The sequence below is a fragment of the Caviibacter abscessus genome (assembly GCF_001517835.1).
GTDB lineage: Bacteria > Fusobacteriota > Fusobacteriia > Fusobacteriales > Leptotrichiaceae > Caviibacter > Caviibacter abscessus.
Map to the genome: position 1 here is coordinate 114,486 of NZ_LOQG01000027.1, position 46,082 is coordinate 160,567.

Sequence of the window (46,082 nt, forward strand, 5' to 3'; positions counted from 1 at the left end):
AAGAGAAATATCTGCTGCAAGAAAAGAAGTTCCTGGAAGACGTGGATATCCTGGATATTTATATACTGACCTTTCAACTTTATATGAAAGAGCAGGTAAAATTAAAGGTAAACCTGGATCAATAACACAAATACCTATACTTACAATGCCTGAAGATGACAAAACACATCCAATTCCTGATTTGACAGGGTATATAACAGAAGGGCAAATAATTTTAAGTAGAGAATTATATAAAAAGAATATAATGCCTCCAATAGATGTATTACCTTCACTTTCAAGACTTAAAGATAAAGGTATAGGGGATAAAAAAACAAGAGAAGACCACGCAGATACAATGAACCAATTGTTTTCAGCATATGCAACAGGTAAAGAAGCTAAAGAATTAGCGGTAATATTAGGAGAATCTGCATTATCAGATACAGATAAATTATTCGCTAAATTTGCACAAAAATTTGAAGAAGAATATGTTGGTCAAGGATTTTCAAAGGATAGATCTATACAAGATACACTAAATTTAGGTTGGGAGCTTTTAAGAATACTTCCTAGAACAGAACTTAAGAGAATTAGAGATAAATATCTTGAAAAATATCTTAATAAGGAGGATTAATTTATGGCTAAGCTAAATGTTAATCCTACCAGAATGGAACTTAGCAAACTTAAGATTAAATTAGTAACAGCTAAAAAAGGTCACAAACTATTAAAAGATAAGCAAGATGAACTTATGAGAATCTTTATTGATATGATTAAAAAGAATAAGAAAGCAAGACAAAATACAGAAAAAAAGGTTGAGAATGCACTTAAAAATTTCTTGCTTGCAAGGGCTATAATGTCAAATGAAGCATATGAAGAATCAATTTTTGTTCCTAAAATGAATTTTAAAATTGATTTATCAAAAAGAAATGTTATGAGTGTTAGAATACCTGTTTTAACATTAGATGAAGATTTAAGTAATCCTAATCTTAGCGACATTTACCCATATTCATATGGTGGGACATCAGCTGAACTAGATGATGCAGTTTATGAATTAAACAGTATAATGCCTGATTTAATAAGACTTTCAGAGCTTGAAAAATCTTGTGAGTTAATGGCTGATGAAATAGAAAAAACCAGAAGAAGGGTTAATGCTCTTGAGTATATGACCATACCACAACTGGAAGAAACTATTAAATTTATTCGTATGAAGCTTGATGAAAATGATAGAGCAAGTACAATAAGACTTATGAAAGCAAATATAAATTAAATAAACATAAAGCATATACCAAAAATTATGGTATGTGCTTTTTTTGTTTTCAAAATTTGGAAATAATTTTCAAAAAAAGGTGAAAATATTAAAAAACGATATATAATATATTAAAAGGAAGTGATATTGTGATAAATTTAAATGAATTATCTACTGAAAAAAATAACAAAAATAGCAAAGATATAGAGCTTCAAAATAGTTTTGAAATTGTAAAAAGAATAAATGAGGAAGATAAAAAAGTAGCATATTGCGTTGAAAAGGAATTAAAAAGCATAGCAGAGTTAGTAGATGCAATTCTTAGAAGATACAATGAAAAAACTAGAATAATATACATAGGATCTGGAACATCTGGAAGATTAGGAGTATTAGATGCTTCTGAGTGTCCACCGACTTATGGTGTTGAACCTTCCTTATTTCAAGGAATAATTGCTGGTGGAAAAAATGCTATGTTTTTAGCACAGGAAAATGCAGAAGATAATCAAAATCAAGGTGTAGAAGATTTAAAAACTATTGATTTAACAGAAAATGATGTAGTTATAGGTTTAACAGCATCAGGCAGAACACCATATGTTATATCTGCTATTGAATATGCAAACTCTATAGGAGCAATTACAGGGAGTATAAGTTGTTCTAAAAATTCAAAAATTTCACAAATTAGTTTATATCCTATTGAAATTGAAGTGGGTGCTGAAATAGTTACAGGTTCTACAAGAATGAAATCTGGAACAGCACAAAAAATGGTACTTAATATGATATCAACAGCTATTATGATAAAAAAAGGTAAAGTTTTTTCAGGTTATATGGTTGATGTAAAAACGTCAAATATGAAACTTATAGAAAGAGCTAAAAGTATAATTATGAATACGACTAAGTGTAATTATGAAACGGCTTCAAAAAATTTAATGAAATCTGATAATGATGTGAAAGTAGCAATAGTTATGACACTTTTAAATACAGATAAAGAAGTTTCAATAAATAAGTTAAAAGAATATGAGTACAATGTAGCGAGGTTAATACATGAGTATACTGATAAAAATTAGAGAAACAAAAAAATTTACTGAAAATGAATTATGTGTAGCTAAGTATATAATGGAAAATTATAAAAATATAAAAAATATTTCAATAACAGATATTTCATCAAAAACTTTTACCAGTATATCAACTGTAACAAGAATGTGTAAAAAGATAGGGCTTAGTGGATTTTCTGAACTTAAAATAAAACTTATTGAAGAAATTGCAAATTTAAATAGTAAAAATATTAATGTTGAAAAAACAGATATAGATAGAACAAATGATACGAAAATAATAATAGAAAAGTTAAACAAATTAAGTATTGATTCTCTTAAAGAAACAAAATTATTACAAGATGCTGAAATAATTGATGAAGTTGTAAATTTGATAAATAAAAAAACTATTATAGATTTTTATGGAATGGGAGCATCTCATATAGTTTGTTTAGATGCACAATATAAATTTATGAGAGTAGGAAAACTTACAAATTTATTTAAAGGAACAGATCAGCAATATATACAAGCCAAAAACAGTAATGAAAACCATTTAGGTATAATAATTTCTTATTCAGGAATGACAAAAGAAATGGTTGAAATAGCAGAAATACTATTAAGTAAAGGAATAGATACAGTTTCAATCACAAAATATAATAATAATGAAGTATCAAAAAGATGTAAATATAATTTATATGTAACATCAAAGGAGAGCTTAAAAAGAAGTGCTGCGATATATTCAAGAATTTCTATGCTTAATTTAATTGATGTTATATATATGAAATACTCAAATACAAATTATGAACTTGTAAGTAAAAAAATAAAGGAAACTCAAATTGAAAAAATTAATAAATTTTAATAGGAGGTATAATATGGAAGAATTGGAAACAATTATTTTTGAGATAATTACAAATGCTGGAGTAGCAAAAGGTTTAGTATACGAGGCAATGAATGAAAGTTCTAAGAAAAATTATGAAAAAACACAAGAACTTTTAAAAGAAGCTGATTCTTATTTATTAAAAGCCCATAATATACAAACTGATCTAATTCAAGAAGAGGCAAAGGGAAATAATATAAATGTAAGTGTGTTATTTGTACATGCACAGGATCATTTAATGACAGCTATTGAAGTAAGAAGTTTAGCAGACACTATTATTAATATGAATAAAAAAATTAATGAATTGGATAAAAGACTATGTATGCAATAGGTTTAATGACAGGAACAAGCTTAGATGGTTTAGATGTTGCTCTTTGTGATATAAAAGGAAGTTTTCTTGATACGAAAGTTAAATTAATAGATTTTATATGTTTAGACATTAAAGATGAATTAAGAAATAAAATAAAAAATGCTTGTAGTGAAGAAAAGTCAAATAACAAATTGATTTGTTCTTTAGATTTTGAACTTGGGTATTTTTACCTTGAAGGAGTAAAGAAAATTATAAAAAAGAATAATTTAAAGTATAGTGATATTGCATTTGTTGCAAGTCATGGCCAAACTATTTATCATTTACCTTATCCTAAAGAAGGTTTTTATAGTTCTACACTTCAAATTGGGCAAGCATCAATAATATCATATAATACAGGAATAAAAACTATTTCAAATTTTAGAGTTATGGATATAGCAGCCGGAGGCCAAGGAGCACCACTTGTACCTTATGCAGACTACATATTATATTCATCTAAAACTAAAAATATTGCACTTCAAAATATAGGAGGAATATCTAACGTAACATATTTAAAAAGTAATGGCACACTTGAAGATATTTTTGCTTTTGATAACGGTCCAGGGAATATGATTATTAATGAAGCTATGAAATCTTTATATAACTTGGAATACGACAATAAAGGTGAAATAGCTTTAAAAGGAAAATTAATTGATAAATTATTAAATGAATTATTAAAACACCCATATTTGGAAAAAATACCTCCAAAATCAACAGATAGAGAAGAATTTGGAAAACAATATGTAGACTTGTTACTAGAAAAATATAAAAATGAAAAGTCTGAAGATATTATTCATACATTTACTTTATTTACAGCAATTTGTATTAGAGATAGTTATATGAAATTTTTTACTAAAATGCCTGATAAAGTTATCATTAGTGGAGGTGGAGCATTTAATGATACTTTAATGAATATGTTAAAAACACTTTTAGGTAAATGTGAAGTTTGTACACAAGAAGAATTAGGATATTTCTCTGATGCAAAAGAAGCAATAGCCTTTGTGATACTAGGAAATGAAACTTTACATAATAGACCTTCTAATGTTCCAAGTGCAACAGGTTCTAAAAAAAGAGTAATATTAGGAACTATTTGTTAAAATCCTTTTAAGTATTTGGAGGAATAATATGTATAAATGGAAAACTAAAAATGAAGAAAAAAAAGAATATAAGGTTACATTCGGTGAAACTGATTATAATATACCGACATTTGGTTATAAAAGTTTTATATTTATAATAATTGTTCTAACTTTAGTAGTATTTATAGTACAACCTTATCTTGAGTATTTGTTTGGCGGGATAAAGTGGAAAGCACTTATTATAAGTAGTATTTTAAGTAGTTTTGCATTTACTTACTCACAATTTTTTATACAATCAAAAAAAGATTTACAAAATCTTTTTTCTTTGTTTTTGTTAGTCTTAGTATTTTAATTTTATTTGTGTTATTTATCTCATATTACACAAAAATAATATATTAAATAGAAAGGAAAAAATATGAAAGTTTTGTTTGTTTGTTCAGCCGGTATGTCAAGCACAATTGCTATCAATGCATTAAAAACAGAAGCAACAAAAAAAGGTTATGATATTGAAGTTGTTGCTGTAGGAACACAAGCATTTGAGGAAGAATTAAAAAAAGGTTATGATTTAGCAATGGTTGCTCCTCAAATTCGTCATAGATATGATTATCTTCAAGAAATAGCAAAAGATTTAAATGTGCCAATAGCACTTATTGAGCCACAGGCGTACAGTCCACTTGGAGGATTAAAATTATTAAATCAGGTTTTAGCATTAATAAAATAAAAGAAAGAAGGAACTAAAATGTTTGATAAAATTTCAAAATTTATGGACGAGAAACTGTCAACTCCAATGGCAAAATTAGCGGAACAAAGACATTTAAGAGCTATACGTGATGGAATTATTTCTACTTTACCAATTATAATAGTAAGTTCTATGTTTTTAGTTTTAGCGTTTATGCCTAATCAATTACCATCTACTTGGAAGATTACTATGTTTATAAAAGCTAATGCAGGTAAAATTTTACTTCCATATCGTATGTCAATGTTTATAATGACACTTTATGCTGTATTTGGAATAGGGTATTCACTTTCTAAATCATATAAATTAGATGGTTTATCAGGTGGGATTATTGCTGAACTTGCATATATGCTAACACTTATTCCTAAAATATCACCAGCGGTAAATGATGCAGTTAAAGCACTTTCTTTAGAATCTCAAGATTTAAATTTATATATTTCAAGTGTACCTAAAGGTTGGCTACTTCCCATGGGACAATTAGGAGCTGCCGGATTATTTGTAGGTATAATATCAGCTTTTATAGGAGTAGAAATATATAGATTTACTCAAGTTTCTAACTTTAAAATTTCTATGCCTCCTGAAGTTCCTGCTTCTGTTGCAAGATCTTTTGAAGCTTTAACTCCTACAGCTCTTGTAATATTACTTGTAAGTTTAGTGACAATGTGGCTTGAAATTGATGTTCATGGTTTAATAGGAAAACTTGTTGCTCCACTTGTTACAGGAACAGATTCACTTTTAGCAGTTCTATTTATTTGCTTGCTAGGTATGTTTTTCTGGTCATTTGGTATACATGGTTGGTCAATCGTTGGTTCACTTGCAAGACCTTTATGGATAACATTGTTAGATGCAAATACAGCTGCGTATGCTCAAGGAACTTCAATACCTCATATAGCTGCTGAACCTTTTTATCAATGGTTTATAGTAATTGGAGGTTCAGGTTGTACAATAGGTTTAGCAATATTACTTTTATTACGTTCAAGATCTAGTTACGGTAAAGCTTTGGGAAAAACTGTTATTATTCCTTCTATATTTAACATAAATGAACCAATAATTTTTGGTGTTCCAATAGTATTAAATCCTATATTTATAATCCCATTTATATTCACTCCTATGATTTGTGCTACAATTGCTTGGATAGCAACAAATTTAAATCTTGTTAATAGAGTAGTTGCATCTGCACCTTGGACATTACCTGGACCTATAGGAGCATATTTAGCAACAGGTGGAGATATTAGAGCGGCAATATTAAATATATTATTAATTATTGTATCCATAGTTATCTACTATCCTTTCTTTAAAATATATGATAACAAATTGTTAAAAGATGAATTGAAAGGAAATAATGAATAGAAAAATATTGTATGGTGGAGCCACATCAAATAGTCAATATGAGGGCGGGTATGATAAAGGCGGTAAAGGTTTAGATACACAAGATTTAAGAAAATACATACAAAGAAATTCAAATGCTACAACATCTACAAGATTACTTGCAAAAAGTAAGATTGATGAGGCTAAAAAATCTTTAGATACAAGTTTGTATCCTTTTAGAAATGGTTCAAAAGGTTATGAATTTGTTGAAGAAGATTTGATGTACTTAAAAGAATTGGGTATACATATATATAGATTTTCAATTAATTGGGCAAGATTATTTCCAAATGGTGATGATGATAATGTAAATATGGAAGGTGTAAAATATTATGATAAAATAATAAAATATTTTCATAATGCCGGAATCAAATTATTTTTAACGATGAATCATTTTTGTTACCCTATAAATTTTATTGAAAAATATGGAGGTTTTAAAAACAGAATATCAATTGATTTGTATTTAAAATATGCAAAAACTATATTTGAATTATGGGGAGATTATATTGATTATTATTTACCATTTAATGAGATTAATGCAGGCTATTTTAGTCCATATAATGGTATAGGTTTAATTAAAGAAGATGATAAGGAATATAATTTAAATGATATTTTTCAATCTCTTCACAACCAATTTGTGGCGAGTGCAAAAGTTATAGAGCTTGGAAGAAAAATGGTTAATGGTAAATTTGTCTGTATGGCAGCTTGTTTTTGCTACTATCCGTATTCTTGTAAACCTGAAGATAATCTAAAATGTATAAAAGATGAGCAAAATTATCAATGGTTTTATTTAGATGTTTTAGCTCGAGGTATTTATCCAACGTATATTAAAAAGTTTTTTAAAGAAAATAATATTAGTTTAAAAATATCGGACTCAGATATAGAGTTATTAAAAAATAATACAGCTGATTATGTTTCTTTTTCATATTATCAATCAAATGTTGTAAGTACTGATGAAAAAGAATTAACAGCGGGAAATTTAGTTACGACGATTAAGAATCCATATTTAAAATCTACAGATTGGGGCTGGCAAATAGATCCAACAGGTCTTAGAATCACTTTAAATAAAGTTTATGATAGATATCAAAAACCTATTATTATAAGTGAAAATGGTTTAGGTTATAATGATAAACTTGTTGGTAATGAAGTTCATGATTATTATAGAATACAATATTTGAAAGAACATATAGAACAAATTAATGAAGCTGTAAAAGATGGTGTTGATGTTATAGCGTATATTATGTGGGGTATTATAGATATCGTAAGTGCAGGTAGCTGCGAAATGGAAAAACGTTATGGTGTTATATACGTAGATGCTGATAATAAAGGTAATGGAGATTATAAAAGAATTAAAAAAGATAGTTTTTATTGGTATAAAAATTTTTTAAAAGAAAATAAAGGAGATTGAAGTGAGAAAATTAGGGATTTCTATTTATCCTGAAAAAAGTACTACTTATGAAATTAAATCATACATAAAAAAAGCATATGATATTTGCGGAGCTAGCAGAATTTTTTCTTGTCTTTTATCTGTTAATAAAGATAAAGAGTTAATAAAGAAAGAATTTTTAGAAATACATAATTTTGCTAAAAGTTTAGGTTATGAAATATTTTTAGATGTAAGTCTTAAAATATTTGATGAACTTGGAATTAGTTATAAAGATTTAAAATTTTTTAAAGAATTAAATGCAGATGGGATAAGACTAGACATTGGATTTACTGGACTTGAAGAATCTTTAATGACATATAATCCATATAATTTAAAAATAGAAATTAATATGAGCTCATTAACTCATAGTATCGATACAATTATGGATTACAAACCGAATAGATATAATTTATATGGTTGTCATAATTTTTACCCTCATAAATATAGTGGATTAACATTTGAATTTTTTGAAAAATGTTCTTTAAAATTTAAAAATTATGGTTTAAGATCAGCTTGTTTCATAACATCATCTTTAGAAAGTGCTTATGGTCCATGGAAAACAACAGATAAACTTTGTTCTTTAGAAATTCATAGAGATTTACCTATAGATGTTCAATTAAAGCATATTATAGCACTTGAATATATAGATGATATAATTATTTCTAATTGCTTTCCAAGTGATGAAGAATTAAATTTAATTTCTAAAGTTAGACTTGATATGGTTAATTTTAAAGTAGAATTAGTAGATAATATACCAGATGTTGAAAAATCAATTGTTATTGATGAATTGCACTTTAATCGTGGTGATCAAAATGAATATATGATAAGGTCAACACAAAGTAGGGTTAAATACAAAAATCATGATTTTAAATTATTTAATGCACCGGATGTTATAAAAAGAGGAGATATAATCATTGAAAGTAGTGATTATGGTCATTATGCTGGAGAATTACAAATTGCTTTAAAAGATATGGAAAATAGTGGAAGAAGTAATGTTGTTGGTAGAATAGTTGAAAATGAACATTTCATTTTAGACTATATTAAGCCTTGGCAAAAATTCAAATTTAATGAATGAGAGGTTAAAAAAATGAATGAAAAAAAAGTTGCACTAGAGATATTTGAAGCATTAGGTAAAAAAGAAAATATAATTTCTAATGCTGTTTGTATGACAAGATTAAGGGTTTTTGTTAAGGAAGCTGTAAATATAAAAGCACTAGAAAATATAGATGGAGTTTTAGGTGTAATAGAGGCGGAAACTTTACAAATAGTTTTGGGACCTGGAGTTGTTAATAGAGTTGGAGAAGAATTTTCTAAACTTACAGGTATTCCTCTGGGATTTTCTGATGTTAGCAATATAGCAAAGGAAAATAAGAAAGAAAATAAAGCAAAACATAATGGTATAATTCAAAGATTTTTACAAAAAATAGCTAATATATTTGTTCCATTATTACCTGGTATTATTGCAGCAGGATTAGTTTTAGGACTTACTAATGTAATTAATGTAACAACTAAAGGAGCTTTTGTAGCCAATTGGTGGTTTGCAACAATTAAGACAATAGGTTTTGGAATGTTTACTTATTTGGCTATTTATGTAGGTATGAACTCAGCTAAAGAATTTGGTGGAACAGCTATATTAGGTGGTATAGTTGGTGCAATGTTTGTAGGGCATCAAGGCTTACCATTGCTTGCAAAAGTAAATGATAGTTATATCATTTTACCGATTATAAACAAACCATTTTCACCTGGAATGGGTGGATTATTAGCGGCATTATTTATGGGTATAATAGTTGCAAATATTGAAAAACAAATAAGAAAAATTATACCAACAATATTAGATACTTTCTTTACGCCACTTATTACATTATTAATTGGTGTGTTTATTGCAATTTTATTTGTTCAACCTTTAGGAAATTTTATATCAACGCAAATATTTGTAATACTTGACTTTATTTATAACAAATTGGGTATATTAGGTGGATATTTACTTGCAGCAGGATTTTTACCTCTTGTTTCAGTAGGGCTACATCAAGCATTAGCACCAATACATGTACTTCTAAATACACCTGATGGACCAACAAATGGAATTAATTATTTGTTCCCTATATTAATGATGGCAGGAGGAGGTCAAGTAGGTGCAGGTATTGCAATATATATGAAAACTAAAAATAAAAAACTTAAAACATTAACAAGAGATGCACTTCCTGTAGGAATACTTGGAATAGGAGAACCATTAATGTATGCAGTTACATTACCATTAGGAAAACCATTTATAACTGCTTGTCTTGGTTCAGGATTTGGAGGACTTTTAGCTTCATTATTCCATTTAGGAACGGTAACTCAAGGAGTGTCAGGGTTATTTGGATTATTAATAGTTGTTCCGGGAACTTGGATATATTTTATAATTTCAATGGTAGGAGCATATATTGGAGGATTTATACTTACATATTTGTTTGGCGTTGATGAAGAAAGAATAAACGAAACTTACGGTAATTAAATCAACTGAAAAGAGGTAAAAGATGAGAAAATATTTTTTATGATACTTATATCTTTGTTAAGTTTTTCGTACGCAGAAAAAAATGTTGAAGTTTACAGTAAAAAAATGAATAAAAAAATCCCAGTAACTGTTATTTTGCCAGATGATTATAGTAGTAAAATAAAATATTTGGTAATATATACTTTACATGGGTGGTCAGGAAATAATAAAAATTTTCCTGAAAAAACTGAAATCAGAGAATTTGCAGATACATATAAAGTAATTTTTGTATCTCATGATGGTAATTATGATAGTTGGTATGTAGATAGTGATATAAATAGCAAATCAAAGTATGAAAGTTTTATTTCTAAAGAATTGGTAGATTATATAGATAAAGCATATTCAACAGATGCAAAAAAAGAACAAAGAGCTATTACGGGACTTAGTATGGGTGGATTTGGAGCACTTTATATAGGAATAAGAAATCAAAATATATTTGGTAATATTGGAAGTATGAGCGGTGGAGTTGAAATAGAATCTTATAAAAACAATTGGGGAATTATAAATGTTATAAATAAAGATTGGGATAAGTATAATATAAAAGACATAGCACATCAGCTTATATTTACTAAAACGAATATAATAATTGACTGCGGTGTAGATGATTTTTTCATATCTGTAAATAGAGATTTACATAAGAAATTATTAGCTTTAAATATTAAACATGATTATATTGAAAGACCTGGAAATCATAATTGGGAATATTGGAAAAATTCTATGAAGTACCAAGTATTGTTTTTTAATGAAAATTTTAAAAAAAGTAAAATATAAATTATAGGAGAAATGCATGTTTCTCCTATTTTATATTAAGTTATTTTTAGTAAATCTGTATTCTCTTGGAGTAATATTAAATTTTTTCTTAAATACTTTTGTAAAATAATTAGAATCCTTAAAACCTACACTTGTTGCAACATATTCAATGGAATTTTTCATATTCATAAGTAATGTTCTTGCTACTTTTAATCTATATTCTATAAGAAATCTCATAGGAGTTAGACTTGTTTGTTCTTTAAATTTTTTAATCATGTAATATTTTGAAATGTATAAATTTTTAGCTATTACATCTAAATTAATATCTTTATCATAGTTTGCTTCAATATAATTTTTAATACTTTGAACTTTTGGAGTATATTTATTATTTTGATTAAAAATTTCAAATAATTCAGTTATGAAATCAAAAGATAGTTTTTCAAGTTTAGCCTTATTATTCTCCTTATCAAGTATTGATATATTATATATTTCCTGTAACAAAGTAACAATATATGGGTATTTTGTTAGGTTTATCACAGGGCTTTTTGAGTTTAGATTTATCAAATTTTTAAAACTTGAAAGAAATTCAATTGAAATTTCAAGATACATTACTTTCCATAATTCCGAGTGTTTAGGCAGATAATATATTGCATCACTTGGTACTTGGCAAATAAAAAGCTGATTTTTATCACATCTATATGTTTTATTATTTTGAATAAATAATCCCATACCGTCTAAAGTTAATTGGAATAATATAAAATTACCGTCTGTTCCTGACTTACAATCAACATAATAATTTTTTCTTACTGTATGTTTTCCAATTGCATTTAATGCAAAGTTTGTAAAAATGGGATTTAAATATATATCTATTCTTGTTTCTATATCTTTTTTCATTTTTATCCTCCAATATACATTATACTTTGATTTTATAAAAAAGCAATTTTTTACTTATTTTAATAATTTATTACTCTTTTTTAACGTTTTTTTCTAGTTATACTATATTGTAAAAAACAAAATAGTGGAGGTTTTTATGAAAAAGATTTTAACGAGTTTATTTGTTTTGTTCAGCATGTTTTTAATAGTAAGTTGTAACAACACAAAAGAAAGTAAAGAATTAACATTTTATTTAAGTTCAACAGAAGAAAATATTATCTATAAAAAACTTCGTGAAGTTGCAGATAATTTTGAAAAAGAAAATGCTGGAGTAAAAATTAACATATTAGCAGGTGGAGGTTCTAGCTATGAGTCTACAATGAAAACTAGAATGGCTGCAAATGATTTACCAGATATATTCTCAACACACGGTTGGTCGGTATTAAGATATGGTGAATACTTAGAACCACTACAAAATAGAGAATGGGTAAAAAATATAAATACATTAATTAAAGATGTTATTACAGATGCTAAAAATAATAATATTTATGCTTTACCTTTAAATATGGATATTACAGGTATAGTATTTAATGCAGGAGTATTGGAAAAATTAGGTATAAACGTTGATAATATTAAAACTTGGGATGATTTTAAAGCAGTAAGTGAAAAAATAAAAGCTTCAGGAATTACTCCTATACATATGGGAGCAAAAGACTTAGGTGAAGCTGGACATTATTATGACTGGGCAGGATCTTCATTTGTTGTAACGCCTAAAGATAACCAAGTAGAAAATTTACTTGCAGGAAAATTTGAAACTAAAAATTGGGCAGATTTATCACAACTTCTTTTAGATTTTAAAAATTTAGGATATATTAATAAAGATGTATTAACATCTACTCCTGATGATACTGCAAAAGCTCTTGCAGAAGATAAAGCAGTATTTACATTTGGAACTAACGGAATTATTAAAGAAGCAAAAGAATATAATCCAAACGCTAAAATTGCATTTATGCCTATACCTGCAAGATATACAGATGATGATCCCACTTTAATAAGTGGTGAAGAATGGGCTTTTGGTGTATGGAAAGATTCAAAAAATAAAGATGTTGCAATAGCATTCTTAGATTATTTAGCACGTCCTGAAAATATTAAATTAGTTAATGAAGCTATAGGTGCAGTTCCTGGTCTAATAAATGCTGATGTTGATACAGGAGAATTAAAACCTTACTTTGAAAAATACACAAATGTTAAAACAGTTCCATATTTGGATAGAGTTTATCTTCCAAGTGGAATGTGGTCAACTTTATGTGATGTTGGTATAGGAATACTTTCAGGAGAATTAACACCACAACAATCAGGTGAAAAATTAAAAGCAGATTTTGAAAAACTGTATAATGCTCAAAAATAGGAGAAATTATTCGAAAATACTTGAGAAAAAACGTTATAAATATTATGTATATACCGGCTTTAATACTTTTTATAATATTTGTATTTTACCCATTCTTTAGAGGATTATCAATTTCATTTACAAATTGGAATGGGTTTTCTCAAAGTTATAAATCGGTAGGAATAGAAAATTATAAAAATATTTTATTTGATGATCCTAATTTTAGACTTGCACTTAGAAATACCCTTATTTATGGTATTGGAAGTACAGTGTTACAGCAAATTTTAGGTTTAGGGTATGCACTATTTTTAAATTCGGATTTAAAGGAAGAAATATAGCAAGAACCATAATTTATTTACCTGTAATGATATCAGGGCTTATTATGGGGTATATGTGGTATTTTAATTCAAATACGATGGAATACTTACGGAAATATTAAAATTAATAGGTGTAGGAGAATTAGATTTACTAGCTAAAGGTGATGTAAGTGTATTTTTACTTACCTTCATAAATGCACTACAATATTGCGGTATATCTATGTTGATATATTTAGCTGGGCTTCAAAATATACCTAAAATGTATTATGAAGCTTCTGAACTTGATGGAGCAAATTCATTTGATAAATTTATTCATATAACTATACCTATGTTAAAACCGGCAATTATTACAAGTTTTACAATAAACATAATTGGAGGGCTTAAATTGTTTGATGTTATAAAAGCATTGACAAATGGAGGTCCTGGTTATGCAACGCATTCATTATCAACTCTTATAGACAAAGTATATTTTGGAACACAAAATGCAGGTTATTCTGCCGCAATAGGAATAGTATTATTTTTATTTATTCTTATTTCTTCACTTATAACTAATGCTGCATCTGAAAGGGGAGAATTAGAATTATGAAAAAGAAACTTAACATAACTAAGACAATATTTGTAATTCTTATTGCAATAATTCATTTATTTCCAATATATATAACTATGGTAATGTCTTTAAAAAGAAAATCAGATTTGAGTTCAAATTTATTACCTCCCAAACAAATATATTTAGGTAATTTTTTATTAGCTATACAAAAAAATGTATTGTTAAGCATTGGAAGATCTCTTATAGTGACATTTGTAGTTGTCTCGTTAGTTGTTTTAATTGGTGCAATGAGTGCATATCCGCTTGCAAGAAATAGAACAAGGTTTAATAAACTGATATTAAATGTAATATTGTCAGTTATGATGATACCTCCGCTTAGTATGCTGGTACCATTAGTTACTATGTTATCAGGTAGAAATTTATTTCATATTAAAGGAACAAATACATACTGGGCTTTAATATTGGTTGTATTGTCTTTTCAATTGCCTATAAGCATATTTATGTATACTAATTTTATTAAATCAATACCTCGTGAGCTTGATGAAGCGGCAGAGATTGATGGTTGTAGTAGATTTAGAATATTTTTTACTATTATACTTCCTATGTTAAAACCTGTTACTTCAACTGTTATAATACTAACAGGAGTATTTACTTGGAATGATTATCAATTTTCACTATATTTATGGAATAAGTATAAAACAGTAACGACATTCGTTGCTTCCTATTTCTCTTTGTCTAGCTATAATGTAAATTCGGCTGCGGCGGCTGCAATAATAGTTATAGTGCCGATAGTAATATTATACGTCAGTTTACAAAAATACTTTATACAAAGTGCTGTTGATAGTGCAGTGAAATAGGAGGATTTTATGATAACTTTTAATGAAAAAAATAAGATATTTCATATATATAATAACGATATTTCATACATTTTAAAAATACTTAAAAATGGAGAAATAGGTTCTCTTTATTTTGGTAAAAGAATAAATGAAAATGATTTTGAATATATGTATAAAGAATATGTTGCATTTCCAATAACTAATACTTTTGAAAATTTTGAAAATGGTTTTTATTTAGATACTTTATTAAGAGAATATCCTGATTTTGGTACAGGAGATTATAGAATGCCTGCATATGAAATTATGTATGGTGCAGGTAATACTATAGTTGAATTTGAATATGAATCACATGAAATTTTAGATGGATATGTTGGAACTGAAAATTTCCCACATTTAAAAGCAAAAGAAGCAAAAACTTTGCTTATACATTTAAAAGATAAAAAAATAAATACAAGTATAACTTTAAAATATACTATATTTAATGACTTTGCAGGTATTATTAGAAATGTAGATATAAATGGCACTGATATACAAATTAATAAAGCTCTTTCTATGAACTTAGACTTAAATAGTGCAGATTATGAACTTATACAACTTAGTGGATTTTGGGGAAGAGAAGCGTCGTATATAAGAACAGAGTTAGTTAGAGGAATAAAAAAGATAAACTCAACAAGAGGTACAAGCAGTGCTACAAATAATCCTTTTATAGCTCTTGCAAGAAAAAATGCTGATTTTAACACAGGAGAAATGATAGGATTTAATTTAATTTATTCAGGAAATTTTGAGGCAAATGTAGAAGTTAGCCCACAAAATATAACAAGAATTAATATGGGAATAAATTCTGAAACTTTTACTAAAATAGATAAATTTACCTCTCCTGAAGTGCTTATTGTTTATTCTGATAAAGGGCTTAACAAATTATCTCAAACGTATCATGATATATACAGAAAATATTTATTACCTAAAAAAGAAAATCTAGTTTTACTTAATAATTGGGAAGGTACATACTTTGATTTTGATGAAAGTAAATTAATTTCAATGATAATTGAATCTAAAAAACTTGGAATTGATTTATTTGTCTTAGACGATGGTTGGTTTGGAAATAGAAATAGCGATAAATCAGGTCTTGGAGATTGGTTTGTAAACAAAGAAAAACTTCCTAATGGTTTAAAACCTTTGTGGACAAAAACAAAAGAATTAGGAATGAAATTTGGTATATGGATAGAACCTGAAATGGTAAATCCTGACAGTAAATTATATAAAGAACATCCTGAATACATTATTCATACTTCGGGTAGAAAAAATCATATGGGTAGAAATCAATATAATTTAGATTTTTCTCGTGATGAAGTAGTTGAAAATGTATATAAACAATTAGAAAAAATATTAGACGAAAATGAAATAGACTATATAAAGTGGGATATGAACAAGTGCATTACAGGAGTTGAAAACATGCAAAATTATCCTAAATATGTAGAAAATCTGTATAAGTTAATGCAAAGAATAAGAGAAAAGTATCAAAATATTTTAATAGAAGGTTGTGCAAGCGGTGGGAATAGATTTGACGCAGGAATCTTAAATTATTGTCCTCAGATTTGGGGTAGCGATAATACAGATGCTGGATTTAGGCTTGATATACAATTTGGACTTTCCATACCTTATCCAATATCTACTATAGGTTCGCATGTTTCGGATATACCTAATCATCAAAGCGGTAGAAATATAGACTTAGAGTTTAGAAGAAATGTTGCAATGTTTGGTACGTATGGATATGAATTAAATCCATTATCTTTATCTGATGAAGATAAAGAGTTTATTAAAAAGGATATTAATTTATTTAAAGAAAATGCTAATTTAATATCAACAGGAGATTTATACAGAATTATTCATAATGATGAAGTAAGTGCTTTTAATATCGTAAGTAAAGATAAGAAAAAAGCTATATTAGCATATTTTAAGAGAAAAGTTAAAGTATGTGAAGAATTAATAAGAATACCGGTACTGGGACTTAAACCAGATACAAAATATACTGTAAATAGAATTTTAAAAACAAGAGAAAAAGAAAAAATCGGAGAGTTTACAGGAGATTTTATTGAAAAGTTTGGAATATTTATGGAACACAAGTTTAGTGGTTCTATTGATAAAGAAGGCAAAATATATTCTGATTTTGATAGTGATATATATCTAATTGAAAGTTGATAAATTATGTACCTGATAACAATAGTTGCAGGTACATTTTTATTATATAAAAATGTCACGGTAGATACATTATAAACCAAGTATAAATCAAAGTTATATTGGCATATTAAGTTTGTATTTTAAGGTCATTCTATGCTATAATGTCAAGAAGAAGTTATACATTTAAGGAGTAATATAGTGGAAAAATTATTACAACAAGTTTGCCAAGAACTTAACAAACCTTTTAAAAGTGTTGAGAACACAATAAATTTATATCTTGACGGAGCAACAGTTCCGTTTATAGCTCGTTATAGAAAAGAAGCAACAGGAGGGTTTAGTGAAGAAGAAATTAGAAATATAATTGATGTCTTTACTTACGCACAAAATCTTGAAAAAAGAAAAGAAGAAGTTATTCGTTTAATTGAAGAGCAAGGAAAACTTACTCCTGAATTGAAAAAGAGCATAGAAGAAGCAACAAAACTACAAAAAGTAGAAGATATATATTTGCCATATAAGAAAAAGAAAAAAACAAAAGCTGATATAGCTATAGAAAAAGGTCTTGAACCGTTAGCTGATTTAATATTAAGTGGAATAACAAAAGAACAGTTAAATGTAAAAGCAAATGAGTTTATAACTGAAGAAGTTTTAAACATAGAAGAAGCAATAGATGGAGCATATTTAATACTTGCTCAAAAAATATCAGAAGATGTTAAAATTAGAGAATATTTAAGAGATTATTTATTAAAAAATGGAATAATAATTTCAAATGTAATTGAAAAAAACAAAGAAAATGATGAAAAATTAGTCTATCAGGATTACTATAACTTAACAACTGCGATAAACTCTGTTCCTGCTCATAGAGTGCTAGCATTAAATCGTGGAGAAAAAGAAAAAATATTAAAGGTATCTTTAGCTTTTGAAGATGAAAATACAGCTAAGGTACAAAGATATATATATGACCATAGCTTTGAAAAAGTAAGTAATACTTTGGAAGAAGAACTTATGGCAGTAGTAGTTGATAGTTACACAAGACTTTTATTTCCTTCAATAGAAAATGAAGTAAGAAATATACTTAAAGAAAATTCAGAAGTAGAAGCTATAGGAATATTTTCAAAAAATTTAGAAGCATTATTACTACAACCGCCATTATACAAAAAAACTATATTAGGTCTTGACCCTGGAATAAGAACTGGTTGTAAATTAGCTGTTATATCAAAAGAAGGTTTCTTTATTGAATCTGACGTGATTTATCCTGTAAAAGGGGCACATAATGAATCAATGCTTCAAAAATCAAAAGAAAAATTACTTAAATATATTGATAAATATAATGTAGATATAATAGCAATAGGAAATGGAACAGCTTCAAGAGAAACAGAAGCTTTTGTTGCTGAAAATATAAAAGGATTAGATTGTAAATATGTAATTGTAAATGAAGCTGGAGCTTCAGTTTATTCTGCATCAAAACTTGCAGCAGAAGAATTTCCTGATTTAGATGTAACTGTAAGAGGAACAATATCAATAGCAAGAAGAATACAAGATCCTTTATCTGAGCTTGTTAAGATAGATCCTAAATCAATAGGTGTAGGGATGTATCAACATGATGTAAACCAAAAGAATTTAGAGTTAGAACTTGATAATACTATTGAAAAAATAGTAAACAGAGTTGGTGTAAATGTCAATACGGCATCATTTGCTCTATTAAGTTTTGTATCTGGGGTTAAAAAGAATATAGCTAAAAATATTGTAGATTACAGAAAAGAAAATGGAGATTTTAAAGATAGAAAAGAACTTAAAAAAGTTAAGGGTCTAGGTGCTAAAGTGTTTGAGCAAATGGCAGGATTTATTGTTGTTCCTGAATCAAAAAATCCGTTTGATAATACAATAATTCACCCAGAATCATATCCGATAGCTGAAAAAATATTAGAATTTGTAGATGCTAATGAAAAAGACTTTTTATCAGATTATGAATCAATAAGAGAAAAACTTAAAAATTTAGGGGAATCTGCAATAATTTCTAAAATGAGTGAATACGGTAAGGAAACTGTAAAAGATATTTATGATGCCCTTATAAAAGATAGAAGAGATCCTCGTGATGATTATGAAACACCTTTATTAAAATCTGACATACTTACAATAAATGATTTACAAAAAGGAATGATGCTTGAAGGAACTGTAAGAAATGTTGCTAAATTTGGAGTTTTTGTTGATATAGGTTTAAAAAATGATGCAATGATACATATATCTGAATTATCTGATAAATTTATTGATGATCCTACAAAACTGCTTACAGTAGGGCAAATAATAAAGGTTAGAGTTTTAGATATTGATATACAAAGACAAAGGGTAGCGTTAACAATGAAAAATGGAAATGCTCCAAAAGTACAAAATAAAAACAAAAATAAGAAAAAAGACTATGAAGCTATGAAAATGAAAAAAATAGAAGAAAAATTAATAGCTAAAGGTTGGAAAATAAAAAAATAAAAAGGGGTATAAAATATATGGCATTAGACTACGCAAAAACACTTAACTTGCCAAAAACAAGTTTTAAAATGAAAGCCAATCTTCCACAAAAAGAAGTATTAATGATTAAAGATTGGAATAAAATGAACTTATATGAAAGTTTAAATGATAATAATAAACCTGTATATTTTTTACATGATGGACCTCCATATGCAAATGGTAATATCCATATGGGGCATGCATTAAATAAAGTTTTAAAAGATATAATTTTAAAATATAAAAGATTAAGAGGATATAATGCTCCATATATTCCAGGTTGGGATACTCATGGTTTACCTATTGAATGGAAAATTATTCAAGAAATGGGTGACAAAGTAGCAAATATGTCAACTCTTGATTTAAGAAGAGAGTGTAAAAAATATGCATTAAAACATGTTGAAAAACAAAAACAAGACTTTATAAGACTAGGTATACTTGGAGAATGGAATAATCCATATATTACTTTAAATCCTGAATTTGAAGCGGAAGAATTAAGAGTATTTAAACAAATATATGAAAATGGATATATATTTAAAGGACTTAAACCAGTTTATTGGTCTCCAACAACTGAAACTGCACTTGCAGAAGCTGAAATAGAATATAAAGATGTAACATCAACATCTATATATGTTAAAATGCAACTTCAAGAAGATGCATTGGAAAAAATTGGTGTAGATGAAGCAAGTATAGTAATATGGACTACAACACCTTGGACTATTCCTTCAAATATGGGTATTTCGCTTAATAAAGAATTTGAATATGGATTATATGAAACAGAAAAAGGAAATTTAATTGTTGCGATTGAACTTGCAAATCAAGCATTTTCAAAAATGGAGTTACAAGCAACATTAATAAAAAAAGTAAATGTAGAAGATTTAGATAAGACACATTATAAGCACCCTATATTTGACAGATTAGGCTTAATAATGCTTGGAGATCATGTAACTCTTGATGCAGGTACAGGTTGTGTTCATACAGCTCCTGGACATGGAGATGTTGACTTTATAATCGGTAAAAAATATGGTCTAGAAATACTTGTTGGTGTTGACGGTAAAGGTCATATGACTGAAAAAACAGGAAAATATGCAGGTTTATTTTATAAAAAAGCAGATAAAATGATTATAGAAGATATGATTGAATCAGGTCATATACTAAAATCTGAAAGTATAACTCACTCTTATCCACACGATTGGAGAAGTAAGAAGCCTATAATTTTCAGAGCAACAGAACAATGGTTTATAAACATATCAAAAAGTGATATTAGAGAAAAGGCTTTAAAAGCACTAGAAGAAGTAGTGTTTTATCCTGAATGGGGAAGAAATAGAATAAATGCCATGGTTGAAACAAGACCGGATTGGACTATATCAAGACAAAGAGTTTGGGGAGTACCTATACCAATTTTCTATAATTCAAAAGATGAGGTTATATATCAACCTGAAATTATGGATAGAGTAATAGAATTAGTTGAAAAAGAAGGAACTGATATATGGTGGAAGTATTCTGCACAAGAAATTATAGGTCAAGAATTACTTGTTAAATTTGGTCTTGAAAATGAACAAATAAGAAAAGAAAACAGTATTCTTGATGTATGGTTTGATTCAGGAGTTTCACATAGATCAGTTGTAATACCAAGAGGTTATGAAAGACCAGTAGATCTTTATCTTGAAGGTTCAGATCAACATAGAGGTTGGTTCCAATCATCACTTATGACTTCAATAGCAAGTACAAAAGATAAACCATATAAAAGAATATTAACTCATGGATTTGTAAATGATGGTAGCGGAAGAAAAATGAGTAAATCACTTGGCAATGTTGTTGTTCCTAATGAAATCATTGAAAAATATGGAGCAGATATTCTAAGACTTTGGGTATCATCTGTAGATTATAGAGAAGATGTAAGATTATCTGAGGACATATTAAACAGAATGTCTGATTCATATAGAAAGATAAGAAATACATCAAGATATCTTTTAGGTAATATATCAGATTTTGATTATACAACTGGAAAAGTTAAATATGAAGACATGGAAGAAATTGATAAATGGGCTATGGGAAGGCTTGAAAAATTAAAATCAAGAGTTGAACATTTATATGACAATTTTGAATTTTATACATTATTCCAAGAAATAACAAACTTTTGTATAACAGATATGTCAGCATTTTATTTAGATATAATAAAAGATAGATTATATTGTGAATATAAAACATCACAAAAGAGAAGATCTGCACAAACTGTATTAGTTGAAATATTACAAGTTTTAGTACGTGTAATATCTCCTGTATTATCATTTACAGCTGAAGAAATTTGGGATAAAATACCTGAAAATATTAAAGAAACTCAAAGTGTTCACCTAGCTTCTTGGGTTGATTTACACCCTGAATATATAGATGAAGAACTTTCAAAAAAATGGGAAAAAATATCTCATCTTAGAAGAGAAATAAACAAAAAAATAGAAGAGAAAAGACAAAGTGGAGAAATAGGATTATCTCTTGATGCTCGTGTAATTTTAAATATACAAAATGAAGACTATATGTTTATAAAACAATACAGTATGTGGGATACAGCAGATATGTTTCTTGTATCACAAGTAGTATACTGTGATGAAGAGCTAGAAAGCACTGAAATATCAGGTATAAGTGTAAAAGTAGTTAAAGCACTTGGTAAAAAGTGTGAAAGATGTTGGAAATACAGTGAAGATATAGTTGAAAATGAATTTGGTCAAGTAACACCAAGAGATATGGAAGTACTAAGACTTATGAAAGAAAATGGAGAATTAAATGAAGAGCAAGAGTAAAGAAAGCGGTTCATCTCTAACACTATACATAATAATTATTATACTTTTAACATTAATAGATCAATTATCAAAACATATTATGTATATTTTATCAAAAGGAGTTCAAGGATATTCACTAAAAATTTTTGGAGAATTTTTAAGATTTACTTATGTTGAAAATCATGGTGGAATATTTGGAGTATTTCAAGGTCATATAAAGGCATTTACATTTATAAGTACCTTATTAATAATATATTTTGCAATGACAGAACTTAAAAACTTTGGTAAATATAACTCAAGCACAAAACTTGCTGCAAGCTTTTTAATAGCCGGAGCTGCCGGAAATATGATTGATAGATTTTTTAGAGGCTATGTAATAGATATGATAGATTTTAGAACTATATGGTCTTTTGTATTTAATATAGCAGATATGTATATTCATATAGGTGTATATATACTAATCTTTATATACATCTTTAAAAAAGGAGAATTTAGAAAATGACTTTTCAAAATATAATACTAACACTTCAAAAATATTGGGAGAAGCAAGGTTGTGTTTTAGGAAATTCATATGATGTTGAGACGGGAGCGGGAACATTTAATCCGGATACGTTTTTGATGGCACTTGGTCCTGAACCTTGGAATGTTGCTTATGTTGAACCTTCAAGAAGACCTAAAGATGGAAGATATGGACAAAACCCTAATAGAGTTTATCAGCATCATCAATTTCAGGTTATAATGAAACCATCTCCTGAAAATATACAAGAACTTTATTTGAAGAGTTTGGAAGCTCTTGGAATAGATTTAAAAGAGCATGATGTAAGATTTGTAGAAGATAACTGGGAATCTCCAACACTTGGAGCTTGGGGACTTGGTTGGGAAGTTTGGCTAGATGGTATGGAAATAACGCAATTTACATATTTCCAACAAGTAGGAGGTCTTGAAGTTGAAATTACACCGGTTGAAATAACATATGGTTTGGAAAGAATAGCACTTTATTTACAAAATAAAGATAGTGTCTATGAACTTGAATGGACTGAAGGTGTAAAATACGGAGAAAGAAGATATCAATACGAATACGAAATGTCAAAATATAGTTTTGAAGTAAGTGACAGTAAAATGAATTTTACTTTATTTGATATGTATGAAAAAGAAGCAAATAACTGTATAGAGAATAAATTAGTGTTACCTGCATACGATTATGTTTTAAAATGTTCACACACATTTAATAATTTGGATGCAAGAGGATCGATAAGTACAACTGAAAGAATGGCATATATACTAAGAGTTAGAGATCTTGCTAAAAAATGTGCAGTTCTTTTTGTAGAAAATAGAAAAGCTCTAGGATTTCCATTACTAAAAAAAGGAGATAAATAAAATGAATTTTTTATTTGAATTAGGTCTTGAAGAATTACCTTCAAGATATGTAGACACAACAGAAAAAGAATTAAAAAATAAAATTTTAGATAAATTAGTATCAAATAAAATTTCATTTGATAATGCTATAAGTTTTAGCACTCCTAGAAGAATTGCAATAATAATTAACGGTCTTTGTGAAAAACAAGAAGACATTAAAGAAGTTAAACTTGGACCGTCTCTTTCTGTGGCTATAGTTGATGGTAAACCTACAAAAGCATTACTTGGATTTTTAGCATCAAATAAAGTGTCTGAAAATGATTATGAAATAATTGATACTCCGAAAGATAAATATATACAAATAACTAAGCATATAAAGGGTAGAGAAACAAAAGAAGTACTTTCAGAAATTTTAAAAGAAAGTATTAAAGAACTTGAATTTGAAAAAGTTATGAAATGGTCTGATAAACAATTTAGATTTGTAAGACCTATAAAATGGATAGTTTCGATGCTTAATGATAGTGTTATGGATTTTGAGTTTGAAGGTATAAAAGCTTCGAATATAACACGTGGTATGAGAGTTTTCGGAAGTCAAGAAATAGTAATTGATAAAATGGAAAATTATGAAAGTATACTTTTAGAAAATTATGTTATAGCAGATAGAAATAAAAGAGAAAAAGCATTAATTGAGAGTATAGAAAAAAATTGTAATACTTCAAATGAAAAAACAGTAATATCAAAAAAATTATTAAATGAAGTTGTAAATTTAGTTGAATATCCATATGCAATAAAAGGGGATTTTGACAGTAAGTATTTGAATTTACCCGAAGAATTAATCACTATAACTATGGAAACACATCAAAGATATTTTCCTATAAAAACAAATGATGGAAAACTAACTAATCATTTTGTAGTAATTAGAAATGCTCCGGTTTATTCTGAAAAAGTAAAACTTGGAAATGAGAAAGTAATAGAACCTAGACTTGCAGATTCTAAATTTTTCTTTGATGAAGACTTAAAAGCTGATATGAGAAAATGGAATGAAAAATTACAAAATGTGATGTTTCAAAAAGATATGGGAACAATATCAGATAAATTATCAAGAAATAAAAAAATTGCAAGTTATTTAGGAGCAAACAAAGATTGTTTAAGAGCAATAGAACTTTGTAAGGCGGATCTTGTTTCAAATGTAATAAATGAAAAAGAATTTACTGGATTACAAGGAATGATGGGTGAAATATATGCAAAAAATAGTGGAGAAAACGAAATAGTTTCTAAAGCTATAAGAGAACATTATTTACCAAGATTTCAAGGAGACGATTTACCAAGTAGTATAGAAGGATCTATTGCGTCAATTGCTGACAAATTGGATACGGGTATAGGTGCATTTTGTGTGGGCTTAAAACCTACAGGATCAAAAGATCCATATGCAATAAGAAGAGCAATACAAGGTATGGTGTTAATTGCCTTAAATGAAAAACTTGATATTAATTATGAAGATTTATCACAAAAAGCATATGAAATATTTAGTGAGAATAAAAAAGTTTTAGTTGACAATGTATTAGATGATTTTAATATTTTTGTTAAGCAAAGACTAGAAAAAGTTTTACAAACTGATTATCCAAAAGACTTAATACCATATATTACAGGTGTTGAGAAAAACTTTAAAAATATAGTTGAAAAATTAGAAAAACTTAATAAAATTTCAAATACAGTAGAATTTAATGAATTAATAAATTTATTAAAGAGAATGAAAAATATTACTAAAGATAGTAATGTAAAAGAGATTAATAAAGATTTATTAAAAGATAATTATGAATTGGCGATGTATGACTTATATGAAAAATTAAAAAATAAGGAATTTTCAGATATAGTTGATACACTTATTGAAAATGCTGATGTTATTAATTCATACTTTGATAATGTAAAAATTAATGTTGATGATATCAATGTAAAAAATAACAGATTGGCGATATTAAATAATATATTAGAAATTTGTGAGAATGTAATAGCATTATAGTTAATGGGAGAAGACTAACTATGAAGAAGATTATATTTCTTATTTTTGTATCTACGTTAAATGTATGGGCTAACCAAAAATTTGAGTTCTATAATATTGATAATAGTTCTAAGTTTGGAGTTGGCACAAATTATAACAGATTATCACTTGAGGCAATTTATGAAAGAAAACTTGATAGCAGTCAGTTGGAAGAAAAAAAATTAAAAGAATATTTTAAAAATGGTAATTCTATTGGATTTAATGTGAATTATAACTTGGGTGCAAAAAGTAAAAAGCCTACTATACAGTTATTACGAGAAGGTAAACAAACTAAGGTAGATTTATTTGAAACTGATAAAAAAACGGAATATAAACTTTTTGAAGGTAAAGATGCATCAATTTATTCATATAATGCAAATAAAATAATAAACTCAGGTAGAATAACATTAAAAGGAAATTTTAAGTCAGAAAATGAATTAATGAAAAAACAAATGATAAAGGTTGCAAGCATACTTAAAAAAAATTCAAGAAAACTTCTAAATACTTATGGAGAAATAAAAGGAATTAATGTTGAAATGAATACTAATAATAGTGCAAGATACCTAAATTCCAATAAAGTAGTGCTATATTTTAACAAGGAGAATTAAAAATGGAATTTGAAAGATTTACAGATTTAAATGAACATATGGAAGATAACACTACAAATAATTTAAGACCTAAAACCTTTGATGATTACATAGGTCAGGAAAAACTAAAAAAAGCTATGCAACTATATATTAAAGCAGCAATGTTAAGAGATGAACCAGTAGATCATATATTACTTTACGGTCCTCCAGGACTTGGGAAAACGTCTCTTGCTTATGTTGTTGCAAATGAAATGAATAAAAATATTAAAATAACATCAGGTCCAGTACTTGAAAAATCAGGAGATTTGGCATCTATATTAACATCGCTTGAAGATGGAGATATACTTTTTATTGATGAAATACATAGACTTAATACTACAGTTGAAGAAATACTTTATCCTGCCATGGAAGATGGAGAAATTGATATTTTAATAGGTAAAGGACATGCTGCAAAAAGTATAAGAATTGAGCTTCCAAGATTTACTTTAATAGGAGCTACAACGAATGCAGGAAAACTTTCAAAACCTCTTCGTGACAGATTTGGAGTAACTCACAGAATGGAAATGTATACAAATGAGGAACTTGAAAAAATATTAATGAGAAGTGCAAGTATTTTTGATATTTCTTATGAACAAGATGCAATTTCTAATATGGCAAAAAGAAGCAGAGGTACACCAAGACTTGCAAACAGACTTTTAAAACGTGCAAGAGATTATGCTACCATTAATTGTAACGGAGTAATAGATCAAAAAGCAGTAAATGGAATACTTAACTTATTGGAAATTGATGAATACGGTCTTGATTCTATGGATAGAAGTATTATTGTTAAAATAATAGAAAATTATAATGGAGGACCTGTTGGACTTGAAACTTTATCAATATTATTAGGAGAAGATAAAAGAACCGTTGAAGAAGTATATGAACCGTATTTAATTAATCAAGGTTTATTAAAAAGAACGCATCGTGGTAGAGTGGTTACTGATAAGGCATACAAACATTTAGGAATAAAGGAGAAACCTAATGTTTAGTATGGTTATTGAAAAAGAAAATATAAAAAATGGCGATATACATATTTATGATAAAAAAGATATCAATCATATTGTTAATGTACATAGATGTAATATAAATGATGAAATAAGAGTGGTAGATAATGAATATGAATATATAGCAAAAATATTTTCTATATCAAAAAAAGAAATAATATTAAAAATTATTAATAAATTTGAAAATAAATATAGTTTGAATATAAATATTGATGCAGCAATTTCACTTATAAAAAACGATAAGATGAATTTGATAATTCAAAAACTTACAGAACTTGGTATACGAAACATTATACCTATAAAAACAAAAAGAGTTGTTGTTAAAATAAATGATAGTAAAGAAAAGTGGAATGATATAGTTAAAGAAAGTATGAAACAATGCCAAGCAGTACAAAAAACAAATATTACTCCAATTACTACACTTAATAAAATTGATTTAAAAGCATATGATAAAGTAATTTATTTATATGAAAATTCAAACAGTTCTAAAAAAATTACAGATATAATTGACAAAAATGATAAAAATATTTTATATGTCATAGGGCCTGAGGGTGGATTTGATATTTCAGAAATAGAATATTTAAAAAGTAAAAATACATATGAAATAAGCTTAGGACCTAGAATATTAAGGGCTGAAACAGCAGCAATTACAGTAGCAAGTATAATATCACATAATTATGGATATTAGTGCGAAAGGAGTTTTTAATGAAAAAAAATATACTGATAGCATTATTTTTCTTTGTTTTATCTAGTTGTGGATTAAATAAAGACTTAGGGCAACAAAATAAACTTGTAGTTTCTCAAGATAAATATTATATTTATTATGATAATGAAGTTATTGAATTACCTAAAGGGACATATATAACAAAAGAAAATAAAATAGAAGATTATTTTTCTAAATTCTTTGTATCATATGTAAAAGATGAAAAAAAATTATTATCAGATTTAAATAGATATTTTCCTCATAAGATAAATGGAGTACAAGAGGGTAACAAACCACAAAACTCATCTGTTATTCCAATTATAAAAGTTGAAAACAAACAACTTATAGATAGTGTAAAACTTGCAAAACTTTTGGCAGGAGAAACAGGAGAAGCCTTAGTTGCATATGATGACAGTTCAGAAATTGTTGAAGTAAAAGATAATTCTAATGTACAAATATCACTTGAAGGAAAATTAGTAAGTATTTTAAATGCAAATGGAATAGCAGGATTTGCTAAAAAATTAGGTAGAGCATTTGAATCTAACTTAAAAATGAAATATACAGCTGAAAATTATTCTGAAAACTTGAATATGACATATGTAATTAATCATAAATTATCTGATGAAGAATTAAGTAAGTTTATTAATAGTACAAATATAAAATACGTTAAAATAAAAAAAGATGATAAAATTAAACCGGAAGCAGATGTTGTGTTAATAACTGGAAATGATGCTAATGTAAATTATACAATTGAAGTTAAATCAATAAATGAAAATTCTGATTTAAAGGAATTATTACATGATTATAAAGTAAATGTTGTTAAAGTTGATAAAGCACAAGATGTTACAGTTATAAATTATAAAGCTGAAGATATATTAATAGCAAAAAAATTGCTTGGATATATACCTAGTGCTAAATTAGTTGAAGACAATACTTTAGATAATAAAATAGTTATTACAACAAATAAATAAGGAGAAAAAGTGTTAGATATTAAATATCAGGTAAAAAAAATTGTAGAAGCAATTGAAAACAAAAAAGGTGAAGATATTAAAGTATATGCTATGGAAGGAAAAACTCCATATTACGATTACTCTATAATTTGTACTGGTTCATCAACAAGAAATGTTGAAGCAATTACAACAGAGGTAAAAGACAGCATGGAAATAGTTAAGTCTATAGAAGGTCAGTCAGAAAGTGAATGGGTTTTAATAGATGGCGGAGATATAATAGTAAATATTTTTACAAAAGATGCAAGAAGTTACTATAAATTAGATGAACTATATGGAGAAATATAGAAAATGAAAGTAAAAAGAGAAATAGATAAAGAAGATGAAGGAAAAAGAGTTAAATATTTCTCTATAATTATTGTATTTATATTTTTAGTTCTTATAGGAACACTGTATTATCTTCAGATTATAAATGGAGATAGTTATAGAGATAGAGCTGTAAGAAACAGTCTTAGAACTAATGTTGTAAAAGCAACCAGAGGTAAAATTTATGATGTAAAAGGTCATATTTTAGCTGATAATGCAACAGGTTATAAAATAATACATAAATTTACAAAAAGTATATCAGAATCTGAGAAAAAACTTTTGCTTTCTATGCAATATGATAAAAGTAAAGCTTTACAAAATGAAAGTGAAAAAAAACAAAAAAAATTAAACGAAATTTATGATGATATATCATATATAGCAAAAATTTCAGGTAACAGTTTTGATGAAATACTTGAAATATTTTATAAAACAGTTCCAACAGGATTTGACAAAGAAATAACTGTGGTTGAAGATTTTGATGCAGAACTTGCCCAAAAAGAAGTTGAAAAACTTCCAAATGAAAGAATAGATATAGTTGAGTATAATAAAAGATATTATCCTGAAAATAATATAGCTTCAGGTGTAATAGGAAATGTTAAACTTATAAGCTCTCAAGAATATGAAAATTTGAAAGATTTAGGATATACTCGTGATGATCAAATAGGTAAAAAGGGTATTGAAAAAAATTACGATAGTATTTTAAAAGGTTCAGATGGACAGGAATTTGTTGAAGTTGATGTTAAAGGGAATGTAATAAAAAAAATTGATGAAGTAAGTACTAAAAGTGGTAAAAATATATATCTTTCAATTGATTATGATTTACAAAAACATATGACTGAAAATTTTGCTGGAAAAGCAGGAAGTTTTATTGCAATTGATGTAAAAACAGGTAAGATTATAACAATGGTAAGTTCACCTGAAATAAATCTTAATATTTTGAGTTCAAGAATATCAAAAGAATTATGGAATAGCTTACTAAATTCTAAAGAGAGACCACTTGTTAATAAATCAATAGCTGGACTTTATCCATCGGGTTCAACATTTAAGGTTGTTTCAGGAGCAGCTATATTAGAAAGTGGTATAAGCCCACTTGAAACGGTATATTCAACGGGTGTTTTTACTTTAGGAAAAGTTAGATTTAGAGATTCACATACTTCAGGACATGGAACTACAAATTTTTATAAGTCAATAGAAGAATCAGTTAATACATATTATTATACTCTTTTAAGAAGAGTTCCTTTTGATTTGTTTGTAAAAATTGCAAGTGAATTTGGTATAGGTGAAAAAACTGGAATTGATATACCAGGAGAGCAAGATGGAGTTTTACCTACACCGGAATGGAAGAAAAAAAGATTTAATAAAAAAATAGATCAAATATGGTTACCTGGAGATTTAGTAAATTTATCAATAGGTCAAGGATATATACTTGTTACACCGCTTCAAATGCTTATGGTGTATCAAGCAATAGCAAATGATGGAATAATGCTTTATCCAACTTTAGTTGATAGATTTATTGATTCTTACGGAAATACTGAAACAAATGAAAGAAAAATAAAAAAAGAACTTAAAGTTAGTAAGCAAACTATAGCAGAATTAAAAAAAGCTTTAGAATTACCTGTGTCAGGTAATAATGGAACTGCACATGTACTTAGAATACCGGGAGTTAAAGTTTCTGCTAAAACAGGAACCGCTCAAAACAGTAGTGGTAATAATCACTCATGGATAGCTGGGTATTTTCCATCAGATAATCCAAAAATTGCTTTTGTTTCATTAGTAGAGCAAGGTGGATACGGTGGAGTTGCAGCAGGACAACAAGCTAGAGAATTTATAGAATATTATTATAATTTAAAGAAAGGAGAATAAAAGTGGAGGACGGAAATAAACCGACAGTTAAGAAAAAGAAACTTGGACTATCTAAAAAGCTAATGGAAATAACCAAAGATCCTATTTTTAGTTTTGAAAGTTCAAAAGAGACCGAAAAAGAACAGCAAAATGTTGAAGTGGATAAAATTAAAAAAACTGTCAGAAAAAAGAAAGAAAAGAAGTCAGAAGAAATTGTTACGGATAAAACCTATATAATACCACTTGGTGGACTTGAAGAAGTTGGTAAAAATATGACTTTATTTCAATATAGAGATGAAATCGTAATAATAGATGCAGGACTTTCATTTCCTTCAGATGAGCATTTAGGAATAGATTTGATAATACCAAATATTTCTTACCTTGAATCAAATGTAGATAAAGTAAAAGCACTTTTAATAACTCATGGTCATGAAGATCATATTGGTGCAGTACCATTTTTATACCAAAAGCTTGGAAATCAAATAGATGCTTATGGTACAAAACTTACAATGGCTATTGTGGAATCAAAATTTGAAAGAAAAGATATTAAAAAACCTAAATTTAATGTTGTACCAACAAGAAAGGTACTAAAAATATCTAAGTATTTTACAGCTGAGTTTATAAGTATAACACATAGTATAGCTGATGCTTGCGCAATATGTCTTAAAACGCCTACAGCAACTATACTTCATACAGGAGATTATAAAATTGATTTATCACCTGTAAAAGGAGATGGATTTGACTTTGCAAGAATATCACAACTTGGAGAAGAAGGTGTAGATATGTTGCTTGCTGACAGTACAAATTCATTAGTTCCTGGGTATACACCATCTGAGAGAACAGTTGGAAAAAATATAGATGAAGAGGTATCAAAAGCTAAAGGACGTGTAATACTTGCTGCATTTGCTTCACATGTTCATAGAATACAACAAATAATAAATGTTGCGGTAAAATATAAAAGAAAAATTGCAATAGATGGAAGAAGTATGTTAAAAATCTTTGATATATGCCAAAATTTAGGATATTTAGATATGCCCAAAGATTTAATGATAGACATTGAAAAAGCGGAAACTATGAGAGAAGATGAAGTTTTAGTAATATGTACAGGAACACAGGGAGAACCACTTGCAGCTTTATCAAGAATAGCAAATGGAACACATAAATATATTACATTAAGAGAATCTGATACTGTTATAATTTCATCAACACCAATTCCAGGAAATGAGAAAGCAACAAGTAAAAATGTAAATCAACTTCTAAAAAGACAAGCAGATGTTGTATTTGAAAGATCAGTAGGAGTTCATGTTTCAGGACATGCAAGTCAAGATGAAGAAAAATTAATGCTAAATTTAGTAAAACCAAAATATTTTATGCCGGTACACGGTGAATACGCGATGCTTAAAAAACATAAGGAAATGGCTGTGTTAACAGGTGTTCCTGAAGAAAACGTAATACTTGCTGAAAATGGATTTAAAATAGAACTTACTAAAAATTCTTGTAAAGTAGTTGGAAAAGTTCCGGCAGGTTTAACTTTAATAGATGGTTCAAGAATTTCAGATGTGGGTAATACAGTATTAAGAGATAGACAAAGTTTAGCTGATGATGGGATTTTTGTTGTAACTATACCGTATTATAAGTCAGGAAAATTTGGAGAACAACTTGAAATAGTTACAAGAGGATTTGTTTATATAAAAGATGCAGAAGGATTACTTACAGAGACAAAAGAAATTATAAAATTAGAATTAAAAAATATTGAAAGTCAAAATATACAAGATATTTCTAAAATAAAGCAAATATTGAAGTATAAGATATCTGATTATCTTTATAAAAAGACAGACAGATCGCCAATGATTTTACCAGTTATAATTGAAGTTTAAGGAGTTAGTATGAAAGTATATTTAGCAGGTTCGTTATTTAATGAAGCAGAAGTTGCACAAAGATTAAAAGAAGGACAAATTTTAAGACAGGAAATACCAGATATTGACTTATTCAATCCAATAGAGCAACCTTTTAATGAAAATAAGCAAAGTTTACCAAGTCCTGAAAGTATATATGAAGGCGATGCAAATGCAGTTTTTAATTCAGATGTATGTATATTTGATTTAACAAATGAAGATGCTGGAGTAATGGTTGAATTAGGATTTGCTATTGCATGGAATAAAAAAATTATTGGTATAAATTCTGATATTAGATTAAGATCTGCTAATAAATATGAAATACCTACTTATGGTATGAATCACTTTGTTTTAGGAGCAGTTTTAAAATACGGTGTTTTAGTCTATTCATTTAAAGAAGCTGTTGAAGAACTAAAAAAAATAAATTCTTGACAAGTAAATATCTTAATGATAAGATTATATGTAATTTTTTCTCAGTTTATATTTTCATCAAATATATACTTAGATTAAATATTAAATTATGGAGGAACAAAATGAAAGAAATTAAACAAATTATCGCAGAATTTGGTAAAGATGAAAAAGATACAGGATCTTCAGAAGTACAAATCGCAATTTTAACGGAAAAGATTAATCATTTAACAGCACATTTAAAAGTGCATCCTAAAGATGTTCACTCAAGAGTAGGGCTTTTAAAAATGGTTGGAAAAAGAAGAAGAATGTTAAACTATATTAAGAATAAAAAACTTGAAGAATATAGAAATCTTATTGAAAAATTAGGAATAAGAAAATAAACACTCAGGAGCTAAGTACTTTGTACTTGTTCCTTTTTTTCTAGGAGAATAATTTATGAGAAAAAAAGCAGATATACTTACAGGAAATATTGGTATAAATTTATTTAAGCTTTCTTTACCTGTAATTTTAACATCATTGGTATCTATATTATACAATCTTACTGATATTAAATTTATAAGCAAATATTTAGGTGATTATGCAGTTTCATCAGCAGCGGCTGCTACTTTTTTCATTATTTTGTCATTTGCTTTACTTGTAATACCTAAAAATGGTGCTCAATTACTTGTTGCACAATCGATAGGAGCTAAATTAAATAAAAAAGCAAGGGCATATGCAAGAGTATCAATAATAATTACAACTTTATTTTCAATACTTTGTATGTTGATAGCTCTTATATTTTCAAACTCTCTTATAAAATTAGTAGGAGTTTCAAATCCAGAATATCTTGATAATGCAGTATTATTTTTAAAAATTTCAGCGATTGGTTTTCCTTTTTTATTTTTATCAGGTACTATTTCATCAATAATAAGTGCTGATGGAGATACATTTGGTCCATTTGTATTTAATTCTTTTGGAGTAATACTTAATATATTTTTGGATTTCTTATTACTTGATACATTTAAAATGGGAATTGGTGGTGCAGCTATTGCAACAGTGGTATCACAAATAAGTTCATTTATATGTTTGGTAATATATCTTAAAAATCCAAAATCAAAATTTAAAAATATGAAATTATTTAAAATAGATGATTACACTATGTACATAAAGGTAATAAAAATAGGGATGCCTTCAGGAATAAGCCAAGTTTTATTTACTTTAATTTCTATTGTAATTGCTAATATGATCGCTTCATTTGATGAAAGTGTATTAGGGGTTCAAAGACTTGGAGTTCAATTTGAATCTTTTTCGTGGAATATAGCCGGAGGGGTTTCAAGTGCGGTTGCGACATATATAGCTCAAAATTATGGTGCAAAACAATATGATAGAATAAAAAATGTATATTCGGTTTCAATTAAAAGTATAAGTATATTTGCAATATTTATATCTTTTGTATTCATTGTTTTTGCAAGAACTCTTTATAGTAGATTTTTTACAGATGAAAAATTAATTAATTATGGAGTGGCATATCTTAAAATAATAGGGCTTACTCAAATATTTCAATGTGTTGAAATTATAACAAATGGAGCATTTAATGGAATAGGTAAAATAAATCAACCTACAATAATAGGAGTTATAGGTACAGGTCTTAGAATACCATTTATATATATTTTTGCACCAATATTTGGAATAAATACAATATGGTGGGTAATAAGCATAAGTATGTTATTAAAAGGTATTGTAAGTTATGTTTGGTTTAAAATTATATGGATAAAATTTCTAAAGGAAAAGGAAGGAATAATATGAAAATAGCAATAGGGAATGACCACGCAGGTCCAGCTCTAAAAAAAGAATTAGTTTCATTTCTTGAAAGTGAAGGACACCAAGTTATAAACTTTGGAACGGACAGCTATGATTCAGTTGACTATCCTGATTTTGCAAAAACTGTATCAAATGCAATTTTAAAATCAGAAGCGGATTTAGGTATTTTAATATGTGGTACAGGGATAGGAATATCCATGGCTGCAAATAAAATATCAGGTATACGTGCAGCAATTGTAACAAATGAACTTTGTGCAAGACTTGCAAGGCAACATAACAATGCTAATATAATTGCATTAGGAGCAAGAGTGATAGGTCCTGATCTTGCCAAATCTTGTGTCAAAGAATTTTTAAATGCAGAATTTGAAGGTGGAAGACACGCAAGAAGAGTTGAAAAGTTAGAGGGATGTGGTTGTGAGTGAGCACAATTTTTAAAAAGATAATTGATAAGGAAATTCCTGCTAAAATCGTTTATGAAGATAATGAAGTTATAGCATTTCATGATGCTTTTCCGATAGCACCGGTACATATACTAATATTACCTAAAAAAGAAATAGTTAATTTAAATAGTGCCACAGAGGAAGACTTAAATCTTTTAGGTAAAATACAGATTGTAATTTCTAAACTTGCAAAAGAATTTGGTATAGATAAGACAGGTTATAGGGTTGTAACAAACATAGGTGAAGATGGAGGACAAACAGTTTTTCATATGCACTATCATTTAATAGGTGGTAGAAAACTTGGAACAGATATGTAATGTTGAATATATAGAAAGTAAAGAAAATAAGAATTATAAGCTGTTAAAAAAACTTAGTAAGAAAAAATATAGAGATGAAAATAATATTTTTATTGCAGAAGGTGAAAAATTTTTAGAGGATAATAAAAATTTTACCAAAATAATAATTTCAAGTGATAAATTTGAATATTTTAATGATAAGTATGATTTATCAAAGTATGATAAAATAACAGTTTTAAAAACATCGCTTTTTAATGAGTTATCAACACAAGAAAACAGTCAAGGAATAATATTTATTTATTCAAAAAATGCTTGTAGTTTAAGTGAAATATCGTCAGATGTAATAATTTTAGATGATGTTCAAGACCCTGGTAATGTAGGAACTATAATTAGAACAATGGTTGCGTTAGAATATAAAAATTTAATACTTACAAAAGGTTCTGTTGATGTATACACGCCAAAAGCGGTTAGAGCATCTATGGGAGGAATTTTTAATATTAATGTAATTTATTCAAAATATGATGAAATAATTAAATTTTTAAAAAATAATAATTATAGAGTATTTGCAACAGCGTTAGATAATAGGTCGATTGACTATAGGGATATAAAATTAAATGATAACAAAAATGCCTATATATTTGGACATGAAGGTGGAGGTATTTCAAAGACTTTATTAGATATTTCTGATTATAAAACAATAATACCTATATCAAGTAATATAAACTCACTTAATGTATCAGTTGCCAGTGCTGTTTTTCTTTATAAGGTAAGGGAAATTGAAAAGAAAATATAGAATTATTAAACATTTTGCATCTAAAAATTAGGTGCATTTTTTTCAACCTAAAAAAATTATCTGATTTTTCGCACAAATTAATTAGATTATCTAAGTAATTTTATTAATATAACTGAACTATAGGTATTGAAATATATTTCTTTTAGTTATATAATAGGAAAAAAAGGAGTGATTGATATGAAAAAAATTTTTACGATGATGTTAGCATTTTTAACATTATCTATTGCAGGATTTGCACATGGGAAGCACAAAAAACCTGTTTTTGAAAGTTCTGTAGTGTACAAAACTTGCAATGAAAACAAAGCTGTTCCTATTACATTACAATTAGGAAAATCTGAAGGGAAAGATCTTTTATATATCCCAGGTTGGGGAAGAGTATTTTTAACTAAAACAGATTATGGTTATCAAGATATAAATAATAACTTTACAGTATTTACAAACAAAAATGGAAGTATAACTATAGGTGTAAATGTAACTATGATGGATTTAAATCATATAAAACCTGAACAATACCCTAAAGGAACTTTCTTCCATTCATTCTCAGGATATTTACACTCACATGTTTATCCTAAACTTGAAAATAATATAATAAAAATTGGGGATAAAGAATATAAAGTTATCAAAACTGTAAATGAATTTGATGGTTCTGCTCTTTATACAGAAGAAAATGGAAGATTTACTTTCTTATTAACAAGAAATTGGAATAATGAACAACATCCAATACCTGATGTAGCAGAATTTAAAATGGTTCAAGATTTATGTCCTTTAAAATAAATATAAGGAAAATATAATTAAATTATAAGGAAATTCTAAGGAAAGCATGTTATACTCCATTTGTAGTAAAGATACAAATAATCATGTTTTTTTCAATTCTAAGAAAGCACATTAGTATTCTAATGTGTTTTTTTATTGTTGTATTTTGCACTTTTTTGTAATATAATTAGTAGTAATAAAGGAGAAAAATATGAAAATTTTAGGAATTGAGAGTTCCTGTGATGAAACTTCTATTGCGATAGTTGAAGATGGCAAAAAAGTATATAGTAATATTATTGCTACACAAATAGATATACATAAAAAATATGGTGGAGTAGTGCCTGAAATAGCATCAAGACACCACATACAAAATATAAGTTATGTACTTTATGAATGTTTAAAAGAAGCAAATATGACTATGGAAGATATTGATTATATAGCTGTAACTAATAAACCTGGATTAATAGGTTCATTATTGGTAGGTTTAATATTTGCAAAAGGATTAGCTGTTAAATTTAATAAACCTTTAATACCAGTTAATCACATTAATGGACATATTTATTCATTATTTCTTGAAAATGATAATGTAAAATTACCTGCAATAACAATAGTTGCTTCCGGTGGTCATACAAGTATATATAATATGGATGAAAATCATAACTTAACATTGTTAGGTGAAACTCTAGATGATGCAATTGGAGAAGCTTATGATAAAGTTGCAAGAGTTATAGGTTTACAGTATCCTGGAGGACCTGCAATTGAGAAATGCTCAAAAGAAGGTAAGTTAGATATTAATATACCGTTACCAAATATTAAAGATTATGATTTAAGTTTCAGTGGAATAAAAACATACGTTACAAATTATGTAAATAAAAAACAAATGAAAAATGAAAGTTATAATATAAGTGATATAGCAAAATCATTTCAGTGTACGGCAGTTGAGCATTTAAAAAGAAAAGCGATTAAAGCAATTTTAGATACAAATGCAAAAACAATAGCAATAGCTGGAGGAGTTTCAGCTAACACTTATTTAAGGGAAGCACTTTATAATTCAAATGAACTAAAAGATGTAGATATTATTTTCCCTAAAAAAATGGAATATTGTACTGATAATGGTGCAATGATAGCGGCTTGTGCTTATTATATGTTAAAATATAGAAAAGATTTAGAAATATCTATTAACGTTGATGCTACATCAACTAAAGAATTTCATAGAAACTAAAGGAGGAAAAATGTTAGAACAAACATATAATTTTTTAAGAAAATACAGAAATTATGTAAACAAAAAATTAATACCTTCAAGAAAAAGAATGAAAAGACCAGGCTATTTAGAAAGAGTAAATATGACTAAAAAAGCAGCAAATGAAATAACAGAATTTATTGCTGAAAAGTATAGCGTTGGAACAGACAAGTATTTTGACAAAGCACCACTACCTAATGTCTATTATACAGATGAGATTGTACTTATTCCTAAAAATACAACGACAATTTTTACATATTGGGAAGTAAGAGAAGATACGTTTAAAGCATTAAAAGAAAAGTATAATGTTGAAGATCAAGTAACGCTTAAAGTATATAAAGAAAAAAGATTGTTTATGACTATTAAAATACCTAGTAGAGTAGGTTCTAAATATATAAATAATGTTAAAGCTGATGGTATTTACGAAGTATCTTTAGGATTTACAAACAATAAAGGTGAATTTTTTGAAGTAGCACATTCAAATACTGCTATTTCTCCAAGAGGAAGAATAACAAATAATACAAGCGTAACTTGGGGAAGAGGATTAAAATATAAAAAGAAAATTTATCTTAAAACATATTCTAAATATGATTTGCCTGATGAACTTGAATTTAGAGATGAAATACTTGATGATGAAATTAAATCAATTAGTTCAGATAAAAAGATTATGTACAATGGTTCATCAAATTTAAGATTTGGCTCATCTGACTTAATTAGAAAATAGTAATTAAGGAGAAAGTTAAATTTTAACTTTCTCTTTATTTAATTGTTGACAAACTTTTATAATTTTGATAATATATTATTTGTTAAAAGGATGTCTAGGTAGCTCAATCGGCTAGAGCATACGGTTCATACCCGTAAGGTTAACGGTTCGATTCCGTTCCTAGACACCATTTTTTTATAGGAGTAAATATGGATTTACATCAATTAAAATCATTTTATGAAACCTGTAAAGCACAGAGTTTTACAAGAGCTAGTGAAAAGCTTTTTATCAGTCAATCTGCGATCTCTGTGCAAATCAAAAGACTTGAAGAAAGTTTAAATACCAAGTTAATTGAAAGAACGTCAAAAACTTTTAAATTAACATTTGCGGGTAAAGAACTTTTTAAAATGGCTAGTGAAATATTCGATAACATATCAAGAATGGAAAATAATATAAAAAAAATAGTAGATAATAATCAAATTAAAATATTTGTAGGAGCAACACATAATATAGGAGAGCCGGTATTACCACAAATAATAAAAGATTATAGGGATATTAATCCTAAAGTTGAATTTGATATTTTTGTAAAAAATAATAATTCTTTATTTACTAATTTAAAAGAAGGAAATCTTGATATTATATTCACAGAAGATATGGCAATAGGAGATAAAGAAGTTAAAGTTATAGACACAGATTATTATCCTTTTGTAATAATAGCTCCAAATAGTGTAAAAAAATACAAAGATCTTGCGAATATTTATTATTTAAAACGTGATAATGCAAATATTAATAATTACATAGAACAATTTGAAGAAATTGTAGGTTTTAGTAATGATAAGGTTATGAGTGTAAATGGCAGTATTGAAACAATTAAACATTTTGTTAATTTAGGAATAGGGTATGCTGTAGTACCGTATTATTGTATATATCATAATGTATTTAATAAAGAGTTTAAAATAATACATAGGTTTGATAAGAAAGAAAATAAGTTTCAAATGATGTATTTAAAAGAAACCGTGCAAAATGATTTGATAAAAGATTTTATTGATTTTGTTAAAAAATATGACATAGATAAACCGCTAAAGGAAATAAAAAATAAGTTATAATTAGATATTTCTTGAAAATTATTAATTATTGTGGTAGAATGAAAATCTAGGTATTAATTTAGGAGGTGTGAGTATGCAAATTTGTGAAGTATTTGGTAAAAAGACAGGACACGGAAATTCAGTAAGTCATTCACATAGAGCAACTAAAAGAATTTGGAAACCAAATTTACAAGTTATGACAATAACAGTAAATGATAAAGATGTTAGAGTTAGAGTTTGTACAAAAGCTATGAAAACTTTAAAAGGAAAAAATCCGGATCAAGTTAAGAAAATATTAATGGAAAATAAGAATAACTTAAGTGCTAGATTAGCAAAAGTTTTATTTTCAGAAGCAGAGTAATCTAGCTTAGTACTCTGTTTCTAATTACGTGAAAAGCTAGAATAATTCATTATTCTAGCTTTTTTTTGTACCAAAAATAAATTGAAAAAAAGCATATATTATGATATAATTTTAATCACATAAAACAAACGGGAGAGTAAAATGCTAAAGACACTAATATTTAGAGAGTTTAGATATAACGGTGATATAGAAGATTGCATTAAAAAATTAGAAAAAAATATAGAAAATGATGCAAATGATATAGATTCGCTAAAACAGTTAGCAAATATTTATCATGCATATAAACAAAATAGTAAAGCAATTGAAATATATGAAAAATTATCGGAAGATATGCCGAATGATCACGAAATAATGGCGTTTTTAGGATATTTATATTATGAAAATGATAATTTAGAATTATCAAAAGCTTGTCTTAGAAGAGCATTGGAATTAAGCAGTAAAGAACCATTTGTATTATTTCTATTAGGGAATATAAGCTCAAGACGAGGTATGATAATAGATGCAATAAATTATTATGATAGAGCGATATTTTTAGATTTTGATATAATAACGGCTCATGTTGATTTTGGAAGAAAGTATGAACACATGGGAAGACACGAAAAAGCATATAAAGAATATCTTGCAGCATATAAATTAGACCCGCAGGCAGAAGATATTAAAGAAAAATTAGAATACATAAAAACGAAATTTTAGTAGTGGCAATAGCCACTTTTCTTTGGAGGACATAAATGGAGTTTTTAAAACAAGTGGAGGAAAGTCTTGTAACAACATATAGGAAAAAAATATATACCCCATTTCTAAAAACTGTACATGAATTTAATTTAGTAGAGAATAATGATAAAATAGCAATTGCAATATCTGGAGGTAAAGATAGTTTACTTCTTGCAAAATTATTTCAAGAATTAAAAAAAGATAAATCTAAAAATTTTGAATTTAAAGCTATAAGTTTAAATCCAGGTTTTACTGAAGAAAATTTAGAGCAGTTTAAGAAAAATTTAGAAATGCTTAATATAGATTGTGAAATAATAAATACTGATATATTTGATGTAGCATATAAGTTATCTCCAGAAAGCCCATGTTTTTTATGTGCAAAAATGAGAAGAGGAGTACTTTATAGGGAACTTGAAAAATTAGGCTATACAAAAATAGCACTGGGACATCATTTTGATGATGTTATTGAAACGACTCTTATAAACATGTTCTATGGTGCATCAATTAAGACTATGTTACCTAAAGTAGATTCTGAAAGCGGTAACTTACAGGTTATAAGGCCGTTAGTTTATGTAGAAGAAAAAGATATAATAAGGTACACTGTAAATAATGGTATAAATGCAATGACTTGTGGATGTAAAGTAGCACAAGGGACTTTAGTCAGTAAAAGAAAAGAGATAAAAGAATTACTAAAAACACTTGAGGAAAAAAATCCTGGTATAAAGAAAAGAATTTTTAATTCCATGAGAAATATAAACCTTAATTATGTGTTTGACTATATTCCTAAAAAATAATATATTTGATGAAAATTAAGCATATATTATAGCATTTTTCAAAAATAAATTTCAAGGAAGTGAGTATAATAAATAATTTACATATAAAATATAGTTTTATAGATAAAAAAGATATTGAATTAAAAGGCTTAAATGGATTAAAAGCTTTAGCTATAATAATAATTTTGATATATCATTTTGTACCGGATAAATTACCTGGAGGTTTTTTGGCAGTTGATTTGTTCTTGGTTATAACAGGTTATTTAATGACAGATAAAATATTAAAAAGTTATGTTGTAATACCTTCAAATATTATTTTTAAAAGAATTTCGAGACTTTTTCCAACTTTACTTTTTATGATACTTGTATTAAGTTGCGTGATGCTTACAACAAATAGAGTATGGTTTATGAATGAATGGGAAAATATAGTATTTTCTTTGTTTTTTCTTTCAAATTTTTGGCTTATTTTAAATAAAAATGATTATTTTGATAATTTTAATATAGCTTCACCTGTAAAACATTTGTGGTATATAGCATTAGATATTCAATTTTTTATTTTTTATAGTTTCATTTTAAGTAAATTAAAAAATAGAAAGCATCTAAAAAAGTTTTTGATTATATTAACTATAATTTCTGTGCTATCTATAATATTAATATATCATTTTGGTGGAAAAAATAATATATCTATAATATATTACTCACCATTAACTAGATTTTATGCTTTAACAATAGGATCGATTTATGCTGTATATTTTTCAACAGATAAGATAAAAAAATCTAATAATATTATTGCATATATACTTTTAATTGCTGTTATAGTTTCTATGAAATTTGTAGATGTAAATAATGAATTTTTGTATAAATATGCTTTGGTGAGTGTATATTCTATAATTTTTGGATATATAGTAATAAAACTTTCAAAATCAAATTTACTGGCATGTTTAAATAGTATTGGTAAAAAATCTTATCAGTTATATGTTTGGCATTATGCTATTATAGTGCTTACAACTCCATTTGAAGAATATGCAAGACCAAATATTTTTCATATATTATGTAGATTAATTTTAATAATTATTATATGCACTATATTAAATATTTTATCAAAAAGAATAAAAAATATACTTAATATATTGATGATAATATATATTATTGTATCCTTATTATTTGTGAAAAAAGATCTTATTTCTTATAGACTTATAAACGAAAATGAAGTTGGTACGAAAATACTACAAATTGATGTTAATAAAGTTGATGTAAATAAAATTGTTGAAAATACAAATATAAATAAGGTGAAACAAGGAGAATATGAACAAATATTACTAATTGGAGATTCGCTTTCTATAAATATTGCACATGCTTTTGGAAATGTATTTTCAAATCTTACAGTTGATGGTCAAGTGGGAAGACAAATGTCTGATGCTATAAAAGTTGCAAGTGATTATAAAAAATTTAATAATAGCAAAACTGCTGTAATTATAATGCTTGGTACAAATGGAGAAATAAGACTAGGTGATATTGAAAAAATAAAAAATAAATTTAAAAATGCAGATATTTATTTTATTAATATTAATGTACCTAGACCTTGGCTTTATAAAGTCAATGAAACATTAGGGATTGCTAAAAATATATATGATGTTAAAGTAATAGATTGGTATAGTGTTTCAAATGGACATGATGAATATTTTAAAGCAGATAAAATTCATGTGAATGAAACTGGTGCGGAAGAATTAATAAAGCTTATTATAGATAGTTTAGATAGGAATTTAAAAGAACCTAGTAAAGATATAAAGCCAAAAATATATGAAAGACCAATTAAGAAAAAAGAGCGAAATAATTAAAAATATGTGAAAGTTTTCTCAACCGAAAATCAATGCTTACGAATATTATACATTTAACTTAGTTAATAAAGTGTAATGTGATATAGAAATAAATCCAGTCATTATTACTACAGTGTGTTAAAATAATGTCGGGTATATAAGCACGAATAAGGAGAAAATACTATGAAAAAAATTATTTTAGGGTTAATTATATTAAGTAGTATTAGTTCTATGGCTTTTAGTTTGGAGGCTAATGTAAAAGTAGGGTATGATTTTTATAGATCAAGTACAAGAGCAAAAACAGATCTAACTAATTCAACAACAACTAATAATGGTAGAGGATTTATAGTTGGAGCAGAAGTTTACCCACTTCAATTTCTTGATGAAGCCATCAAAATAGGAGCAGGTGTTGAATATAATTTTGGGGAAACAAAGTTGGGGTATGACTATGATGAGAATAACGTGCAACAAACAGTCGAAAAACAAAATGTTACAGCTACAAATGGTAAATATATAGCAACTTTTATACCTGTTTACGGTGCTTTAAAATTAGAAACATATAAATCAGAAGAAACTAATTTAAGACTGTATACAGTTCTAAGAATGGGATATGTATTTATGAATAGTTTTGACGAAAGCAAAAAGCCTATTCCTAGTGATTCTAAACGTAGAGATGGTTTCTATTATGGTTTAGGATTAGGTTTAACAAAAGACTGGTTTTTATCAGAACTAGTATACGATGGACGTTATACAAGAAATGCAAATCAATGTTCAGATAAAAAAGAAGATTTTCATCATAAAATTGGTTTAAGACTTGGTTTAAGAGTAGGATACGAAATAAAACCAAAAATTATGGAAAATACAACAACAGTAATAGACAGCACAATTGTTCCTGTTACTCTTAAAGATAAAACGGAAACAAAAGAAGAGCAAACAGAACAAAAGTAAAAATTACTTTAACAAACCTCATATAACTAATATAACTAACTGATAAACATGATAAAATATAACTAAGATTGGATTGGTTCTTTATAGAATTAATCCATTTTTTTATACATTTTAATATAAATATGAAACTTTATATAGATAAAATATGCCAATAAATATTAGATTATTTCAATAATTCTAAAAATAATAAAAAAAGTCCTTGACAAAAGGAAATGAGTTTGGTAATATAAGATTTGTCAACTGGAAAACAGGGGACGAAGGACAATGAAAGAATAAAGAAAAGCAAACAAGATGTTAAGAAATAAAAAAGAAGAGACACAAAAGGTGTTGTGAAAAGAAACAAGGGAATAAAAAACTTGAAAAGAAATAAAGAATGAAGAGTTTGCTCAGTATCTTATACACATCTCCGA

General features: G+C 27.1%; 46 protein-coding genes and 1 tRNA gene (1 of these 47 only partly in view). 46 read left to right on the top strand and 1 reads right to left on the bottom strand.

Annotated features, from left to right (window positions below):
• From AWT63_RS03930 to AWT63_RS03990, 13 genes are all read left to right on the top strand, one after another.
• On the top strand, positions 1-607 hold the final stretch of the coding sequence (locus AWT63_RS03930) for a V-type ATP synthase subunit B (RefSeq protein ID WP_068268517.1). 770 nt of this gene lie to the left of the window's left edge; only the last 607 of its 1,377 coding nucleotides appear in the window; its start codon lies beyond the left edge, outside the window; its stop codon occupies positions 605-607.
• Positions 608-610: 3 nt separating this feature from the next.
• On the top strand, positions 611-1,240 hold the full coding sequence (locus AWT63_RS03935; protein WP_068268518.1) for a V-type ATP synthase subunit D: 630 nt from the start codon (positions 611-613) through the stop codon (positions 1,238-1,240).
• A 128-nt stretch (positions 1,241-1,368) separates the two neighbouring features.
• Positions 1,369-2,280 carry an N-acetylmuramic acid 6-phosphate etherase gene (gene murQ / locus AWT63_RS03940; RefSeq protein ID WP_082680440.1) on the top strand — a complete coding sequence of 304 codons (912 nt, stop codon included), beginning with the start codon at positions 1,369-1,371 and terminating at the stop codon, positions 2,278-2,280.
• Entirely contained in the window at positions 2,258-3,103 is an 846-nt protein-coding gene (locus AWT63_RS03945; RefSeq protein WP_068268520.1) for a MurR/RpiR family transcriptional regulator, read from the top strand. Before murQ ends, AWT63_RS03945 begins: the two co-directional genes overlap by 23 nt.
• A gap of 13 nt (positions 3,104-3,116) precedes the next feature.
• Positions 3,117-3,452: a PTS lactose/cellobiose transporter subunit IIA gene (locus tag AWT63_RS03950; protein ID WP_068268521.1), complete on the top strand. Its 336-nt coding sequence runs from the start codon at positions 3,117-3,119 to the stop codon at positions 3,450-3,452.
• Complete coding sequence (anmK, locus tag AWT63_RS03955; RefSeq protein ID WP_068268522.1) at positions 3,440-4,564, top strand: anhydro-N-acetylmuramic acid kinase AnmK; 1,125 nt, start codon at positions 3,440-3,442, stop codon at positions 4,562-4,564. The genes AWT63_RS03950 and anmK overlap by 13 nt, the downstream gene beginning before the upstream one ends.
• A gap of 28 nt (positions 4,565-4,592) precedes the next feature.
• Entirely contained in the window at positions 4,593-4,895 is a 303-nt protein-coding gene (locus AWT63_RS03960; protein ID WP_068268523.1) for a hypothetical protein, read from the top strand.
• A 63-nt stretch (positions 4,896-4,958) separates the two neighbouring features.
• A complete protein-coding gene (locus tag AWT63_RS03965; RefSeq protein WP_068268524.1) occupies positions 4,959-5,264 on the top strand; it encodes a PTS sugar transporter subunit IIB in 306 nt (101 codons plus the stop codon).
• A gap of 18 nt (positions 5,265-5,282) precedes the next feature.
• Positions 5,283-6,629, top strand: coding sequence for a PTS sugar transporter subunit IIC (locus AWT63_RS03970; protein WP_068268525.1), 1,347 nt, complete (start codon positions 5,283-5,285; stop codon positions 6,627-6,629).
• A complete protein-coding gene (locus tag AWT63_RS03975) occupies positions 6,622-8,052 on the top strand; it encodes a glycoside hydrolase family 1 protein (RefSeq protein ID WP_068268526.1) in 1,431 nt (476 codons plus the stop codon). The genes AWT63_RS03970 and AWT63_RS03975 overlap by 8 nt, the downstream gene beginning before the upstream one ends.
• A 1-nt stretch (position 8,053) precedes the next feature.
• Positions 8,054-9,145: a DUF871 domain-containing protein gene (locus AWT63_RS03980; RefSeq protein WP_068268527.1), complete on the top strand. Its 1,092-nt coding sequence runs from the start codon at positions 8,054-8,056 to the stop codon at positions 9,143-9,145.
• A 12-nt stretch (positions 9,146-9,157) separates the two neighbouring features.
• Entirely contained in the window at positions 9,158-10,564 is a 1,407-nt protein-coding gene (locus AWT63_RS03985) for a PTS transporter subunit EIIC (protein ID WP_068268528.1), read from the top strand.
• Between the two features lie 105 nt (positions 10,565-10,669).
• Positions 10,670-11,374, top strand: coding sequence for an alpha/beta hydrolase (locus tag AWT63_RS03990; RefSeq protein WP_082680446.1), 705 nt, complete (start codon positions 10,670-10,672; stop codon positions 11,372-11,374).
• Positions 11,375-11,404: 30 nt separating this feature from the next.
• Here the strand turns inward: AWT63_RS03990 and AWT63_RS03995 are convergent, their stop codons facing one another.
• Positions 11,405-12,247 carry a helix-turn-helix domain-containing protein gene (locus AWT63_RS03995; RefSeq protein WP_068268530.1) on the bottom strand — a complete coding sequence of 281 codons (843 nt, stop codon included), beginning with the start codon at positions 12,245-12,247 and terminating at the stop codon, positions 11,405-11,407.
• Between the two features lie 136 nt (positions 12,248-12,383).
• On the opposite strand from AWT63_RS03995, the gene AWT63_RS04000 reads away from it, so the two are divergent.
• The 33 genes from AWT63_RS04000 to AWT63_RS04155 all read left to right on the top strand — a co-directional run bounded on the left by AWT63_RS04000 (position 12,384) and on the right by AWT63_RS04155 (position 45,672).
• Complete coding sequence (locus tag AWT63_RS04000) at positions 12,384-13,634, top strand: ABC transporter substrate-binding protein (protein ID WP_068268531.1); 1,251 nt, start codon at positions 12,384-12,386, stop codon at positions 13,632-13,634.
• A 44-nt stretch (positions 13,635-13,678) separates the two neighbouring features.
• On the top strand, positions 13,679-13,951 hold the full coding sequence (locus AWT63_RS06320) for a carbohydrate ABC transporter permease (RefSeq protein ID WP_197407856.1): 273 nt from the start codon (positions 13,679-13,681) through the stop codon (positions 13,949-13,951).
• A gap of 169 nt (positions 13,952-14,120) precedes the next feature.
• Positions 14,121-14,516: a carbohydrate ABC transporter permease gene (locus AWT63_RS06325; RefSeq protein ID WP_269431483.1), complete on the top strand. Its 396-nt coding sequence runs from the start codon at positions 14,121-14,123 to the stop codon at positions 14,514-14,516.
• Entirely contained in the window at positions 14,513-15,334 is an 822-nt protein-coding gene (locus tag AWT63_RS04010) for a carbohydrate ABC transporter permease (RefSeq protein WP_068268532.1), read from the top strand. Before AWT63_RS06325 ends, AWT63_RS04010 begins: the two co-directional genes overlap by 4 nt.
• A gap of 9 nt (positions 15,335-15,343) precedes the next feature.
• Positions 15,344-17,512: an alpha-galactosidase gene (locus tag AWT63_RS04015; RefSeq protein ID WP_068268533.1), complete on the top strand. Its 2,169-nt coding sequence runs from the start codon at positions 15,344-15,346 to the stop codon at positions 17,510-17,512.
• A gap of 177 nt (positions 17,513-17,689) precedes the next feature.
• Entirely contained in the window at positions 17,690-19,972 is a 2,283-nt protein-coding gene (locus AWT63_RS04020) for a Tex family protein (protein ID WP_068268534.1), read from the top strand.
• Positions 19,973-19,989: 17 nt separating this feature from the next.
• Positions 19,990-22,785 (top strand): isoleucine--tRNA ligase, encoded by a 2,796-nt coding sequence (gene ileS / locus AWT63_RS04025; protein ID WP_068268562.1) that lies wholly within the window; start codon positions 19,990-19,992, stop codon positions 22,783-22,785.
• Positions 22,769-23,266 (top strand): signal peptidase II, encoded by a 498-nt coding sequence (gene lspA / locus AWT63_RS04030; protein ID WP_068268535.1) that lies wholly within the window; start codon positions 22,769-22,771, stop codon positions 23,264-23,266. The genes ileS and lspA overlap by 17 nt, the downstream gene beginning before the upstream one ends.
• Complete coding sequence (glyQ, locus tag AWT63_RS04035) at positions 23,263-24,141, top strand: glycine--tRNA ligase subunit alpha (protein WP_068268536.1); 879 nt, start codon at positions 23,263-23,265, stop codon at positions 24,139-24,141. Before lspA ends, glyQ begins: the two co-directional genes overlap by 4 nt.
• A gap of 1 nt (position 24,142) precedes the next feature.
• Positions 24,143-26,140, top strand: coding sequence for a glycine--tRNA ligase subunit beta (glyS, locus tag AWT63_RS04040; RefSeq protein ID WP_068268537.1), 1,998 nt, complete (start codon positions 24,143-24,145; stop codon positions 26,138-26,140).
• Positions 26,141-26,160: 20 nt separating this feature from the next.
• Positions 26,161-26,766 carry a hypothetical protein gene (locus AWT63_RS04045; RefSeq protein WP_068268538.1) on the top strand — a complete coding sequence of 202 codons (606 nt, stop codon included), beginning with the start codon at positions 26,161-26,163 and terminating at the stop codon, positions 26,764-26,766.
• Positions 26,767-26,768: 2 nt separating this feature from the next.
• Positions 26,769-27,773, top strand: a complete 1,005-nt coding sequence (gene ruvB, locus AWT63_RS04050; protein WP_068268539.1) for a Holliday junction branch migration DNA helicase RuvB — start codon at positions 26,769-26,771, stop codon at positions 27,771-27,773.
• Positions 27,766-28,476, top strand: a complete 711-nt coding sequence (locus AWT63_RS04055; RefSeq protein WP_068268540.1) for an RsmE family RNA methyltransferase — start codon at positions 27,766-27,768, stop codon at positions 28,474-28,476. The genes ruvB and AWT63_RS04055 overlap by 8 nt, the downstream gene beginning before the upstream one ends.
• Before the next feature lie 17 nt (positions 28,477-28,493).
• Positions 28,494-29,462, top strand: a complete 969-nt coding sequence (locus AWT63_RS04060) for a hypothetical protein (RefSeq protein ID WP_068268541.1) — start codon at positions 28,494-28,496, stop codon at positions 29,460-29,462.
• A 9-nt stretch (positions 29,463-29,471) separates the two neighbouring features.
• Positions 29,472-29,786 carry a ribosome silencing factor gene (gene rsfS / locus AWT63_RS04065; RefSeq protein ID WP_068268542.1) on the top strand — a complete coding sequence of 105 codons (315 nt, stop codon included), beginning with the start codon at positions 29,472-29,474 and terminating at the stop codon, positions 29,784-29,786.
• A 3-nt stretch (positions 29,787-29,789) separates the two neighbouring features.
• On the top strand, positions 29,790-31,667 hold the full coding sequence (gene mrdA / locus AWT63_RS04070; protein WP_068268543.1) for a penicillin-binding protein 2: 1,878 nt from the start codon (positions 29,790-29,792) through the stop codon (positions 31,665-31,667).
• 62 nt (positions 31,668-31,729) lie between these two features.
• Positions 31,730-33,523: a ribonuclease J gene (locus AWT63_RS04075; protein WP_068268563.1), complete on the top strand. Its 1,794-nt coding sequence runs from the start codon at positions 31,730-31,732 to the stop codon at positions 33,521-33,523.
• Positions 33,524-33,532: 9 nt separating this feature from the next.
• A complete protein-coding gene (locus AWT63_RS04080; RefSeq protein ID WP_068268544.1) occupies positions 33,533-33,973 on the top strand; it encodes a nucleoside 2-deoxyribosyltransferase in 441 nt (146 codons plus the stop codon).
• 101 nt (positions 33,974-34,074) lie between these two features.
• A complete protein-coding gene (gene rpsO, locus AWT63_RS04085) occupies positions 34,075-34,332 on the top strand; it encodes a 30S ribosomal protein S15 (protein WP_068268545.1) in 258 nt (85 codons plus the stop codon).
• A 55-nt stretch (positions 34,333-34,387) separates the two neighbouring features.
• On the top strand, positions 34,388-35,737 hold the full coding sequence (locus tag AWT63_RS04090) for an MATE family efflux transporter (protein ID WP_068268546.1): 1,350 nt from the start codon (positions 34,388-34,390) through the stop codon (positions 35,735-35,737).
• Positions 35,734-36,174: a ribose 5-phosphate isomerase B gene (rpiB, locus tag AWT63_RS04095; protein WP_068268547.1), complete on the top strand. Its 441-nt coding sequence runs from the start codon at positions 35,734-35,736 to the stop codon at positions 36,172-36,174. Before AWT63_RS04090 ends, rpiB begins: the two co-directional genes overlap by 4 nt.
• Positions 36,171-36,509, top strand: a complete 339-nt coding sequence (locus tag AWT63_RS04100) for a histidine triad nucleotide-binding protein (protein WP_068268548.1) — start codon at positions 36,171-36,173, stop codon at positions 36,507-36,509. The genes rpiB and AWT63_RS04100 overlap by 4 nt, the downstream gene beginning before the upstream one ends.
• Positions 36,493-37,281 carry a TrmH family RNA methyltransferase gene (locus AWT63_RS04105; protein ID WP_407921935.1) on the top strand — a complete coding sequence of 263 codons (789 nt, stop codon included), beginning with the start codon at positions 36,493-36,495 and terminating at the stop codon, positions 37,279-37,281. The genes AWT63_RS04100 and AWT63_RS04105 overlap by 17 nt, the downstream gene beginning before the upstream one ends.
• A 177-nt stretch (positions 37,282-37,458) precedes the next feature.
• Positions 37,459-38,055 (top strand): hypothetical protein, encoded by a 597-nt coding sequence (locus AWT63_RS04110; protein ID WP_068268549.1) that lies wholly within the window; start codon positions 37,459-37,461, stop codon positions 38,053-38,055.
• A 190-nt stretch (positions 38,056-38,245) separates the two neighbouring features.
• Positions 38,246-39,256 carry a tRNA (adenosine(37)-N6)-threonylcarbamoyltransferase complex transferase subunit TsaD gene (tsaD, locus tag AWT63_RS04115; protein ID WP_068268550.1) on the top strand — a complete coding sequence of 337 codons (1,011 nt, stop codon included), beginning with the start codon at positions 38,246-38,248 and terminating at the stop codon, positions 39,254-39,256.
• Positions 39,257-39,266: 10 nt separating this feature from the next.
• Positions 39,267-39,998, top strand: a complete 732-nt coding sequence (locus AWT63_RS04120; protein ID WP_068268551.1) for a DUF4912 domain-containing protein — start codon at positions 39,267-39,269, stop codon at positions 39,996-39,998.
• 92 nt (positions 39,999-40,090) lie between these two features.
• Positions 40,091-40,167, top strand: a tRNA-Met gene (locus AWT63_RS04125).
• Between the two features lie 19 nt (positions 40,168-40,186).
• Positions 40,187-41,083 carry a LysR family transcriptional regulator gene (locus AWT63_RS04130; protein WP_068268552.1) on the top strand — a complete coding sequence of 299 codons (897 nt, stop codon included), beginning with the start codon at positions 40,187-40,189 and terminating at the stop codon, positions 41,081-41,083.
• Positions 41,084-41,156: 73 nt separating this feature from the next.
• Positions 41,157-41,423, top strand: a complete 267-nt coding sequence (gene rpmB / locus AWT63_RS04135) for a 50S ribosomal protein L28 (RefSeq protein ID WP_068268553.1) — start codon at positions 41,157-41,159, stop codon at positions 41,421-41,423.
• A 141-nt stretch (positions 41,424-41,564) separates the two neighbouring features.
• Positions 41,565-42,116 (top strand): tetratricopeptide repeat protein, encoded by a 552-nt coding sequence (locus AWT63_RS04140; RefSeq protein ID WP_068268554.1) that lies wholly within the window; start codon positions 41,565-41,567, stop codon positions 42,114-42,116.
• 35 nt (positions 42,117-42,151) lie between these two features.
• Positions 42,152-42,928 carry a tRNA lysidine(34) synthetase gene (locus tag AWT63_RS04145; protein WP_068268555.1) on the top strand — a complete coding sequence of 259 codons (777 nt, stop codon included), beginning with the start codon at positions 42,152-42,154 and terminating at the stop codon, positions 42,926-42,928.
• Positions 42,929-42,987: 59 nt separating this feature from the next.
• A complete protein-coding gene (locus AWT63_RS04150) occupies positions 42,988-44,745 on the top strand; it encodes an acyltransferase family protein (RefSeq protein WP_068268556.1) in 1,758 nt (585 codons plus the stop codon).
• A gap of 162 nt (positions 44,746-44,907) precedes the next feature.
• On the top strand, positions 44,908-45,672 hold the full coding sequence (locus tag AWT63_RS04155) for a hypothetical protein (RefSeq protein ID WP_068268557.1): 765 nt from the start codon (positions 44,908-44,910) through the stop codon (positions 45,670-45,672).
• The last annotated feature ends 410 nt before the right edge of the window (positions 45,673-46,082 follow it).

What these genes read in the sequence shown, in the direction of transcription:
- ruvB (WP_068268539.1), top strand. Translation starts at nt 26,769, where the DNA reads ATGGAATTTGAAAGATTTACAGATTTAAATGAACATATGGAAGATAAC.
- AWT63_RS03960 (WP_068268523.1), top strand. Translation starts at nt 4,593, where the DNA reads ATGTATAAATGGAAAACTAAAAATGAAGAAAAAAAAGAATATAAGGTT.
- lspA (WP_068268535.1), top strand. Translation starts at nt 22,769, where the DNA reads ATGAAGAGCAAGAGTAAAGAAAGCGGTTCATCTCTAACACTATACATA.
- AWT63_RS04130 (WP_068268552.1), top strand. Translation starts at nt 40,187, where the DNA reads ATGGATTTACATCAATTAAAATCATTTTATGAAACCTGTAAAGCACAG.
- AWT63_RS03935 (WP_068268518.1), top strand. Translation starts at nt 611, where the DNA reads ATGGCTAAGCTAAATGTTAATCCTACCAGAATGGAACTTAGCAAACTT.
- mrdA (WP_068268543.1), top strand. Translation starts at nt 29,790, where the DNA reads ATGAAAGTAAAAAGAGAAATAGATAAAGAAGATGAAGGAAAAAGAGTT.
- AWT63_RS04090 (WP_068268546.1), top strand. Translation starts at nt 34,388, where the DNA reads ATGAGAAAAAAAGCAGATATACTTACAGGAAATATTGGTATAAATTTA.
- rpmB (WP_068268553.1), top strand. Translation starts at nt 41,157, where the DNA reads ATGCAAATTTGTGAAGTATTTGGTAAAAAGACAGGACACGGAAATTCA.
- AWT63_RS04145 (WP_068268555.1), top strand. Translation starts at nt 42,152, where the DNA reads ATGGAGTTTTTAAAACAAGTGGAGGAAAGTCTTGTAACAACATATAGG.
- AWT63_RS04155 (WP_068268557.1), top strand. Translation starts at nt 44,908, where the DNA reads ATGAAAAAAATTATTTTAGGGTTAATTATATTAAGTAGTATTAGTTCT.
- AWT63_RS03985 (WP_068268528.1), top strand. Translation starts at nt 9,158, where the DNA reads ATGAATGAAAAAAAAGTTGCACTAGAGATATTTGAAGCATTAGGTAAA.
- rpsO (WP_068268545.1), top strand. Translation starts at nt 34,075, where the DNA reads ATGAAAGAAATTAAACAAATTATCGCAGAATTTGGTAAAGATGAAAAA.
- ileS (WP_068268562.1), top strand. Translation starts at nt 19,990, where the DNA reads ATGGCATTAGACTACGCAAAAACACTTAACTTGCCAAAAACAAGTTTT.
- AWT63_RS03995 (WP_068268530.1), bottom strand. Translation starts at nt 12,247, where the DNA reads ATGAAAAAAGATATAGAAACAAGAATAGATATATATTTAAATCCCATT.
- AWT63_RS04140 (WP_068268554.1), top strand. Translation starts at nt 41,565, where the DNA reads ATGCTAAAGACACTAATATTTAGAGAGTTTAGATATAACGGTGATATA.
- AWT63_RS04015 (WP_068268533.1), top strand. Translation starts at nt 15,344, where the DNA reads ATGATAACTTTTAATGAAAAAAATAAGATATTTCATATATATAATAAC.
- AWT63_RS03970 (WP_068268525.1), top strand. Translation starts at nt 5,283, where the DNA reads ATGTTTGATAAAATTTCAAAATTTATGGACGAGAAACTGTCAACTCCA.
- anmK (WP_068268522.1), top strand. Translation starts at nt 3,440, where the DNA reads ATGTATGCAATAGGTTTAATGACAGGAACAAGCTTAGATGGTTTAGAT.
- AWT63_RS04060 (WP_068268541.1), top strand. Translation starts at nt 28,494, where the DNA reads ATGAAAAAAAATATACTGATAGCATTATTTTTCTTTGTTTTATCTAGT.
- AWT63_RS04075 (WP_068268563.1), top strand. Translation starts at nt 31,730, where the DNA reads ATGGAAATAACCAAAGATCCTATTTTTAGTTTTGAAAGTTCAAAAGAG.
- AWT63_RS03965 (WP_068268524.1), top strand. Translation starts at nt 4,959, where the DNA reads ATGAAAGTTTTGTTTGTTTGTTCAGCCGGTATGTCAAGCACAATTGCT.
- AWT63_RS03950 (WP_068268521.1), top strand. Translation starts at nt 3,117, where the DNA reads ATGGAAGAATTGGAAACAATTATTTTTGAGATAATTACAAATGCTGGA.
- AWT63_RS04110 (WP_068268549.1), top strand. Translation starts at nt 37,459, where the DNA reads ATGAAAAAAATTTTTACGATGATGTTAGCATTTTTAACATTATCTATT.
- AWT63_RS04000 (WP_068268531.1), top strand. Translation starts at nt 12,384, where the DNA reads ATGAAAAAGATTTTAACGAGTTTATTTGTTTTGTTCAGCATGTTTTTA.
- glyS (WP_068268537.1), top strand. Translation starts at nt 24,143, where the DNA reads ATGAATTTTTTATTTGAATTAGGTCTTGAAGAATTACCTTCAAGATAT.
- tsaD (WP_068268550.1), top strand. Translation starts at nt 38,246, where the DNA reads ATGAAAATTTTAGGAATTGAGAGTTCCTGTGATGAAACTTCTATTGCG.
- AWT63_RS04010 (WP_068268532.1), top strand. Translation starts at nt 14,513, where the DNA reads ATGAAAAAGAAACTTAACATAACTAAGACAATATTTGTAATTCTTATT.
- rpiB (WP_068268547.1), top strand. Translation starts at nt 35,734, where the DNA reads ATGAAAATAGCAATAGGGAATGACCACGCAGGTCCAGCTCTAAAAAAA.
- AWT63_RS04055 (WP_068268540.1), top strand. Translation starts at nt 27,766, where the DNA reads ATGTTTAGTATGGTTATTGAAAAAGAAAATATAAAAAATGGCGATATA.
- AWT63_RS06320 (WP_197407856.1), top strand. Translation starts at nt 13,679, where the DNA reads ATGTATATACCGGCTTTAATACTTTTTATAATATTTGTATTTTACCCA.
- glyQ (WP_068268536.1), top strand. Translation starts at nt 23,263, where the DNA reads ATGACTTTTCAAAATATAATACTAACACTTCAAAAATATTGGGAGAAG.
- AWT63_RS04080 (WP_068268544.1), top strand. Translation starts at nt 33,533, where the DNA reads ATGAAAGTATATTTAGCAGGTTCGTTATTTAATGAAGCAGAAGTTGCA.
- AWT63_RS03945 (WP_068268520.1), top strand. Translation starts at nt 2,258, where the DNA reads ATGAGTATACTGATAAAAATTAGAGAAACAAAAAAATTTACTGAAAAT.
- AWT63_RS04045 (WP_068268538.1), top strand. Translation starts at nt 26,161, where the DNA reads ATGAAGAAGATTATATTTCTTATTTTTGTATCTACGTTAAATGTATGG.
- AWT63_RS03990 (WP_082680446.1), top strand. Translation starts at nt 10,670, where the DNA reads ATGAATAAAAAAATCCCAGTAACTGTTATTTTGCCAGATGATTATAGT.
- AWT63_RS03975 (WP_068268526.1), top strand. Translation starts at nt 6,622, where the DNA reads ATGAATAGAAAAATATTGTATGGTGGAGCCACATCAAATAGTCAATAT.
- AWT63_RS04120 (WP_068268551.1), top strand. Translation starts at nt 39,267, where the DNA reads ATGTTAGAACAAACATATAATTTTTTAAGAAAATACAGAAATTATGTA.